We start from the raw sequence: 54721 nt of genomic DNA, 5'->3' as shown, positions 1-54721 counted from the left end.
GGATGTCGCCAAACTCTTAAGAAGCGACTGCCGGAATCCATCCAATCGGACGCATTCGGGAGGCTGTCCCATTTACCGGGGGTCCGTGTGCGCTGGCGCACAGCCCGATGGGCTTTGCCGCGCGCAAAACTGTCGCCACGGGCCGGATTCGGTCCCCCCGCATTCCGAAGTCCGTCATGCCCCAGATCACGATCAACGGCGTGCCGCATGCGGTCGACGCCGATCCGGACACGCCGCTCCTCTGGGTGCTGCGCGACCACCTCACCATGACCGGCACCAAGTACGGCTGCGGCATCGGCCAGTGCGGCGCCTGCACCGTGCATCTCGACGGGCAGCCTGTCCGCGCCTGCCAGACCCGCCTCGGCGATGTCGGCGCGGGGCAGCAGGTCGCTACGATCGAGGGCGTCTCGGGCCGCGTCGCGCAAGCCGTGCAGGCCGCGTGGCGCAAGCTCGACGTGGTCCAGTGCGGCTATTGTCAGTCCGGGCAGATCATGTCCGCCATCGGGCTGCTCTCGGGCAACGCCCGCCCGACCGATGCCGATATCGACGGCGCCATGGACGGCAACATCTGCCGCTGCGGCACCTACCAGCGCATCCGCGCGGCGATCCACGAGGCCGCGCGCTCCCTCGCCTGACCGCTCCGCCGCCCTGCGAAGCCGCCTCCCTTCACGGTCCTGACCGGAGCATCGCCGCCATGCTGAACGTCCGTCGGCCGACTCAGACTTTGCCCTCCCCCCGTCCGAGCCGGCGGGGCTTCCTCGCCGGGGCGGGGGCCATCGTCGTGGCCTTCCGCTTCGATGCCGGTCCGGCCCGCGCCGCCGGGCTCGACCCCGCCGGCATCAAGGCCGACCCGAACGCCTTCGTGCGCATCGGCGCCGACGACACCGTGACCGTGGTGATCAAGCACCTCGACATGGGCCAGGGGAACACGACCGGGCTCGCCACCATCCTGGCGGACGAGCTCGGCGCCGACTGGTCGCGGGTGCGCACCGAATTCGCCCCGGCCGACGCCTCCCGCTACGCCAACCTGCTGATGGGTCCGATCCAGGGCACCGGCGGCTCGACGGCGGTGGCCAATTCCTGGGTGCAATTGCGCAAGGCCGGCGCCGCCGCCCGCGAGATGCTGGTGGCGGCCGCCGCCTTCCAGTGGCGGGTGCCGGTGGCCGAGATCACCGTGGCGGACGGCATCGTGCGCCACGCCGCCTCGAACCGGCAGGCGCGGTTCGGCGAGCTGGCGGCCTCCGCCGCCACCCTCCCCGTCCCGGCCGAGCCCCGGCTCAAGGACCCGAGCGAGTGGACACTCATCGGGAAGCCGGTGTCGCGCCTCGATTCCACGGCCAAGACCGACGGCTCGGCCGTCTATGCCCTCGACATCCGCCGGCCGGGCCAGGTGACGGCGGTGATCGCCCGCGCGCCCTGCTTCGGCGGTACCGTGAAGGGCTTCGACGCTGCCGACGCCCGCAAGGTGCCGGGCGTGCTCGACGTGGTGCAGGTTCCCTCCGGCGTGGCGGTGATCGCGAAGGACACGTGGTCCGCCATGCAGGGCCGCAAGGCGCTGAAGGTGACGTGGGACGAGTCCGCCGCCGAGACCCGCTCCTCGGACGCGATTCTCGCCGAGTACCGGGAAAAGGCCGGCAAGCCCGGCCTCACCGCCTCGAAGCGCGGCGAGCCGGAGGCGGCGCTGAAGGGCGCGGCCAAGGTGATCGAGGCCGAGTTCACCTTCCCCTACCTCGCCCACGCGGCGATGGAGCCCCTGAACGCCACGATCGAGAAGGCGGGTGACGGCGGCTACGACGTCTATGCCGGCTTCCAGTTCCAGACCGTGGAACAGGCGACCATGGCCGCCATCCTCGGTGTGACGCCGGACAAGGTCCGCCTGCACACGACCTGGGCCGGCGGCTCGTTCGGGCGCCGGGCGACCCCCACGGCGGATTACGCCGCCGAGACCGCCGCCGTGTTCAAGGCGAGCGGCGAGGCGGCGCCGATCCACCTCGTCTGGACCCGCGAGGACGACATGACCGGCGGCTATTACCGCCCGAGCGTGTTCCACAAGGTCCGCGCCGGCATTGACGCCAAGGGCGCCATCGTCGGCTGGGACCATGTGATGGTCGGCAAGTCGATCATGATCGGCTCGCCCTTCGAGGCGATGATCGTCAAGGACGGCATCGACGCCACCACCGTCGAGGGCGCCTCGGACACGCCCTACGCGCTCGCCGCCTACCGCTTCGGCGTCCATAACGGCCGCGAGGGCGTGCCGGTCCTGTGGTGGCGCTCGGTCGGCCACAGCCACACCGCCCATGTCATGGAGGTGATGATCGACGACCTCGCCCATGCGGCGGGCGCCGATCCCGTCGCCTACCGGCTGGGGCTGCTCACGGGCGCGCCTCGCCTCGCAGGCGTCCTGCGGCTCGCCGCCGACAAGGCCGGCTGGGGCGCCGCGCAGCAGAAGGGCAGCGGGCTCGGCGTCGCGGTGCACGAATCCTTCGGCTCCTACGTCGCCATGGTGGCGCAGGTGAGCGCCGCCGAGGGCCACGTAAAGGTCGAGCGCATCGTCGCCGCCGTCGATGTCGGCGTCGCCGTCAACCCGGACGTGATCCGCGCGCAGGTCGAGGGCGCGGTGGGCTTCGCCCTGTCCTCGGTGCTGCGCAACCGCATCACCCTGAAGGACGGACAGGTGCAGGAGGCGAATTTCGACGCCTACGAGCCGACCCGGATCAGCGAGATGCCCAAGGTCGAGGTCCACATCGTGTCGAGCGCCGCCGCGCCGACCGGGATCGGCGAGCCCGGCGTGCCGGTCCTCGCGCCGGCCATCGCCAACGCCGTCTTCGCGGCGACGGGGCAGCGGCTGCGGTCCCTCCCCCTCGACCTGTCCGGCACGAAGGGCGCGTGACGAAACGCACAATGTTTCAGCGCGGGTGGGCGTAGACCGAAGAGGCCTTCCCCCAAGGCAAGAGACTCCACTCAAACGGCGCGGCGCGACCCGCGCCGTTTCTTTGTTTGCCCCCTCGTCATTGCGAGCGCAGCGAAGCAATCCAGGGCAGCGGAACGTTTCAGGACATCGCGACTATCTGGATTGCTTCGCTGCGCTCGCAATGACGGGGTGCCGTAGTTACCCGATGCCGCCCTTCGAAGACACCGCCACGCGGTTGCGCGCCTGCCGCCTCTGCCGGGATACGCCGCTCTATGGGCCGCCCCTGCCGCAGGAGCCCCGGCCGATCATCCAGGGCTCGACCGGCGCGCGCCTGTGCGTGGCGAGCCAGGCGCCGGGCACGCGGGCTCACCGCACCGGTATGCCGTTCATGGACCCGTCGGGCGTGCGGCTGCGCTCCTGGCTCGGCCTGGACGAGGCGCAGTTCTACAACCCAGAAAACATCGCCATCGTGCCGATGGGCTCGTGCTTTCCTGGCCTCGACGCCAAGGGCGGCGACAAGCCGCCCCGCCGGGAATGCGCCGAGCGCTGGCGGGAGGAGCTGTTCGCCGGCCTGCCGAACCTCGACCTGATCCTCGTGATCGGCTCCTACGCGCAGGCGTGGCATCTCGGGAAGCTGGAGGGCGGCCTCACCGGCACCGTCCGCCGCTGGCGCGCGATCCTCGATGCGCCGCGCCGCCCGCGCGTCCTGCCCCTGCCCCACCCATCCTGGCGCAACAACGGCTGGCTCAAGCGCGAGCCGTGGTTCGAGGCCGAGTTGCTGCCGGTCCTGCGGGACGAGGTCGCGCGGGTGCTGGCCGTGTGAGTTCGGCCTCCCCGTCATTGCGAGCGCAGCGAAGCAATCCAGGGACACGCCACGGTCGGAAACGTCCCGCTGCCCTGGATTGCTTCGCTCCCGCTCGCAAAGACGGGGCGGGTCTGGCAGCTTCGATGGATCGTTAGCAGGAGACGCCCATGCTGCTCTACGAGCACCCGCTCTCGTCCTATGCGCAGAAGGTCAAGATCGCGCTGCGCGAGAAGGGCGTGGCCTTCACCGCCGAACTGCCCGAGAGCTTCGGCACTGGCAGCCAGGACGGCCCCTTCGCCGCTGCCAACCCGCGCACCGAGGTGCCGGTGCTGATCGACGGCGACGTGACACTCTTCGAATCGACCGTGATCCTCGAATACATCGAGGAACGCTGGCCCGATCCGCCCCTTCTCCCCCGCGCGCCGGCCGGGCGCGCCTTCGCCCGGATCACCGAGGAGGTCTGCGACACGCAATACGAGGCCGTGAACTGGGGCTTCGGCGAGATCCTGTGGTTCCGCCGGGCGGACGGCGACCTCGCCGCGCATCTGCGTACCCAGGCCGCCGCGCAGACCGAAGTGCTGCAGGCGTGGCTGGCCGGGCGTCTCGGGACGGCGGAATGGTTCGGCGGACGGGACTTCGGCTGGGCGGATGCGGCGGTGGCGCCCATGGTCAACCGCTCGGTCCATTACGGCCTCGGCCCGGAGGCCGGCAGCCCGCTCGCCCTCTGGCACGCGCGGGTGCGCGAGCGCCCCTCGGTCGCGAAGACCTTCGCGGAGTTCGACGCGGCCGCCGCGAAGATGGCCGCCGCCTCCGACCTCTACACCACCGGCGGGCGCCGCCGGGAATACCGCGACCACCGCCTCGAATGGATGGTGAAGTCCGGCGGGGTCGAGGTGGTGCTGGCGGGGCTGCGGGATGGCAACATCCGTTTCCCCTGGCCCGGCGGCGCGCATTGACAGCCCGCCCGCCCCCGTGATCGGTGCCCGCATGACCGTGACCGACCCGCGAGACCGCCTCATCGTCGCCCTGGACGTACCGGGCGTGCCCGATGCCGAGGCGCTGATCGACCGCCTGGGCGACGCGGCGACCTTCTACAAGATCGGCTACCGGCTGGCCTATGCCGGCGGGCTGGCGCTGGCCGAGCGCCTCGTCGCGCGGGGCAATAAGGTCTTCCTCGATCTCAAGCTGCACGACATCGGCAACACCATCGAGGAGGGGGTGCGCGCGGTCTCCGGGATCGGCGCCACCTTCCTGACGGTCCACGCCTATCCGCAGACCATGCGGGCGGCGGTGAAGGGCCGGGGCGCGGGCCTGAAGATCCTCGCCGTCACGGTTCTCACCTCCTACGACGACGCGGACGCGGCGGAGGCGGGCTACGCCCTGCCCGTGGCGGAACTCGTCGCCCGGCGCGCCGCACAGGCCGCCGCAATCGGGATCGACGGGCTGGTCTGCTCGGCGGCGGAGGCGGCCGGCGTGCGCGCCATCGTCGGGCCGGACCGCCTGATCGTCACCCCCGGCATTCGCCCGGCGGGGGCCGAGGCGGGCGACCAGAAGCGGGTGATGACGCCGGGCGACGCGCGCCGGGCGGGAATCGACCATGTGGTCGTGGGGCGGCCGATCACCGGCGCCGCCGACCCCAGGGCGGTGGCCCAGGCCATCGTCGCCGAGATGGCATGAGAGGATCAGGGATGACCAAGGGCTATTGGATCGCGCGGGTCGATGTCCGCGATGCCGAGGCGTACAAGGAATACGTGGCGGCCAACGGCGCGGCCTTCGCCAAGTTCGGCGGGCGCTTCCTGATCCGGGGCGGTCGCTACGAGGCGGTGATGGGGCAGGCCCGCAGCCGCAACGTCGTCATCGAGTTCCCGACCTACGAGGACGCCCTCGCCTGCTGGAACTCTGACCTCTACCAGCAGGCCAAGGCCAAGCAGCGCGGCGGCGTCGAGGCCGAAATCCTCGTGATCGAGGGCTACGAGGGGCCGCAGCCCTCCGCCTCCGAGCCCGCCCCGCCCGCGACGCCCGCCTCGGAATAGGCGCGGGCCGGCGCCAGCCCCCGCAGGAGGAAGCCGATCATCGCGTCGAGGGGCGGCACCGGCGGCAGGATCGGCTGGCAGACGAGGAGCGGGTGGGTGTAGCGCGCGATGGCGACGTGGATGCACCCGGCCGCGATGGCGGGGTCGGGGGTCTCGAACTCCCCGGTGCGCACCCCTTCACGGATGATGCGCTCGATCACCGCAGTCACCCCCGCCAGATGATGGCGGCAGACATCCCAGCTCTCACCCATCGCCGCCTCCACCATCTCGTGGATGCGGGGATAGCGCTCGTAACGGTCCATGCTGTGGTGGTGCAGGGCCTCGATGGCCGCGACGAGCCGTTGCGTCGGCGTGAGGCCGGGCCGGTTCGCGATGCCGGCGAGGAGGGCCTCCACCTCGCCGATCAGGCGTTCCAGCACCGCCTCGTTGATCGCCTTCTTCGAGTCGAAGAAGCGGTAGATGTTCGCTGGGCTCATCTTCAGCGCCCGCGCGATGTCCGCGACGGTGGTCTTCTGATAGCCGATCTCGTGGAAGAACGTGTTCGCGGTCGCCATGATGCGGCAGCGCGTGCTCGGCGCGCTCTCTTCCGCCGCGATCTGCAGGGGTTCGTCGAATGGCATGACCCCTAGTAGGGCGGGCCGCAGGGGGCGTCAAAACCCCTGGGCCGCCCCTGGGCTCCGCTCAGGAGCCGAACTGCGAGCCAAGCCGCTCCAGATACTCGGCGAGGTCCACGCCGCCGATCCGCTTGCCGTAATCGAAGCGCATGCCCTGGCGGATGTCGACGCTGGCATTCGGCGTGGTGAGGGTGAACGGCCTCACGCATACCCAGGCGCCGTCGCGGCGGTGCTCGAAGAAACCCAGGATGTCGTGCTTGGCCATGATCCCCTCCCCTCGCCCCTCCAGCGCGCGCTCGCGGCGCGGTGAAGGGCGCGATCCGGTTGTTTCGTAAATACAACTGTCTCGCTTTTAATTGGTTCTCCACATGCGGCGGATTGTTACGGGCGCCTGATGTTAGGCGTCGGGGCGGGCGGCGTTCACCATGTCCGGGGGCTCGACCGCCGGCAGATCCGTCGCCTGCGCCGGATCGGGCCGGCGGCTGCGGGTCATCGGGGCGAGGCTCTGCGTCCGGCCCGTGGCCAGCGCCCGCTCGACGGCTTCGAGCACCCGCAGGTCGCACAGGCCCTCCTCGCCGTCCGGCTCGGGCGCCCGGTCGTTCAGGATGCACTCCGAGAAGGTGCGGGTCTGCCCGCCGAACTGGTCGACGCTCGGATAGGTCAGGCGTTCCGTCTCCCCGCCACGCGTGAGGGTGGCGGCGAGACCGGTGCCGAACAGGAAGCCCGGCTGCATGTGCAGGTCGCCCTTCGTGCCGGTGATCCGGTAGGCATCGACGCCCTCGGTCTCGTAGGAGACGGTGAACTGCGCGAGCCGCCCGCTCGGGAAGCGCAGGGTGACGGCGACGGTGCCGTCGAAGGGGAACGGGCTGTCCGGGCGGCGGCTGCCGAGGGCCGAGACCTCCACCGGCTCCTCGCCGAACAGGTTGCGCGCGGCGTTGATCGGGTAGGTGCCCATGTCGGGCACCGGCCCGGCCCAGTATCCCTGCTTCGCCCGATGATTGCCGGGGCTGACCGTCTGGCCGAAGGTCGCGGTGAACATGAACGGCTCGCCGATCTGCCCCGCCCGCACGCGGGCGATGGCATCGAGCGTCCCCGGCTCGAAATGCAGGCGGTAGGCGAGCATCAGCTTGGCGCCCGAGGCCTGCGCCGCCGCGTTGATCGCCTCGCATTCCGCGACGCTCACCGCCATCGGCTTTTCGAGGAGGACGTGGCACCCGGCTTCCAGCGCCGGCACGGCGTAGTCCCGGTGCATCCCGTTGGGCAGGGCGAGGTAGACCGCGTCGAACAGGTCGGCGGCCAGGGCCTCCTTGTACTGATCGTAGGTGAAGGCGGTGAGGCCGTAGGTCTTGGCCAGGGCGTCCGCCTTCTGCGGATCGCCCGTGACGATGGCCGTCATCTCGGAATTGCCGGTTTGCGCCACCCCCGGCATGAAGGCGGCTTGCGAGATCCAGCCGCCGCCCACCACCGCGTAGCGCACCTTGCGCCCGACCACCCGCTTCGCCCGCATACCCGTCTCCGCTGCACTGCGAAGGCGGAACGCGGGACGGGGGCGGTTGATCCTGAAAGTTCCGCCCTGCCACCGCCGCTTTCGGTCGCGTCCCCGACCGCAGCAGCGAGCCTATGTGTGCGGCGCAACGGACGATCCGTCCGACCGCCCCTCACCTGAAAGCACGTCATGGCCCTGTTTCACTGGATCGGTCGCGTCATCGCCGGCGCCTGGCGTCTCGCCATGGCGGCGTTCATCGGGGTCGTGACCCTGTTCGGAGCTACCCTCGACTTCGCCCTCGGCCTCGTCAGCCGCCTGTACGACAGGTTCGACGTGGGCTTCTCCGACCTCGCGGCGCAGTCGCGCCAGCGCAGGGCGGCCAAGGCCCAGGTGGCCGCCCCCGCCGAGTAAGCGGCGCGCTCAGCCGGACAGGCGGTCGAGATGCTCGTTGCAGAGGGTCTCGACCAACTGGTCGAGATGGGCGATTCGCTCCACGAGCCACACCAACTCGTCCGGGGTGATCTCATAACTTGGCGAGTATCGCGCCTTCACGTACGCATCGTGCAGCTGTGAGAAGGCCCGCCGGGCAAACCGGGTCTCACGTGGCCATGCCGCGATCATCCTTGCGTCCCTCCCTTCGGCGAGACTGCGCAATCGTTTTAGGTTGTGCAGCTTCGGGCTGTACAACGTCAGAACCAGAAGGAAGCAGTGGTAGAACCGTTCGGTCGCCTGATGCAGATCGAACGCAGCTTCGTTGGCGTATCCGCGAGTGACCGAACCCTGGCCGATCTCGAACCGGCGCTTCGCACTGGGCAGCCAATGCTCGGCATAGCGCCGAGCCTCCGCAAGGCGTTCCTCTGGCGAGAGGGGCCGGGGTGATGCCAAGGGGAAGCCGTCCACCTCGTGCAGCACGATCCCGTCGCGGGCGATATCCACGAAGAACGGCAGGCCGCGTGCGAGCCGGTCGTTAAGATCCCCATAGCTGTGAACGATCAGCCCGACCGGCGTCGTGGGGGTGCCGCCGAGGGCGGCTTCGCGATTGAAGCGATCCTGCGCCCAATCCCAGGCGTCGAAATCCTCCGCGAACGCGTCGGAATTGACCACGACGAGCAGATCGTAATCGGAGTGATAGCCGCTGGCGTAGTCGTCGATCCAGTCGCCGCGTGCATGCGATCCAAAGAGGATCACCTTCAAGATACGCCCGCCCCGGCGCTTTTCCGAGAGCTTGCCCGCCTGGGCCGTCTCGAATTCAGCGAACAGGATCTGCGCGATGCGCTGCAATTCGCGCTGTTTGCGCCCAGGCAGGTGGACGAGGCGATCGGGAAACAACATCGGGGGCGCTCTGAACGCCCCGAGCTTATACGCGGCAGGGCGGATGCCAAAGGGCGGGGCCGCCACTTGCAGGGCTCTGCCCTGCACCCGCGAAAGGTCCCGGACCTTTCGAATCCGGGACCTTCGGACGCGCTTACTTCAACGCCCCGATGTGCTCGTGGAAGTCCGGTCCGTTGGTCGTCTTCGCCACGTGGCCGGCGCGGATCAGGTAATCGCCGAAATGCTCCCCGGCCTGCTTGGCCGTGGCGAACTCGGCGAAGAGCGGATCCAGCGTCGAGACCACCTCGGACGGCGAGGCGTCCTCGCGGTAGAGCTTGCCCAGCCGCGAGCCGTCAAAGGCCGCGCCGAGATAGAGGTGGTAGCGCTCGGGGCCGCGACCCACGAGGCCGATCTCGGCGAGGAAGGGCCGGGCGCAGCCGTTGGGGCAGCCGGTCGAGCGGATGGTGATCTCCTCGTTCTGCAACCCATGCTTGGCGAGGCTCGCCTCAAGGTCATCCATCAGGCCCGGCAGGAAGCGCTCGCTCTCGGCCAACGCCAGCCCGCAGGTCGGCATGGCGACGCAGGCGATGGAGTTGCGCCGGAGCGCCCCCGCCCCCTTCGTCAACCCGTACTCGTCGACCAGCGCCTCGATGGCCGCGCGCTGGGCCTCCGGCACGTTGGCGATGATGACGTTCTGGTTGGCCGTCAGGCGGAAATCGCCCTTGTGCACCTCGGCGATCCGGCGCAGGCCCGAGAGGAATTGCGCCCCGTTCTCGATGTCCTTGATCCGGCCGGAGGGGACGTAGAGCGTCAGGTGGTGGCGCCCGTCGTCGCCCTCGGTCCAGCCGAAGCGGTCGCCGTTGCTGGTGAAGGTGAACGGCTTCGGCGCTTCGAGCTTCTTGCCCGCCCGCGCCTCGACCTCGGCCCGGAAGGCGTCGAGGCCGTAGCGCTCGATCGTGTACTTCAGTCGGGCGTTCTTGCGGTTCTTGCGGTTGCCCCAGTCCCGCTGGACGGTCATCACCGCCTCGGCATAGCGCAGGGCGTCCTCGGCCTTGCAGTAGCCCATCACGTCGGCGGTGCGGGGGAAGGTGTCCGGCTCGCCGTGGGTCATGCCCATGCCGCCACCGACGGTGATGTTCCAGCCGGTGACGGTGTTCTTCTTGTCGAGGATCGCGATGAACCCGAGATCGTGGGCGAAGACGTCGACCTCGTTGTTCGGCGGCACGGTGATCACGGTCTTGAACTTCCGCGGCAGGTAGGTCTTGCCGTATATCGGCTCGACCTCCTGCACCTCGTCCTCGCCGCCGATCACGCGCTCGCCATCGAGCCAGATCTCGCGCCAGGCGCGGGTCCGCGGCAGCAGCGAGTTCGAGATATCCTTGGCGAGCTGGTAGGCGGTGGCGTGCGCCTTGGCCTGGGCCGGGTTGGTCGAGGCCATGACGTTGCGGTTCACGTCGCCGCAGGCGGCGATGGTGTCGAGCAGGGCCGCGTCGATGGCGGCCATGGTCCGCTTCAGGTTCGACTTGATGATGCCGTGGAACTGGAAGGTCTGGCGCGTCGTCGCGCGCATCGCATCGCCGCCATAGGTGCGGGCGATGTCGTCGAGGATCAGCCATTGCTTGGGCGTGATCACGCCGCCCGCGATGCGCAGGCGGATCATGAAGCCGTAGGCCTTTTCGAGCTTCTTCTTGCTCCGCTCGGGGCGCAGGTCGCGATCGTCCTGCAGGTACATCCCGTGGAACTTCACGAGCTGCCCGTCATCCTCGGAGATGGCCCCCGTGGCATGGGCCAGGAGCCCGTCCGCGAGGGTGCCGCGCAGGTAGCCGCTGGCGATCTTGATGTGCTCGTTGGCCGCGAGCTTCTCCGCCCGCGCGGCTTCGGCGTCCGTGATCGGGCGCGAGGTCGGCGGGGTCTCGTAGACGCGCTTGGCGGGGGTGGGTGTGCCGTCGGTCATGGGTCTGGTCCGGTGCTGCTGCCGGTCGCTGCCTTCACCTCCCTCCCCCCTCTGCGGGGGAGGGTGCCCCGCGCGAGCGGGGCGGGAGAGGGGCAGCGCGCCGGTTCAGGATATGGCTCCCGCCGCGACCCGTCCGGATGCGGCGTTCCCCTCTCCCGACCCCTGCTGACGCAGGGGCCACCCTCCCCCGCAGAGGGGGGAGGGCTCGTGGCTGTCAGTAAACGTCCTGCTGGTACTTCCTGGCCCGCTCCAGCCCGGCGACATGCGCCTCGGCATCGGCGGTGGACAGGCCCTTCACGCTCTCGAAGGCCCGCACCACCGCGGCGCGGACGTCCTTGGCCATCTGCTTGGCATCGCCGCAGACGTAGAAATGGGCGCCCCCGTCCAGCCATTCCACCAATTCGGCGGCGTGCTGGTCGATCCTGTGCTGGACGTAGACCTTCTCCGGCTGGTCCCGCGAGAACGCCACGTCGATCTTGGTGAGCGACCTGTCCTCCAGCGCGTCCTGCCATTCGAGCTGGTACAGGAAGTCGTGGGTGAAGTGGCGATCCCCGAAGAACAGCCACGAGCGGCCGGGGGCCTCGGTGGCGCGACGCTCCTGCACGAAGGCGCGGAACGGGGCGACGCCGGTGCCGGGGCCGACCATGATGATGTCGGTGGCCGGATCCGCCGGCAGGCGGAAATGCTTGTTCGGCTTCAGCCGCACCCGCAGCTTGGCGCCGTTCTTGATCCGGTCCGCCACATGGACCGAGGCGACGCCGGCGCGCTTGCGGCCGAAGGTCTCGTAGCGCACCGCCACGATGGCGAGGTGGACCTCGTCGCCGACTTCCTTGCGCGACGACGCGATGGAATAGGCGCGGGGCGGCAGCGGCCGGGTGATGGTGCCGAGATGCTCGGCGGTGAGCTTGGCCGGGAAGCGCTCGATCAGGTCGATGAGGTTGCGGCCCTCGATCCAGGCGCGGACCTCGCCGCTCTCCACGAAGGCCTTGGCCTCCTCCGAACCCGTCGCCTTGGCGAAGCGCTCGATCGTCGCGGCGGACAGCGTGGTGATGTCGCGCTCGGCGAGCAGCGCCTTGCGCAGGGCCTCGTCACCCGAGAGGCCCGTGGCGGCCAGGATCTCGTCCACCAGCTGCGGGTCGTTCTCGGGGTAGATCTCCAGGGAATCGCCCGGCTCGTAGGCCGGCGCCCCGTCCTCGAAGGCGAGCGCGAGGTGGATCGTCTCCTTGTCGGAGCGCGAGGAATTGAGGTTCACGTGCTCGACCACCTCGACCACGACGGGATCGCGGCTCGGTTCGGAATCGTCGTCCCCACCGGCGCGTGCGAAATCCACCGCCACGACGTTGTCGGGGGCGGCGGCGGGCGCGAGCGCCTTGAGGGTGCCTTTGATCCACTCGGCGGCGGGCGTCTCGAAGTCGAGGTCGAGATCGGCCCGCTCGGCGGCGCGCTTGGCGCCCAGCGCTTCGAACCGCGCGTCGAGCGCCTTCCCGATGGCGCAGAACTCCGCGTAGGACGTGTCGCCCAGCGCCAGCACCGCGAACTCGACGCCCTCCAGGCGCGGGGCGCCCTCGCCCATCAGCTCGCCATAGGCCCGCACCGCGCGGGCCGGGGGCTCGCCCTCGCCCCAGGTGGCGGCGATGGCCACCAGCTTGCCGGCCTTCGGCAGGGTCGCGAGGTCGAGGTCGGCGAAGTCGACCACCTTCGGCTTGAAGCCCTGCTTCCGGGCGAGCTTGGCGACGTCGCCCGCGAGCTTTTCGGAATTGCCCGACTCGCTCGCGTAGATGACCGTCAGCGGCTCGCTGGCCTTGGGCGCCTGGGCGGGCGCCGCCTGGGCCTGACCCCCGGCGGCGTCGAGCCCGGCGAGAAAGCCTGCGAGCCATGCGCGTTGGACCGGGCTCGCGTTGACGAGAACGGCATCGAGGCTGGCGCGCTCGCCGTCCCCAAAGGGAGCGGTGCGCGGAAGAAGAGCGGAGCGAGACATCACCGGACCATGTCGTCGGGCGCGGGGCCCATGTCAACCAAGAACGTTCTTTTTGCAGAACGGCACGAAATGAGGAGATCGCCTTCGCCGCGTGCGGCGAAGGGAGAAGATCATTCTCCGACCGCGACGAGCGCCGGAGCCATTTCCGGCAGATGCCGCGTCGCCTTCGGCGGAGCCGGCAGCGGCAGGGCGGTGGTGGACTTCACCTTTTCCATGGCAAAGCGCGAGGTCACGTTCTTCAATGGAAGGACGGAGATGAGGCGCTTATAGAACGCATCGTAGGCCTGCATGTCTGCGACCACGACGCGCAGCATATAGTCGACATCGCCGGCCATCCGGTAGAATTCCAGCACTTCCGGCATGGCCGATACCGTGTCGGCGAAGCGCTGGAGCCAATCCTGCGAGTGGTCGGCGGTCTCGATCGAAACGAACACCGTCAGCCCCAGCCCGAGCTTCACGGGATCGAGCACCGCCACGCGCCGGTCGATCACCCCATCCGCCTCCAGGCGCTGGATGCGCTTCCAGCACGGCGTCTGCGACAGGCCGACCTTCTCGCCGATGGCGGCGATGGAGAGGGTGGCGTCCCGCTGCAGCAGGGCCAGGATCTTCAGGTCGATGGCGTCCAAAAGGAACCTCCGCCGTTTCGGCGCCCCTTTGAGGGAAGAAGGAACTTCCCGCTCTATAGGGGTTAGATGGCGTTTGTGAGAATAATTTTTTACAAACGAAGAGGCGTTGCCCTCGTTCCGTGTGCGTTGACGCACCCGCCGCAGGCATTTTCAGGGGTGCGAATCGGCCCCGTCGCCTTGACTTCGTTCGGTATAGCGAACATTTCGACCCCTCGACAACCGGCGCGGCCCACCACGTCCACAGGGCCGGCGCAGGAGCAGACCATCATGTCCCTCACGGATTCCGGGGCGGCCGAGGCGCGGGCCGGCGCACTCGCCACCCGCCTCGCCGCCCTCGATCTTCCCGCCCGCCTCGACCTCATCGCCCGCGAAGTGCCGGGGCGGCTGGTCTTCACCACGAGCCTCGGCATCGAGGATCAGGTGCTCACCCACGCCATCGCCATGGCGAAGCTCGCGGGCACGCGGATCGAGATCGCGACCCTCGACACCGGCCGGCTCTTTCCCGAGACCTACGAGACCTGGGTCGAGACCGAGGCCGCCTACGGCCTCCGCATCCTCGCCTACGTGCCCGAGCGCGCGGCCGAGGAAGCTTTCGTGCGCGAGGAGGGCATCAACGGCTTCCGCCGCTCGGTCGCCGCGCGGCAGGCCTGCTGCGGCTTCCGCAAGGTCGAGCCGCTGGGCCGGGCGCTCGACGGCGCCGCCGGCTGGCTGACCGGCCTGCGGGCCGGGCAATCGGCCAACCGCGCCGCGACGCCGCTCGCCGCCTGGGACGCCGAGCGCGGCCTCATGAAGCTGAACCCGCTGGCCGACTGGACGCGGGAGCGCATCGACCTGTTCGTGCGCGAGAACTTCGTTCCCTACAACACCCTGCACGACCGGGGCTTCCCCTCGATCGGATGCGCCCCCTGCACCCGCGCGGTGAAGGTCGGCGAGCCGGAGCGTGCCGGCCGCTGGTGGTGGGAACAGGAAGACAAGAAGGAATGCGGGCTGCATGTCGGCCGCCCCGGCGCCTCGGTGCAGCCGGGTCAGGAAGCCGCCGCATTCGAGCCCAACCCCGAAACCCGTGAGCCGGAGTTCGCCCGATGAGCGCCGCAACGGCCGCCCTGCGGCCCGACGTGACCCCCTCCCCCGCCCGCCTGAGCCACCTCAAGCGCCTGGAGGCCGAGGCCATCCACATCTTCCGGGAGACGGTCGCCGAGACCGAGAACCCGGTGATGCTCTATTCCATCGGCAAGGACTCGTCCGTCCTGCTGCATCTGGCGCTCAAGGCCTTCGCGCCGGGCAAGCTGCCCTTCCCCCTGCTCCATGTCGACACGACGTGGAAGTTCAAGGAGATGATCGCGTTTCGCGATTCCCGGGCGAAGGAGCTCGGCCTCGACCTCCTGGTCCACACCAACCAGGACGGGCTGGCGCGCGGCGTCGGGCCGGTGAGCCACGGCTCCGAGGTCCATACCGACGTGATGAAGACGCAGGCCCTGCGTCAGGCCCTCGACCTGCACAAGTTCGATGCGGCCTTCGGCGGCGCCCGCCGCGACGAGGAGGCGAGCCGCGCCAAGGAGCGCATCGTCTCCCTGCGCACGGCCCAGCACCGCTGGGACCCGAAGCGCCAGCGGGCCGAGCCCTGGCACCTGTACAATCTCAAGAAGAAGCGCGGCGAGTCGCTGCGGGTGTTCCCGCTGTCCAATTGGACCGAGCTCGATATCTGGCTCTACATCGAGCAGGAGAACATCCCGATCGTGCCGCTCTACTTCGCGGCGCCGCGCCCCGTCGTGGAGCGCGAAGGCCAGCTCATCATGGTCGATGACGAGCGCCTGCCCCTCAACCCCGGCGAGACCCCGCAGGAGCGGGTCGTCCGCTTCCGCACGCTCGGCTGCTACCCGCTGACCGGGGCCGTCGAGAGCGAGGCCGCGAGCCTGCCCGAGATCATCGCCGAGACGCTCGCCGCCCGCACCTCGGAGCGGCAGGGCCGGGTGATCGACAAGGACGGCGCCGGCGCCATGGAACGCAAGAAGCAGGAGGGCTACTTCTGATGACCATCCACCCGCCCAAGACTGCGTTCCAGGCGTCCTCGGTCGCGCAGGATTACGCCGCTTTCCTCGAGACGCACCGCGACAAGGAAGTGCTGCGCTTCATCGCCTGCGGCTCGGTGGACGACGGCAAGTCGACCCTGATCGGCCGCCTGCTGCACGACACCAAGCAGATCTTCGACGACCAGATCACCGCGCTTCGCCGGGATTCCCGCAAGCACGGCACGCAGGGCCAGGAGATGGACCTCGCGCTGCTGGTCGACGGCCTGCAGGCCGAGCGCGAGCAGGGCATCACCATCGACGTCGCCTACCGCTTCTTCTCCACGGACAAGCGCTCGTTCATCGTGGCCGACACCCCCGGCCACGAGCAGTACACCCGCAACATGGCCACCGGCGCCTCCACCGCCGACGTCGCCGTGCTCCTGGTCGATGCCCGCCAGGGCCTCACCCGCCAGACCCGCCGCCATGCGCTGCTGGTCTCGATGCTCGGCATCCGCCGCGTGGTGCTGGCCGTCAACAAGATGGACATGATCGGCTGGTCGCAGGACCGCTTCGCCGAGATCGTAAAGGGGTTTTCGGAGTTCGCGGCCGGGTTGCACTTCGCCGAGGTGCGGGCGATCCCGCTTTCGGCCAAGAACGGCGACAACGTCGTCGAGCCCGGCGTGAACACGCCCTGGCACACGGGCGGCACGCTGCTCTCGTTCCTCGAGACGGTGCCGGTGCGCGAGGAGGCCCTGAATGCCCCGTTCCGCATGGCCGTGCAGTGGGTCAACCGGCCCAACTCGGAGTTCCGTGGGTATAGCGGGCGCATCGCCAGCGGCACCGTGCGGCCGGGCGACCGGGTGAGCGTGCAGCCGGGCGGCCGCGCCGCCACGGTGGAGCGCATCTACACCGCCGACGGGGATCTGCCCGAGGCCGGCGCCGACCTCTCGGTGACGCTGGTGCTCGCCGAGCAGATCGACGCCTCGCGCGGTCAGGTGATCGCCACTGAGGGCGCGCCGCTCCTGGCCCTCGACACCCTCGATGCCCGCCTGTTCTGGGCCGCCGAGACCGACCTCGCGCCGGGGGCCAGCCTGTCCGCGAAGATCGGCACCGCCACGGTGACGGCGACGGTGCAGGCCATCGTCTCGCGCATCGATCCCGAGACCGGCAAGCCCGGCCCGGCCGAGCGCCTGTCCGCCAACGACATCGCCGACGTGCGCCTCACCCTCGACCGGCCGGTGGCGGTGGACGCCTATGCCGACAACCGCGAGACCGGCAGCTTCATCCTGATCGACCGCGAGACCACGGACACGGCCGCCCTCGGCCTCGTCCTGGCCCCGCGCCGGGAAGCCGCCGCCGCGCCGCAGCGGCAGGACGCTCAAGCCTCCTCCGGCGGGATCCTCGGCAGCCTGAAGCGCCTGTTCGGTCGCTGAAACGTTATCGTCGCCCTGCAACGGTTCGGCCGGCCCCGCGTTCTGCGGACCGGTCGAGCCGCCCGGCGATCCGGGTCGGCGCCGGATCGCAAGGAAACGACGATGACGAAGTCCCTCATCGGGCTCGCCGCCGCCCTGACCCTCGGGGGTCTCGGGGCGATCTCTACCGTGCAGGCCGCCCCGCTCGCGGCCGGCTCCGCGACGACGCTCGCCGGCGGCGCGCCGGTCGAGACCGTGGCCTTCGGCTGCGGGCCGGGCTGGACCCGTGGCCCCTACGGCCGCTGCCGCCCGATGTTCCGCCCGCGTCCCTTCTACGGTCGCCGCTGCTTCATCCGTCCGACCCCGTTCGGGCCCCGGCGCGTCTGCCGCTACTGAGCGGCGTCGGGGCTCTGCCCCGACACCCCGCCGAAGGGCGCCACGCCCTTCGGAATCCCCGGATCAGGCCGCCAGCAGGCGATACGAGTCGTGCCTCGCCGCCTGGTCGGGGATGGCCGTCACGATCATCAGCTCGTCGGCCTGGACCGATTCCGCCAGCGCCATGAGGTGCGGGCGCAGGGTGGCCGGCGCGCCGACATGAAGGCGGTCGCGGCCCCGCTCGATTCTCGCCTGCTCCGAGGGGGAGTAGGGATAGGCCAAGGCCTCGGCGAGGCTCGGCAGGGGCAGGTACTCGCCCCGCTCCCGCCGCAGGGTCGAGAGGCGGGCGCTCGACGCGAGGCGCTCGGCCTCCGCGTCCGTCTCCGCGCAGATCGCCGCCACCGCGAGGATCGCGTGCGGCTCCGAACCCAGGCGCGAGGGCCGGAACGCCTCCCGATAGGCCCGCATCGGCCCCTCGGCGGGAATACCGGCAAAATGCTGCGCGAAGGCGAAGCCGGCGCCGATCTGCGCGGCGAGCTGTGCGCTGTAATCGGACGAGCCAAGCAGGAAGAGCGGCGGCAGCGGCACGCCCGCCGGGCTCGCCTGGATCTGGTTGAACGGGTGTCCCTCCGGGAAGCCGCCGTCCCAGAACAGCAATTCCTGCAACCGGTCGAGGAAGTCGTCGCCGCCATTCCCCGAGGGCGCCTCCCGCCGCCGCAGGGCGCGGGCGGTGATGCCGTCGGTGCCCGGCGCCCGGCCGATCCCGAGGTCGATCCGGCCGGGGAACAGCGCCTCAAGCACCCGGAAGCGCTCGGCGACCATCAGCGGCGCGTGGTTCGGCAGCATGATCCCGCCCGATCCGACCCGGAGGGTCCGGGTCGCGGCTGCGATCTGGCCGATCATGATCTCCGGCGCGGGGCTCGCCACGTTCGGCAGGGCGTGGTGCTCGGCGAGCCAGTAGCGCCGGTAGCCGAGGGTATCGACATGCCGGGCCAGCGCCAGCGTGTCGTGCAGCGCCTGCGCCGGGGTCGCGTCGGACGATACGAAGGAGAGGTCGAGGACGGAGAGCGGGATCATGCCCATAGAGATGGGGGCGCGGGGGGCGGTGCGGGAGGGACCGGCTCTACGGCACCGACTCGCCGGTTTCTGCCACTGCGTCGTAAAAACCTGCGATGTCTCGTCCGCCGTAGAAGATGTTGTCGATCCGCACCCGGTCCTGGTCGATCGTGTAGGCGATCACTGCGGAACGCTCGAACGCGATGGTCCGCAGCCCCACCTCCAGATCGTCGCGGGGGCGACCGGCATAGGGTGCGTCCCCGATCCGCTCGCATCGATCCTTGATCCGCTGCGTAAATCTCCGGGCGGTGGCGACATCCTGGCTCCGATCAAGGACCATTTGAAAGATGGTTCTGAAATCGCTTCGCGCTTGGGGGCGGAACGTCACGCGCATCCTACGCACGGCGGAAGTCGCGCTCCGCTTCGGCGAACAGCCTGTCGAGGTCGTCCTGAACCTCCTCGCTGGTTAGATCCGGCCGAGGATCGTCCAGCGAGCGCCTGATCCGCGCGCGGATCGAGTCCAGGTGCTCGGCCTGCTCCCGGCGCTGCCGTTGGAGGGCGCGCACGGCATCGTCGAGCGCGGCATCGAGCGACGCGTATTCCCCCGCCGCGACGCGCTCGCGCACGGCCTGCAGGGTCTCCGGCGCCATGGTCACGCTGATCGTCTCGCCCCTGGGCATGTCCGTCTCCCGATCACCGGGCCATCTTATCAAGAATTCCGTGAGTCGCGCGATGCTTGCCGGCTCACGGCCGCGGGACTAGGGTCCGCGCCGTTTTCCACCGGAGCACGCAGCCCCATGGCCTTCCTCGCCGATGTCCTCTCGCGGGTGAAGCCCTCCGCGACCATCCTGATGACGCAGAAGGCGCGCGAGCTGAAGGCGTCCGGCGTGGACGTCATCTCCCTCTCGGTCGGCGAGCCGGATTTCGACACCCCCGCCCACATCAAGCAGGCCGGCATCGACGCGATCAACCGCAACGAGACCCGCTACCCGCCGGTCTCCGGCATCGTGCCCCTGCGCGAGGCCATCGCGAAGAAGTTCAAGCGCGAGAACGGGCTCGACTACAAGCCGTCGCAGACCATCGTCGCCACGGGCGGCAAGCACATCCTCTACAACGCGCTGCTCGCCACCCTGAACCCCGGCGACGAGGTGGTGATCCCCCGCCCCTACTGGGTCTCCTACCCGGAGATGGTCGGCCTGTGCGGCGGCACGGCGGTCTTCGCCGAAACGCGGATGGAGGACGGGTTCAAGCTCCAGGCGGCCGAGCTGGAGCGCGTGCTCACCCCCAAGACCAAGTGGATCATCCTCAACTCGCCCTCGAACCCCTCCGGCGCCGCCTATTCGCGCACCGAGATGAAGGCGCTCACCGACGTGCTGCTCCGCTATCCGGACGTGCACGTCCTGACCGACGACATCTACGAGCACCTGACTTACGGCGACTTCGAGTTCGTCACGCCGGCCCAGGTCGAGCCCGCCCTCTACGAGCGGACGCTGACCATGAACGGCGTCTCGAAGGGCTACGCCATGACCGGCTGGCGCATCGGCTACGCGGCAGGGCCGGAAAAGCTCATCAAGGCCATGGACTTCGTGCAGGGCCAGCAGACCTCCGGCGCCACCACCATCGCGCAATGGGCGGCGGTGGCCGCCCTCGAGGGGCCGCAGGACCACCTCGCCACCTTCCGGGCCGCCTTCCAGAAGCGCCGCGACCTCGTGGTCTCGATGCTGAACCAGACCAAGGGCCTGACCTGCCCGACGCCGGAGGGCGCCTTCTACGTCTACCCGTCCTGCGCGGAGACGATCGGCAAGCGCACCGAGAGCGGCAAGACCATCGAGACGGACGAGGATTTCGTCACCGAGTTGCTGATGGCCGAGGGCGTGGCGGCGGTGCACGGCTCGGCCTTCGGGCTGGGTCCGAACCTGCGCATCTCCTACGCCACCTCGGACGCGGTGCTGGAAGAGGCCTGCCGCCGCATCCAGCGCTTCTGCGGCTCGCTCCGCTGAGAGCGTCGCCCGGCGCCCCCCATGGCGCCCCCCTTGTGGCGCCCCAATGGGCGCCCCATGCGGCGCCGGGTCACCGCCTCGCTTCGGTTGCCGGCTCGCTTGCGACCCCTTACACGGGCCTTCCCCGCGGCCGATGCGCCTGACGGTTTCGCGAGCCCTCTCGGGCCTGCATGGTAGCGGGGTCGGCAGTGACGGGGCGGTCCGGACCAGTTCTCTGGGCCGCGCCTGTGAGGCTTAGTGGGCCGAGCGGCTGCAGGGGTGTCGGAGGCGCGGGGAACAGGAACCGCGGATCAGGCGCAAGGCCCACTCGATTTCCCTCCCGGAATGAGACGCCGCTGTCCCGAAGCGGGGCAAAAGGGTGCCATACGCTTTCCCGCTTTCTTCACCCTCCGGTGTGAAGGTGGCAACGGGCCGGGATCCGGTCCGTCGTGTGGGCGTTCACTCGGGTTTCGATCGCATGCGTTCCCTGCTCACAGGCGGGATCAAGGCCATCCTGGCCGTCGCCGCCCTCTCCACCGGAATTCACTGGGCCCTGCGCTTGCAGCGGGATTCGGATGGGCTGACCACCCCCGCCATCGCCAGTATCGCCGATCCCGAGACGACGGGCTCGATCGCGCCCCGCGCCAGCGCGCCGCCGCCGGCCGCCGAGATGGGGCAGGCCGTGGCGCCGGCCCCCGCCGCGCCGCGCCCGGCCGTGGCCCGCACACCGCTTCCGTCGGAGCTCGACCAGTCGCATCTGGCCGCCCTCATCGCGACCGCGACCATGAGCGCCCCCGCCCCGAAGAAGACCGCGAAGCGCTGACGCGCGAGAGCGTTAACGAACGGTGAGCGGCGCCCGCGCGTCCCGCGCCCTCGCCGCATGGTTCGGTTGCGCCGCCGCGCCTACCTGCGCCGTGCCGCGCATGGCACTTTGCCTTTAGCGTCGCGGTCCTCCGCGTCCCTCTCGATTCGCATCGATGGCCAGGCCCGCCCCCTTGTCCGCCTCGACCGTCCCGGCACCGGCCGGGATTTCCACCGCCAGCGACGCCGAGGCCGCACGGCGCCGTCGGATGGTGGGCATCGCGCTCATGTGCGGCGCGGTCGCCTTCTTCGCGAGCCTCGATGCCTGCGGCAAGACCCTGGCGCGGGCGGGGGTCGATCCCCTGGTCACGACCTTCATGCGCTACGCCGCCAGCGTCGCCATGATTTCAGTCTTCGTGAACCCGGTGCGCACGCCGAGCGTGGTGCGCAGCCGCCGGCTCGGCCTGCAGGTGCTGCGCTCGCTGCTGCTCTTCGCCTCCACGGCCCTCAACTTCATGGCCCTGCGCTACCTGCAGATGGCCGAGACGATCTCGATCCAGTTCGCCGCGCCGCTCACCGTCGCGCTGCTGGCCGGGCCGCTGCTCGGCGAATGGTCGTCCCGCGCCCGGCTCACCGCCATCGGCATCGGCTTCCTCGGCGTGCTGGTGATCGTGCGCCCCGGCGTCGGCACCATGCATCCGGCCGCCCTGCTCAGCGTGGCGAACGTGCTGGTCTACGCCCTCTACGCCATCGTGACGCGCAAGCTGGCCTCCTACGATTCCACCGCCACGACCATGTTCTACACCGGCCTCGCGGGCGTCGCCCTGATGGCGCCGCTGCTGCCGTGGATCTGGTCGAGCCCCACGCAATGGAGCCATTGGGCGCTGCTGCTGGCGGTGGCCCTGTTCGGCACGGTCGGCCACTGGCTCCTCGTGCTCGCCCATGCGCGGGCGCCGGCCAACGTCCTCGCGCCGTTCATCTACACGCAGCTGCTCTGGTCCGTGACCCTCGGCTTCCTGCTGTTCGGCGACCTGCCGGGGCGCTGGACCATCGCCGGCGCGATGATCGTCATCGGGTCGGGGCTGTATCTCCTCGCGCAGGACACCCTCCGCCGCGCGGTGTGAGGCGGGCGATCCCCAACGGCCTTGCGTCCGTAGCGGCGGGGCAGGACCCCAGCCGCCGGGCACCGCCCAGCACCCGCAAGGGGGCTTGTCCCTGACGATCCCAAACAATTCGGATCGGGCCGCACGATGTGCGTTTCTCCTTACAGGGATGGAGACATCCGCGCTGGAGTTGGCTACGGCAAGATCCAAGTCTCATCGAGACGGTGCTTGCGGCGGCGAGCTTTCAAAACATAAAGAATAAAGAGGGGTCTCCCATGTACATTTCGCCAAGCGATTTACTGTCGCGAATCCCCGAAGATGCGCGAGTGCTGGACTTGGGCGGCTGGGAGCGTGTGTTTTCAAGGGCTGATGTTGTTGCCGATCTATTGCCCTACGAAACACGCAAGAGGTCTAATCTGTACGGCGAGACTGAGAGATTTACAAAAGATACTTGGATCGTTGCCGATTTTTGTTCCCCCGCGTTTTGGAATAAGATTCCAGACAAGTCATTCGACTTCATTACGATCGCTCATACGCTGGAGGACATTCGTGATCCTCTCTACGTTTGCTCGCAAATGATTCGCTGTGGCAAAGCGGGGTATATCGAAGCGCCGAGCAAGCCACGGGAATGCGCCAAAGAGAGCGCGACCGCACAATTCTCTGGCTATGCGCACCATCGGTGGATCATCGAGCCGGAAAAGGATTTATCCGGACTCATCTTCAAAGCAAAATTGGCGTGGGCTCATTCCGAGGATTATCTCGGCGATGAAAAGCGTTCGCTGCTAAAAGATTACTTCTTTCAGTTCGATGGGTTCTTCTGGGAAGGCTCGTTCTCTTACGTCGAGCATTTCGCAAAGGGCATGGAGATCGAGACGGCTGATCTCAGATGGTACTACGACCACGTGGTCAGGTTGGGCGTGAAGCGAGAGAACCTGATCTCGCTCACGCCCCACTCTGTTTCCGAGAACAACGGAAAGTGTCTCTGGGTCAGCGAGTACGAGCTACCCTCTGAGTATGTGGCTCGGACGGGCAAGCCGCCGAGCCTTTATCCTCAGTATGCCTCCCAGGGCGCCGCTATTTAGCGGTGGTGACGGCGGTGATGGGCGCGGCGGTAATGCCGGCGCGAGCGCATGTCGGTGCGGTAGGCGCGCCGGCCCGGATCGATCCCGAGCGCGCCGTTGACGGTGCCGACCGCGCCGCCCACGGCGCCGCCGACCACACCGCCGATGGGGCCACCGACGCGATCACCCTCGGCCGCGCCGCGCTGCACGCCACCGACGAGGCCCTGGGCCTGCGCGGGCATCGCGGCGGTGAGGGAGCCGGCGGCGAGCATCGCCGCGACGAGGGCGGTTCCGAGGGTGAGTCTCATGGGCGTTCCTCCTGAAGCGTAGCCGGACATCGGCACACCCTCCGAACGACCGGGAGCGCGAATCGTTGCAGGGCCGGGCCGCCCTCGCGCTGGCATCCGCCGGGGCCGGCTGCTAGAGAGGCGGAATGGTCCCTCCCCGCGCATCGCGCCCCGCTCCCGGCGGACGGCGAATTACGAGCCCGGCCGCCGCCTGAGGGCCCGCGCGCGTGGTGCGGCAGGGCTTTCGCGGACGGCCGGGATCCGCCGCCTGTCCCCAGCGCCCCCTTTTGGCCGCCCGATCGGCCCGACCTTGCGAGACCCGATGACCACCCCCGACACGAACGCGCCCGCCGCGCCGGCCCGCGACTATTCCAAGACCCTGTTCCTGCCGAGCACCGAGTTCCCGATGCGCGCCGGGCTCCCGACCCGCGAGCCGCTGCTGCTGGAGCGCTGGGCGCGGATCGACCTCTACGAGAAGATCCGGCAGGCGGCGGCGGGGCGGCCGAAATTCGTGCTGCACGACGGCCCCCCCTATGCCAACGGCAACATCCACATCGGCACGGCGCTGAACAAGATCCTCAAGGATGTGATCGTCCGCAGCCAGGGGACGCTGGGCAAGGACGCCAATTACGTCCCCGGCTGGGACTGCCACGGCCTGCCGATCGAGTGGAAGATCGAGGAGCAGTACCGCGCCAAGGGTCGCAACAAGGACGACGTGCCGGTGATCGAGTTCCGGCAGGAATGCCGGACCTTCGCCGCCCATTGGCTCGACGTGCAGCGCGAGGAGTTCAAGCGGCTGGGCGTCACCGGCGATTGGGACCACCCCTACGCGACCATGGCCTTCCCGGCCGAGGCCGCCATCGCCGACGAGCTGATGAAGTTCGCCGTCACCGGCCAGCTCTATCGCGGCTCGAAGCCGGTGATGTGGTCGGTGGTGGAGAAGACCGCCCTCGCCGAGGCCGAGGTCGAGTACGAGGAGCACGTCTCCGACACGATCTTCGCGGCCTTTCCGATCACCCAGGGCGGCGAAGCCTTTCCCGAGGCGCGGGTCGTGATCTGGACGACCACCCCCTGGACGATGCCGGGCAACCGGGCCGTCGCCTATTCGAAGAAGATCGCCTACGGGCTCTACAAGGTCACGGCGGCGCCGGAGGACAACTGGGCCAAGCCCGGCGAGACCTACGTGCTCGCCGATACGCTCGCCCCGACGGTGTTCAAGGCCGCCCGCGTCGAGGCGTTCGAGCGGGTCTCGGACGTCCCTGCCGACGCGCTTGCGGGCCTCACCCTCGCCCATCCCCTGGCGGGCCTCGGCTACGGCTTCGACGTGCCGCTGCTCGACGGCGACCACGTCACCGACGAATCCGGCACGGGCTTCGTCCACACGGCGCCGAGCCATGGCCGCGAGGATTTCGAGCTCTGGATGGCCTCCGGGCGGCGCCTCGCCGAGCGGGGCATCGACACCACGATCCCCTACACGGTCGATGCCGACGGCACGCTCACCAAGGCGGCGCCGGGCTTCGAGGGCCGTCGCGTGTACACCGAGAAGGGCGAGAAGGGCGACGCCAACAAGGCGGTGATCGCCGCCCTCACCGAGGCCGGGGCGCTGGTCGCGCGCGGGGTGCTGCGCCACCAGTATCCGCATTCCTGGCGCTCGAAGAAGCCGGTGATCTTCCGCAACACGCCGCAATGGTTCATCGCCATGGACCGGCCGGTGGATGCCCTCGGCAACCGGACGCTGCGCGAGGTCGCCGTGCAGGCGATCAACGACACGCAATGGGTGCCGCCCCAAGGAAAAAACCGCATCGACGGCATGGTCGGCAACCGGCCGGATTGGGTGGTCTCGCGCCAGCGCGCCTGGGGCGTGCCGATCACCGTCTTCGTCCACAAGGAGAGCGGCGAGGTTCTGAAGGACGAGGCCGTCAACGCCCGCATCCACGCGGCCTTCGCTGCTGAGGGCGCCGACGCGTGGTTCGCCCCCGGCGCGGCATCCCGCTTCCTCGCCCCCGAGCACGATCCCGCCGCCTACGAGCAGGTGATGGACGTGCTCGACGTGTGGTTCGATTCCGGCTCGACCCACGCCTTCGTGCTCGATGACCCGGAGGCCTTCCCCGGCCTCTCGGGCGTGACGCGCGTCCGCGACGGCGGGCAGGACACGGTGATGTACCTCGAAGGGTCGGACCAGCATCGCGGCTGGTTCCAGTCCTCGCTGCTCGAATCCTCCGGCACGCGCGGCCGGGCGCCCTACGACGTGGTGCTGACCCACGGCTTCGTCCTCGACGGCAAGGGCCTGAAGATGTCGAAGTCGAAGGGCAACGTCGTCGCGCCGCAGAGCGTCATCAAGGATTCGGGCGCGGACATCCTGCGGCTGTGGGTGGCGGCCTCCGACTATACCGACGACCTGCGCATCGGCCCGGAGATCATCAAGACCTTCGCGGAAACCTACCGCAAGCTGCGCAATTCGCTCCGCTGGATGCTGGGCTCGCTGGCCCACCGCGTCGCCGGCGACGACGTTCCGTTCGAGCAAATGCCCGAATTGGAGCGGCTGATCCTGCACCGGCTCGCCGAACTCGATGGCGAGATCCGCGAGGCCTACGCCGCCTACGACACCAAGCGGGTCGTGGCCCTGCTCAACGGGTTCATGACCGGCGACCTGTCGTCCTTCTACTTCGATGTGCGCAAGGATGCGCTCTACTGCGATCCGATCTCCTCGGTGACGCGGCGGGCGGCGTTGCAGGTGATCGACGAGACCTTCAAGCGGGTCGTGGTGTGGCTCGCCCCCGTCCTGGCCTTCACGGCGGAGGAGGCGTGGCTCGACCGCACTCCGTCCGAGGACAGTTCGGTCCACCTGCAGACCCTGCCGGAGACGCCCGCCTCCTGGCGCGACGACGCGCTGGCGGCGAAGTGGCAGAAGATCCGCCGGGTCCGCCGGGTGGTGACGGGGGCGCTGGAGATCGAGCGCGCCGCCAAGCGCATCGGCGCCAGCCTGGAGGCGGCCCCGGTGGTCTTCATCGCCGATGCGGACCTGCGCGCGGCGGTGGATTCGCTGGGCCTGAACGCCTTCGCGGATACCTGCATCACCTCCGCCATCACGGTGGAGGCGGGCGAGGGGCCGGCCGAGGCCTTCCGCCTCGATGAGGTGAAGGGCGTGGCCGTGGTCCCGGCCCTGGCGCAGGGCCGCAAATGCGCCCGCTCCTGGCGTGTCAGCCCCGAGGTCGGCAGCGACGCCGAGTTTCCCGAGGTGACCCCGCGCGACGCGCAGGCCCTGCGGGAATGGGATGCGGCCCACCCGGAGGCCAGCGCGGCGTGAGGCTGGCCGGACGAGATCAGGCGGGTGTCCCCTCGCCCCGCTTGCGGGGAGAGGGCTTCGGCGACCTTGTCGTCGCCGGAGCGAGGCGGCAGCCGAGGGTGAGGGGGGCCGCCGGGCTGGCTCCTTCCGCGAGCCCCCTCACCATCGCCCTTTGGGCTCGCCTCGCCCCCGGCAAGGGGAGCTCGGCCCTCTCCCCGCAGGCGGGGAGAGGGGACGCGCGCCCATGACCCCTCCCCGCGCCGGCCTTCTCGCCCTCGCCCTCACGCTCCTCGTCGATCAGGCGACGAAGCTCGGGCTGTATTTCGGCACGGATCTCGTGCTCACCCAGCCCTGGCGCTACGGGCCCTACACGGACCTCGTGGTGGTGTGGAACAGGGGCGTCTCGTACGGGATGTTCCAGCAGGACGGGGCGTTCGGCCGCTGGCTGCTGGTGGCGCTCTCCCTCGCCGCCGCCCTGGCGCTCGGCTTCTGGATGATTCGCGCCGGCTCGCGCCTGCTCGCCGTGGCGCTCGGCCTCATCGTCGGCGGCGCCCTCGGCAATGCCGTCGACCGGGCGGTCTACGGGGCGGTGTTCGATTTCGTCCACCTCCACGTGGGGGGATGGTCGTGGTACGTGTTCAACGTCGCTGACGCCGCCATCGTGGCCGGCGTGATCGGGCTGATCCTCGACAGCCTGATTCCCGCCTCCGCCGCCGGACGCGCGCGCGACAAGGCCACGCCCCGGCCGTGATGCGCACAACACACAGGTCGATCCAGTACGCTTGGACTGGTAGAGCGTGGCCAAGGCGCCATACGATCGCCGGAAACCGGTTTCACCCCGGTCTCCGTCGGATCAGGCCGCGTGGCGGCCATCCCCGCGCCGAATCCTCGGCCGGCACCCGTGAGGTAGCATGAGCGCGCACCGCAAGCTTCGACTCCTCCTACCCGTGGCGGCCCTGTTCCCCCTCGTCGCGACCGGCGCGGCCCAGGCGCAGCAGAGCGGCGAGCTGATGCGCGACGCCCTCTCCGGGATCGGCCTCCTGGAAAAGCAGCAGGCTCCCATCGACTATCACGAGCGTCCGCCCCTGGTGATGCCGCCGAAGCTCGATGGCAATGCCCTGCCCGCGCCCCGCGCCCGCACCAAGAGCGCCGCGTGGCCGAAGGATCCCGAGATCGTCGCCCGCGAGCGCGAGGTGGAGGAGCGCCGGGTGCCCAAGGGCAACCAGGCGCTCGGCCGCTACAACGACAACAACGTGACGATGTCGGTCGATGAGATGCGTGCCGGCCGCCGCGCCGGGGCGAACCTCACCACCGAGCCCGAGGACAAGCCCGGCGACAACACCCGCCGCAGCACGTGGCTCGATCCGCTCGAGCTGTTCAAGGGCAAGAGCGAGGACAAGCAGGCCTCCGAGGTCGAGCCGACGCGCGAATCCCTCGTCGAGCCGCCGACCGGCTATCGTCAGGCGCCGAAGAAGCTCGTGCGGACCGAGGGCGAGCCCGTGAAGAACGCCAGCGCCGAGCGGGAGGAGTCCGATCCGGGCGCCTACCTCCGGTCGCAGCAGAGGCGCTGAGTCTCAGCGCCTCCGGCGGTCGACCGTGGCACAGTTGCGACACGGGCCGCCGACGGCAACATAAGGACTTTCCCGGTACGGCTCTTGCCGCCGGGAACTGGACAGGCTCCGCATTCCGGCCCGCCCGTCAGGGTGGGGTCGCCGAGGGTGAAGCCGGGTAAGGACAAGCTTGATGCACCTCTTCAGGACGGGCACGCCGACCCTTTTCCCCGCGAGGCGGGGCGCCCGCTTCGGGGCCACCGCCGGGCGGGGGGAGGCCGCGGCCTTCGGAGGCTCCGAGGCCGGTGGGCCGGAGGTCGCGTCCTTCACCCTCGACAACAACCTCGACGTGGTGGTGGTGCCCGACCACCGGGCGCCCGTGGCGACCCACATGATCTGGTACCGCAACGGGTCGGCGGACGATCCGCTCGGCCAGTCGGGCATCGCCCACTTCCTCGAACACCTGATGTTCAAGGGCACCGAGCTGCACCCCGTGGGCGCTTTCTCGAAGGCCGTCTCCGGCCTCGGCGGCCAGGAGAACGCCTTCACCAGCTACGATTACACCGCCTATTTCCAGCGCGTGGCGCGCGACCATCTCGGCACGATGATGGCCTTCGAGGCGGACCGGATGCACGGCCTCGTCCTCGATGACGCGGTGGTGGCGCCGGAGCGCGACGTGGTGCTGGAGGAGCGCCGGATGCGGGTCGAGACCGACCCCTCGGCCCAGCTCTCCGAGGCGATGGCGGCCTCGCTCTTCGTGCACCACCCCTACGGCATCCCGATCATCGGCTGGATGCACGAGATCGAGGGGCTGAACCGCGACCACGCCCTCGACTATTACAACCGCTTCTACACGCCCGAGAACGCGATCCTGATCGTGGCCGGCGACGTGACCCCGGATGAGGTGCGCCGTCTCGCCGACGACACCTACGGCCGCGTCACCCCGCGCGGCGCCCGGCCGGAGCGCCGCCGCCCCCGCGAGCCGGAGCCCCGCGCGCTTCGCCGGGTCTCGGTGGCCGACCCGAAGGTCGAGCAGCCGACGCTGCAGCGGCTCTACCTCGCCCCGTCCTGCATCACCGCCACCGATGGCGGCTGCCACGACCTCGAACTCCTGGCCGAGGTGCTGGGCGGCGGCTCGACCTCCTACCTCTACCGCAAGCTCGTGCTGGAACAGGGCCTCGCGGTGAATGCCGGCGCCTGGTACATGGGCTCGGCCATCGACGACACCCGCTTCTCCGTCTACGCCGTGCCCGCCGAGGGCGTGAGCCTGGAGCAGCTGGAAGCCGCCCTCGACCGGGTTCTGGCCCGCGCCCCCTCGGACGCGCTGGCCCCCGACGCCATCGAGCGGGCCAAGACCCGCCTCGTGGCCGAGACGGTCTATTCGTCGGACAGCCAGTCCTCCCTCGCCCGGATCTACGGCTCGGCCCTGGCCATCGGCGAATCCATCGAGGATGTCCGCCGCTGGCCGACGGATATCGAAGCGGTGTCGCGGGAGCGCCTGAAGGCGGCCTGTGAGCGCTGGCTGTCCCCCGCCCGTTCCGTGACCGGCTACCTGACCAAGGCCCGGGACCCCGACGCCCCGGTCGCGCTGGCCGCCGAGTAGGTTCGCCCGAACCTGCCTCCGCCCGCGACCGCAACGAGAACACACGAGGCTGCCATGAACCTGGCCGACACAGACACGCAGACCGCCACGAGCCCCACGACGGCCTTGCCCGTTGTGGCCGTCCCGGGCGTCGAGGCGTGGCACGTCGAGTCCAACGTCGTGCCGATGATCGCCCTGTCCTTCACCTTCGAGGGCGGTGCGGCCCAGGACCCCGAGGGCAAGGCCGGCTGCGCGCAGATGCTGGCCCGGCTCCTCGACGAGGGCGCGGGCGACCTGACCTCCGACGCCTTTCAGGAGCGGCTGGCCGCGCGGGCCATCGAGCTGTCCTTCCATGCCGGCCCCGACGCCCTGGGCGGCTCGCTGAAGATGCTGCTCAAGCACGCGGGCGAGGCCATCGACCTCCTCGCCCTGGCGCTGGCCAAGCCCCGCCTCGACCCCGACGCCATCGAGCGTGTGCGGGCGCAGGTGATGGCGGGCCTGCGCTACCAGCAGAACGATCCGGGGGTGATGGCCTCCCGCCGGTTCTTCAAGGAAGCCTTCGACGGGCACCCCTATGCCCGGCCCTCGTCGGGCACGATCGAGAGCGTCGCGGCGATCACCCGCGAGGACATCCTCGCCATGCATGCGCGCCTGATCGGGCGCGGGCGGATCAAGGTCGCGGCGGTGGGCGCCATCGGGGCCGAGGCCCTGGCGGAGGCCCTCACCCGCGCCTTCGGCGCCCTGCCCGAGGCCGGCGCCCTGACGGCCGTGCCGCGCACGCAGATCCAGGAGCTCGACCGCAGGATCGTGGTCGATCTCGACGTGCCGCAATCGGTCATCCGCTTCGGCATGGCCGGCATCCCGTGGCGCGACCCGGACTTCATCCCGGCCTACGTGCTGAACCACGTGCTCGGCGGCGGCGCCTTCACCTCGCGCCTGTTCCAGGAGGTGCGCGAGAAGCGCGGCCTCGCCTATTCGGTCGGGACGTCGCTGGTGAGCCACCGTTCGGCGGCGATGATCTGGGGCTACACCGCCACCAAGAACGAGCGCGTCGGCGAGGCCCTGTCGGTGATCGGCGACGAGATCGGCCGGCTCATCACGGAAGGTCCCTCCGACGATGAGTTGCAGAAGGCCAAGGACTATCTCACCGGGTCCTACGCGCTGGGCTTCGACACCTCGACCAAGATCGCGCACCAGCTGGTGCAGATCGCCTTCGAGGATCTCGGCATGGACTACATCGCCCGCCGCAACGCGATGGTGGAGGCCGTGACCCAGGCCGACATCCGCCGCGCCGCCGCCCGCACCTTCGCCGACGGCAAGATGCTCGTCGTCGCCGCCGGCCGGCCCGTGGGGCTTTAAGGGCGGGTCAGGCCAGCCTTCGCACCGCCGCCACCGCCTCGTCGTCGACCCGGTCGACGTCGGGGGCATCGATGTGGCGGTAGCGGGCCTGGATGAGGCCGAAGGCGCCGAAGGCCATATGGCCGGCGGCGACGAGCGCCAGGAGAACCGTGCCGTAGGGCTGGCGCCGCAGCAGCACGAAGGCGTCGCCGAGGCCCTTCGCCTCGGCCGAACTCTGGTACCACGCGGCGGCGGCGACGAAGCCGCCGATGATCAGGAACGCCACCCCCCGCGCCGCATAGCCGAACCGGCCGGTCGGCTCGGCCCAGCGCCGCCGCGCCTCTCCGTCGAGGGCGAGGCGGGCCGTCGTGTCGCCCTTCCAGGCGCGGGCGAGGTAGCCGATGGCCGTGCCCGCCACGGCGAGGCCGACGAGGGCGACCAGCCACCGCCCCATCGGCTTGGCCAGCAGCCACGCGGTGCCGTCGTGCACGCCGTTGCCGCCGCCGAAGCCGAGCCCGAGGCAGAGCGAGGCCGCCGTGCCGGCCAGGCCGAGATAGAGCAGCGCGCTCACGAGATGGGCGCCGCGCGTCACGAGGCCCTTCAGAGAAGTGCCGCGCCGGTCGGCGTCGGTCACCGCCTCCACCGCCCGCCACAGGGCGAAGGCGAAGAGGCCCAGCGCGATCAGCCCGACGAGGACGACGCCGAACGGCCCGACGAGAACCGTCCGCAGGGCGTCGTGGCTGTCCCCCGGCCGCCCGCCGCCGAAGGCCGCCAGCAGGGCGAGGCCGCCCACGAGGACGTAGACGGTGCCCCGCGCGCCGTAGCCGAAGCGGGCCAGGCGCTCCAGGGCGTTGCGCCCGCCGGGGATGGTCTTCGCAGACGGGACGCTGGGCATGGGACCGGGGCTGTGTGGACCCCGCTCAACGCGCGAGCGGGGCCATCCGTTCAGGCCCCGGCCTTCTCCGCCCGGCCGGTGAGGGCGACGTAGAAGCCGAGCCCGTCCTGGGCCGGCAGGGTCTGCAGGCGCTCCACGAGGCCCCGGCGCTTGGCGTCGAGGAGGAGGCGCCCGGCCGGCTGGAACAGGGTCTCGCCGCCGCCCTCCGGCGGCGGATCGAGCCGCACGGCGACGGTCTTGCCCTTCGCGAAGCGGCTGCGCTCGATCATCTCCTTCAGGGAGGCCTCGGCCGTCGCCTTGTTGGCCCCGCGCAGGTCGAGCACCGATTCGGCGTCCGTGACGCCCAGCGAGCCGCGCAGCTTGGCGGCGTAGAAGTCATCGAAATGGGGCAAGGGCACTGCGCTCGCGCGTTGGAGAATCCGCTATCCCGCCAGATGTCGCGCAAAGGCGTGCCGCCGTCGAGTTCTCCGTGACGGTCGGGGCGATCAGCCGCCGCTCAGCCGGAGGCCTTCGAGGGAGCGGCCGGCTTCCAGGAAACGCTGCGGGTCCACCGGCTCGCCGTCGATCCGGGTCTCGTAATGCAGGTGCGCGCCGGTAGAGCGGCCGGTGGAGCCGACATAGCCGATCACATCGCCGGCCGCGACGCGCTGGCCCGGCTGCACCGCGATGCGGGCGAGATGGCCGAAGCGGGTGGCGAGCCCGTGGCCATGGGCGAGCTCGACCATGTTGCCGTAGCCGCCGGCCCACTCGGCCTCGGTGACGACGCCCGGCGCCGTGGCCCGCGCCGGCTCGCCGTACTCGGCCTTGAAGTCGAGCCCGGTATGCAGGGCGAGGCCTCGCGTGAACGGATCGAGCCGGGGTCCGAACGGGCTCGACAGGCTGGGTTCGCCGGAGAGCGGCCGGCGCAGGGGCAATTCCCCCACGGCCTGCCGCAGGCGCTGCCCATGGTCGATCAGCCGGCCGACGAGGCTCACGCCGCCGTCGAAGCCCTGCCGCGCGACGGCATTGGCGTCCAGGGGCACCAGGGGGCCGCCGACCCGCTCGCCCGGCGCGGCCGGCAGCAGGCGCGACGGATCGAGCCCGACGTGGGCGACGACGGCGCGCAGGCGTGCGAGCCCGGTCTCGGCGCCGCGTGCGAGGCGGCCGAGCTGGGCGCCCTGCGCCTCCTCCACCCCGCCGAGGCGGGCTTCGAGGCGGATCAGCCCATCCTCCGCGTCGAGGGCGCTGCGGCGCTCGGGCGAGGGAAAGGGTGCGGGCGTGTCCTGCCGCAGCTCGAACCCGCTCAAAGGGGCGGCGTAGGCCCGCGCCGGGGCGGGCAGCGATCCTGTGGCGGCGGTGTCGATCAGGCCGGAGAGGGCGGCCTGCCGGCGCTCCAACTCCGCCTGCCGGTCGAGGGCGCCCTGCACGCGGGCGGCGAGGCTCGCACGGGCCTCCGCGCCCTCCTGCCATGCGCCGTCGGCGCGCTCCTGAAGCGTGGCGATCCGCGCCTCGTAGGCGTTGCGCATCGCCATCTGCCCGGCCACGATCCGTCCCAGCGCCTCATCCCGGAACAGGACGAGGTAGGTGGCCGTGCCCGACCAGAGGAGGCTCACCGCGAACCCTGCGCCGAGCCATGGCCTGAGGCGCCGGGGCGCCCCATCCTGTGTATGCGCAGAGATCGTGCGAATCATCGGGAGGCTCGAAGGCAGTCCCGGTATTCAGACCTCATCAGGGTTAAGGATCCGTGCGGACCCTATTCCTCACGGCAGCGCGCGCGCGGCCGCCAGCACCTCCTCGGCGTGGCCAGGCACCTTCACCTTCGGCCAGATCCGCGCGACTTGGCCCTCCCGGTCGATGAGGACCGTGGTCCGTTCCACGCCCATGTACTTGCGCCCGTACATGCTCTTCTCGACCCAGACGCCGTAGGCGCCGAGCACCGTCTTCTCCTCGTCCGAGGCGAGGGGGAAGGCGAGCCCGTACTTGCCGCAGAACTTGTCGTGGCTCTTTACCGGATCGGGCGACAGTCCGATGATTCGCGCGTCAGCGGCCTCGAAGTCCGAGAGAAGGGCGTTGAAACCCTGCGCTTCCAGAGTACAACCGCTCGTGTCGTCCTTAGGATAGAAGTACAACACAACTTTGTGTCCCTTCAACGCAGCCAGCGCAATGCGCCCTCCCCCGGAGGCGGGCAGGTCGAAATCCGGGGCGGCAGCCCCCTCGCTCAAGGCCATCGTGCCTTCCTTTCGGCCGATTGATGGTGTCGGTGAACGCCAGTTCCGGCGCCCCGCCCGGACAGCCAAGCCCGGCGCGCCGCCGCTGTAAAGGCCGCATGCGCACCGATTCACCGCAAGCGGGAATTCCATCCCGCCATGCGACCACAGAACGAGAATACCCGGACCAAGGGGCTCGATGGCGGATCTGAAGATCACGAGTCGCCCGACGAGGCAGGGACAGCGGCATTGGGGCTGGCGATGCCTTCTCGGCATGGTCGGCACCGTGACGCTGCTCGGCTTCGTGATCGGGGTCGCGGCGATCCGCCTGTCCAACGGCCCGATGCGGATCGACGGCCTGTCGGCCGCCGTGGCCAAGGCCGTGGCCGAGCGGATCGGCCCCGGCTGGTCGATCGCGTTGCGCGGCAGCAGCCTCGAACTCGACCGTGAGAACGCGCTGGCCCTGCGCTTCACCGGGCTCGACATCCGCAACCCGCAGGGGGCGCTCGTGGTGCGCGCGCCGCTGGCGCTGGTCAGCCTCGACCCGTGGGGCCTGCTGACGCTGAGCCTGAAGCCGCGCTCCATCGAGTTCCGCGACACCCAGACCACGGCCCTCGTCCACAAGGACGGCTCCATCGCCTTTGCCGCCTCCGAGGCGGCCCAGCCCGTCGATATCGAGCCGCACACGCCCCCGAGCGTCGACGCGGTGCGGGGCAACGTCTCGCCGCTCTCGGCGGCGCTCGCCTCGATCGTCGGCGTGGTCCTCGATCCCGGCGGCGTGGTCGGCGCCCTCGACCGGGCGCGGATCACCGACGCGCGGATGCGCCTCATCGACGACGACGGACGCGAGCGGGCGGTCTTCGCGCGGGTGAACGGCCTGTTCGGGCGCGATCCGGTGAACGGCACCCGCAGCTTCGAGCTTCGCCTCGACGGCCCGCACGGCGAGTGGCGCTTCGGCGGCAGCCTGCACGAGGATGGCGACGGCGCCCGCGCCGGCCGCATCACCCTGGACGACCTGCCCGTCACCGATCTCCTACTGCTCGCAGGCCAGTCCGGCCTGCCGCTCACCACGGACCTGAAGCTCTCGGCCCGCGCCGACGTCGCCCTGAAGAACGGCGCCATCACCGCGATGACCGCCAAGGTCCATACCGGCGAGGGCATGTTCCTCATCGAGGAGAAGGACTTCAACCCGGTCACGATCGACGACCTGAGCGCCACCCTCGACTGGAACGAGTCCGCCCGGACCATGGCGCTCACCGCCCTCGACTACGTGGGCGGCGGCAACAAGCTGCATCTGACCGGCAATTGGGCGCAGAGCCCGCCCGGCGCCGACACCGCCTGGACGGCCGCCCTCTCCGGCCGCGACGGCATCCTGCGCGGGGCGACGTCGAAGGACGTGCCGGTGCGGATCGACAGCCTCGACACCCACCTCACCGGCCGGAACGGTGGCATCGTCATCGACGATTTCGCCCTCTCCGGCCCCGGCGTGAAGGGGCACATCAGCGGTACGGTCGGCACCGAGGCCGACGACGGCGGCATCAACCTGCGCATCCTGGCGAGCGAAGGCGAGGTGCGGACCTTCCTGCGCCTCTGGCCGGAGCACATCGCCCCGGCCGTGCGCTACTACCTCGCCGACCAGCTCCGCGCCGGCCGTGTCGACACGGCCGACATGAAGGTGGTGATGAGCGGCACCGAGATCGCGGAGGCGACCAAGGGCGCGCCCCTGCCCGACAAGGGGCTGAACATCGCCTTCCGGGTCTCGGACGCGGCGATCGACGTCTCGTCGGATGCGCCGCCCATCGTGAAGGGCTCGGTCATCGGCCTGATCACCGGCCGCTCCACCACGATCCGCAACGTGACCGCCGAGGTGCGCGGCCCCGACGGACGCTCCGTCTCCCTCTCGGACGGCAGCTTCGTCATCGCGGACGCGAACCCCGACCATGTGGTGGCGCAGATCGGCCTGCGGCTCTCCGGCGGGGCGGACGGCTTGGCAAGCGTCCTCGAATCGAAGCTGTTCAAGAGCGTGCTCAGCGCCGAGGTCGATCCGGCGAGCGTGAAGGGCAATGTCGACCTGCGCGTCGACTTCCCCCTCGACCTCAAGCACATCCCCGACCTCGCGGACATGCCGATCACCCTGTCGGGCACGCTCGCCGACCTCTCGGTGGACAAGGTCGTCGGCAAGGACCGGCTGGAGGCGGGCCGTTTCGCCGTGAGCTACGACAAGGGCGCCGTCGCGGTGAAGGGCGACGGCCGGGTCGGCGGCGTGCCGATCACCGTCGAGATGCATCAGGCCAAGATCGGATCGCCCGGCGAGGCGGTGGTGAGCCTCGCCCTCGACGAGGCCCTGCGGGTGAAGAAGGGCCTGCCGGCTGCGCCGCAGCTCACCGGCACCGTGCCGGTGAAGGCGGTGATCGCCTTCGGCAAGCCGGGACCGGCGAAGACCCCCGTGCGGATCGAGGCCGACCTCACCAAGGCGGGGATCGACGGGCTGCTGCCGGGCCTCGTCAAGCCGTCGGGCCGGGCGGGCAAGCTCGGCCTGACCCTCACCGACCGCGAGGGCGGCTACGACCTGCGCGACATCGCCCTCGATGCCGGACAGGCCTCGCTGCGGGGCAGCGCGACCCTCTCCACCGAGGGCGGCCTGGAGCGGGCGGAACTCACCAACGTGAAGCTCTCGCCGGGGGACGATCTGCGGGTCGTCGTGGACCGCAACGGCAACGCCTACAAGGTGGTGGTGCGCGGCGCGGTGCTCGATGCGCGGCCGTTCCTGAAATCCCTCTCCGGCCCCGACGGCAAGGGCGGCAAGGAGGCGAGCCCGAAGGATGTCGAGGCCGACATCCAAGTGCCGATCGTCACCGGCTTCAACGACGAGGCGATCACCAACGCCAACTTCAAGCTCTCCCTGCGCGGCCACGACCTGCGTTCGGGCACGATCTCCGGCCGCTTCCGCTCGGCGCCGCTTGTGGCGAACGTGACGCGCGTCGAGCGCGGGTCGCCGACGCTCGCGGTGGAATCGGCCGATGCGGGGGCGACGCTGCGCTTCCTCGACATCTACAAGCGGATGTATGGCGGGCGCCTCGCCGCCGGGATCGGGCTGAACGACGGGCCGCAGGCGGGCGTGGTCCAGATCCGCGACTTCACCCTGCGCAACGAGCCGGCCCTGTCGAGCATCATGGCCCAGGGGCCGGACCCGGCCGAGGCCGATCCGCCGCCCGCGACGCGCGGACGCAAGGCGGCGTCGGCCCCCGCTCAGGCCACCGGCTCCGTGACCTTCGACCGGATGCGGGCGAACTTCGTGCGCACGGGCACGCGAGTGGATTTCACCGACGCGGCGATCTCGAACGCGGCGCTCGGCTTCACCCTGTCGGGCTGGCTCGATACGGGCCGGGAGCGCACGGACATCAACGGCACCTTCGTGCCGCTCTACGGGCTGAACAACGTCGCCGCGCAACTGCCGATCGTCGGCCCGCTCCTCGGGGGCGGCAACAACGAGGGCTTGTTCGCGGTGAACTTCCGCGTCTCGGGCCGGCTATCGAGCCCCGACGTGACGGTGAACCCGCTCTCGGCCATCGCGCCGGGCTTCCTGCGCAAGCTGTTCAGCGCAGGCGGCGGCCCCTTCGCCGAGGGCATGCCGGGCGCGCCGGCGGGGGACCGATAGGGATCCCAAAGGACGAGTCCTTTGGTGGGGTCCAGGGGCAAGGCCCCTGGGTCCTGTCGCAGGGCGCCGCCCTGCACCCGCCAGAGGGCTTCGCCCTCTGGACACCCCCTACTTCTCGACGAAGGCCTTCTCGATCACGAAGTGACCGGCCTCGCCGTGGTTGCCTTCCTCGTAGCCACCATCGGCGAGCAGCTGGCGGGTGTCGCGGATCATGTCCGGCGAGCCGCAGAGCATGAACCGGTCGGCGTCGATGGACATCCGCGGCAGGCCGATATCCTCGAACAGCTTGCCCGACACCATCAGGTCCGTGATCCGGCCCCGGTTGCGGAACGGCTCGCGGGTCACGGTGGGGTAGTAGATCAGCTGTTGCGCGATCATCTCGCCCAGGAACTCGTGCTGCGGCAGGTCCTGCGTGATGGTCTCGCCATAGGCGAGTTCCTGCACCTGACGGCAGCCATGGACCAGCACGACCTTCTCGAAGCGGTCGTAGGTCTCCGGGTCCTTGATGATCGACAGGAACGGCGCGAGCCCCGTGCCGGTGCCGAGCAGGTAGAGGTGCCGGCCGGGCATCAGGTTGTCGAGCACCAGGGTGCCGGTCGGCTTCTTGCCGACGATGATCGGATCGCCGACCTTGAGGTGCTGCAGCTTCGAGGTGAGCGGGCCGTTCGGCACCTTGATGGAGAAGAACTCCAGCTCGTCCTCGTAATTGGCCGAGACCACCGAGTAGGCGCGCAGCAGCGGCCGACCCTCGACCTCCAGGCCGATCATCGTGAACTCGCCGTTGCGGAAACGGAAGGCGGGATCCCGCGTGGTGCGGAACGAGAACAGGGTGTCGGTCCAATGGTGCACCGACAGCACCCGCTCTTCGTAATACTTGCTCATCGCGGCATCAGTCCCCACAGGCTGGCTTGGTCTGGCGATTTCGGATGTGGGGTGGCTTTTCTCGCGCTGCGTCATGCGCGTCAAGGCACGCGACGCCACAGCCGGCGCAGAACTGAACCCCCTGGAATCGTTCGAATTTCTTAACGACGCAGCGGCTTCAGCCCCGCCTCGATCTCGGCCCGGCGCGGTTCGAGGAACGGCGGCAGGGCCAAGCGCTCGCCGAGCGTCGCCAACGGTTCGTCGGCGGCGAAGCCCGGCCCATCGGTCGCGATCTCGAACAGGATGCCGTTCGGCTCGCGAAAATACAGGCTGCGAAAGTAGTAACGGTCGACCGGCCCGCTCGACGGGACGCGGTTCGCGCGCAGCCGATCCGCCCAGGATTCGTAATCCGCATCGGGGATGCGGAAGGCGACGTGGTGGACACCGCCCGCCCCGGCCCGCGCCGGCGCCGACCTGTCGTGGAGAAGCTGGATCTCGGCCGCCGGGCCGCCGGGACCCATGGCATAGACCTCGACCTGCCCCTCCGGCGCATCGAAGCTCCGCTCCCGGCGCATGCCGAGAACCTCGGTCAGCACGGCGCCCGTGCGCTCCGGCTGGGCCACCGCGAGGCGGATCGGCCCGAGGCCGCGAATCTGCTCCGGCGCCGGGACCGGCGAGCGCTCCCAGGGATGGGCCTCACCCGCGCCGCCATCATCGACAAGGGCGAGGCGCTGGCCCTCCGGGTCCTCGAAGTCGAGGGTGAGGCGCCCGTCGCGGGTCTCGGGCGCGCGGCGCGTCACGCCGGCCCGGTCGAGGCGCTCGCACCAGCCGTCGAGGCCGCCGGCCACCCGCAGATGCGTGCGCGTGATGCTGTTCGTGCCCCGGTGCTCGGGCGGTGCCGGCCAGTCGAAGAAGGTGATGTCGCTGCCGGGGCTGGCGAGCCCGTCCGCGTAGAACAGGTGGTAGGCCGAGACGTCGTCCTGGTTCACCGTCTTCTTCACGAGCCGCAGGCCGAGCACCTCCGTGTAGAAGGCGAGGTTGTCCGCCGCGCGGGCGGTGACGGCCGTCAGGTGGTGGATGCCGGTGAGGTTCATGGTCTCTCGGGGTCGCCTCGTTGTGGCGATTCACATGGCGCGCCGCCGCCATCATTGCGAGCGACAGCCAAGCAATCCAGGAATGCGCCACGTTCGGAGACGTCCCGCCGCCCGGGACGGCGCCACGACAGTCGCGCAGACGGGGGAGAATCCGCCCTACAGATCCCCGAAGGCGAGCTGGCCCTGATTGCGGCGCGGCTGCGGGGCCGCCTTCTCCCTGGCCTTGGCCGGCGCCTTGGTCGAGGCGGGCTTGCGCGGCTTCGGATCGCCGCGCAGGCGGGCGACAGCCCTGTCGCGGGCCACCGCCTCGGGGGCGTGCGGATCGTCGGTGAGCCACTTGCCGCGCTTGATGACCTCGTTCACCCGGCCCTGGTTCACGCCGACCTTGAAGGCGATCTCCTGCTGGGTCATGCCCGTGCTGGCATGAAGCTCCAGGATCGAGCGGGCGAGTTCCGGGGTCATCTTCTGCCCCGTGAGGCGGCGGGCGGGCTTCACCGTGCGGGTCGCGCGGTCGCGCTCCCGCAGGCGCTCCAGCAGCGCCAGCGCCATGTTCATGCCGTGCTCGCGCAGGGCTTCCTCGAATTCCTTGAGCGTCGCCATGGGCGCCGTCCTCCGTCGGCCCAGCCTCGTCTCAGCAAGAGAACGTGCCGGGAACGGCGAAGTTGCGCAAGCGCGGGCATCGCTCATCCACCGGAAACGGCCCTGGCCCGGCGGCGCCGGGCGGGCTACAGCCCCGCGACAGCATGACCTTCGCCTGGATTCCCCTCATCGCCGCGCCGCTGGCCGCCGCCCTCTCGGCGGGGCTGATCCTGCGGCTGATGCCGCTGCTGCGCCGCTACGCCCTGGCCCGGCCGAACGCCCGGTCGAGCCATACCGAGCCGACGCCGCAGGGCGGGGGCATCGCGGTGGTGACGGCCCTCATCACCGTTTCGGGGCTCCTGGCCGGGGCGCCGGAGGTCGGCCCGCGCGAGGCCTGGACCTGGCTCGCGGGCTGCACGCTGGCGCTCGCCGTGCTCGGCGCGGTGGACGATCTGCGCCCGCTCCCCGCCCTGCCCCGGCTCGCGGTGCAGATCCTCGTCGTCGGGCTGCTGGTCGCCCATCTCGACGGGCGGCTCGTGCCGGAGATCCCCCTGTGGCTGGAACGCGCCCTCGCGACGCTCGCCGGCCTGTGGTTCGTGAACCTCACGAACTTCATGGACGGGCTCGACTGGATGACGGTGGCCGAGATCGTCCCCGTCGCGGCGGCCCTCGTCCTGTTCGGCCTCGCCGGAACCCTGCCCCTGCTGCCGACCCTGATGGCGGCTTCCCTGCTCGGGGCGATGCTCGGCTTCGCGCCGTTCAACCGGCCGGTGGCGGGCCTCTTCCTCGGGGATGTCGGCTCCCTGCCCATCGGCCTCGTGACGGCGTGGCTGCTCTGGCACCTCGCGGTGACCGGCGGCCTCGCGGCGGCGCTCCTGCTGCCCCTCGTCTACCTCGCGGATGCGAGCCTCACCCTCGTCGCCCGCGCCAGGCGGCGGGAGCGCGTCTGGGAGGCGCATCGCTCCCATTTCTACCAGCGGGCGACGGTGAACGGCCTCACCGTCCGGGGGGTGGTGGGGCGGGTGTTCCTGGCGAATGTCGCGCTGGCGGGTCTCGCGGCCGCGAGCGTGGTATGGCCGTCCTGGCCGGTCGCGCTCGCCGCCCTCGCGGCGGGGTGCGGGATCGTCGCCATCCTGCTGCGCCGCTTCGCGAGGGTTCGCTCATGACCGGTCTCGTGGCGCTCACCGGGGCGACGGGCTTCATCGGCCGCCATCTCCTCGCGGCGCTGACGGCGCGGGGCTACCGGGTGCGGGTGCTCCTGCGCCGGCCGGTCGAGGTGCCGCCGGGGGCGGCGAGCGCGGTGGTGGGCGATCTCACCCGGCCGATCAACATGGCCGCCGCCCTGTCGGACGTGGACGCGGTGGTCCATTCCGCCGGCCTCGCCCACGCCATGTCAGGCGCGCCGGAGGACGATTACCGCACCCTCAACACCGAGGCGACGGCCCGCCTCGCGCAGGCCGCCGAGCGGGCGAAGGTGCGCCGCTTCGTGTTCCTCTCCTCGATCCGCGCCCAGACGGGGGCGACCGCCGCCGGCATCGTCACGGAGGCGGACGAGCCCCGCCCCACCGACCCCTATGGCCGCTCGAAGCGCGAGGCCGAAAAGGCGCTCGCCGCCACCGGGCTCGACTGGGCGGCGTTGCGGCCGGTCCTCGTCTACGGCCCCGGCGCGAAGGGCAATCTGGAGGCGCTGCTGCGGCTCGCCGGCTCGCCCTATCCCCTGCCGCTGGGAGGCTTGGGAGCCAAGCGCTCGCTGATCTCGGTGGAGAGCCTTGCGGCGGCGGTGGATACGCTGCTGCGGACGCCGGAGCCCCTGCGGGCGCCGTTCATCGCCGCCGACCCGGACCCGCTGACCCTGCCGGAGATGATCGCCGCCCTGCGCGACGGGCTCGGCCGGCGGCCGGGGCTGCTGCCGCTGCCGGAGCCGCTGATCGGCCTCGCCTGCCGCCTCACCGGGCGCGGCGAGCTGTTCGAGCGGGTGGCGGGGGGCCTCGTCGCCCGCAGCGACGGCCTCGCGCGCCTCGGCTGGCAGCCGGCCATGCCGACGCGGGAGGGGTTGGCGCGGCTGGCGCGGGGGTGATGCAACGGCTGTTCCCGCATCTCGGAGCTTGGCCGCAAAGGTCACATCCCCCTCCGTCATTGCGAGGAACGAAGCAATCCAGGGACGCGCCACGTTCGCAAGGCGGACCTCCGCCCCTGGATTGCTTCGCTGCGCTCGCAATGACGGTGAGCAGGATCAGCCCAGCGCCACGGGCTCGGCGGCGGCGGGGATCATCGGTGAGCCGGGCAGCGCGGCGGCCTCCGCCTTCGCCGCCCCGCGCTCGCGGAAATGCGGCACCGCCTCCTCGAACACCGCATCCGCCGCCGCCCGGTCGCCGCTCTCCACGGCGGCGCGCAGGCGGGCGATCCAGGCGTCGAGGCGCGGCCGGTCCGCGAAGATCGGCTGGGCCGCCATCACGCCCTCGATGCCGGGCAGGCCGATGCGCGGCTCCTCGCGGGCGAACAGGATCTCGTTCAGCCGCTCGCCGGGCCGGGCGCCGGTATAGGCGATCTCGATCTCGGTGCCGGGCTCGAAGCCCGCGAGCCGGATCATCCGCTCGGCGAGTTCGGCAATCCGCACCGGCTGGCCCATCTTCAGCACGTAGACGGCGGCCTGCTCGCCCCCGTCCGCCCGCGCCTCGCCGTCGGCATGGGAGGCGGCGGTGAGCACGAGGTCGCAGGCCTCGCGCACGGTCATGAAGTAGCGGACCATGTCCGGGTGGGTCACGGTCAATGGGCCGCCCCGGGCGATCTGCGCCTTGAACACCGGGACCACCGAGCCCGCCGAGCCGAGCACGTTGCCGAAGCGCACGGCGATCAGCCGGGTCGGGTGGCCGGGCAGGCGGGCCTGCGCCGCGTCGAGGGACTGGGCGATCATCTCCGCGAAGCGCTTGGTGACGCCGAGTTGCGAGACCGGCTCGATGGCCTTGTCGGTGGAGATCATCACCAGGGCGCGGGCGCGGGCGGCCACGGCGGCCTCGGCCACGTTGAGGGAGCCGAAGACGTTGGTCTTGATGCCCTCCTGCCAGTCCCGTTCGAGGAACGGCACCTGTTTCAGGGCGGCGGCGTGCATCACGTAATCCGGCCGGAAGGCCGCGATCACCGCGAAGGTCCGCTCCCGATCGCGGATGTCGGCGATGACGCCCGTCACCTCGGCCTGCGCGTCGAGGATCGCCGGGTGGCTGAGGATGCCGTGTAGCGCCGGCTCGGAGGATTCGAGCACCAGCACGGCGGCGGCGCCGAACGCCACCGCCCGCAGGCAGATCTCCGAGCCGATGGAGCCGCCGCCCCCCGTCACCACCACCCGGCGGCCGGTGAGGAAGCCCTCCAGCCGGGGCCGGTCGATGGCCACGGTCGGGCGAAGTAGCAGGTCCTCGATCTCCAGCGGCGCCAGTTCCGGCCCCTGCGCGCCCTCCCCCAGCCCGACCACGCGGGCGAGGGGCAGGCCGAGGCGCCGCGCGCGGGCGATGAGGTCGTCGGGGGCGGATTCGGGGGCGAGCGCGCTCGGCGCCGCCACCAGCCGGCGGATCGGCTCGCCCCGCGCGCCGCAATCCATCACCACCCGCTCCAATTCGGTGAAATCGCCGAGCACCGGCACGCCGCGCATGTACTGCCCGGCCTCGTCCCGGCGGGGGGACAGGATGCCCTTCGGCGCGAGCTTCTTCACCGCGCCGGTCTCGATGGCCCGCAGCAGCACGTCGATGTCCGAGCCGCGCCCGAGGAGCAGGGTCGGCACCGTGGCGGCCCTGGCGTTCGATTGCCGCGAGCGCGTGTATTTCAGGTAGCGGAACGCCGCCCGCGCCCCGCCCAGCAGGAAGATCTGCAACACCCAGTAGAGGGGAATGGCGATCTTGCCGAAGAAGTAGAAGCCGTAGAGGTCGGCCGAGACCAGCACCCAATCGACGACGAGGAGCACCAGGGCGAGCACGCTCGCCGCGCGGACGATTCCCGCGAGGTCCGGCAGGGAGGCGAAGCGCCACTTGGTCCGGTAGAGCCGGAACCGGGCGTAGACGATTCCCGCGACCACGAGGAAAGGCGGCAGCAGCAGCGGCAGGGCGTGCAGCCGCTCGGCGAGCATCGCCCCCTGGAAGCGGAACAGGAAGGTGAGGACCACGGCCGCGGCGGTCGCCGCGAGATCGTGGGCCACCATCACCGCGGTCTTGGCGAGGCGCTGCTGCATCGGATCGGCCGGGGGTATCCGCCTCAGGGCCGGGCCTGTCAACGGAGGCGCCGTCACGCCCTCGAACCCGCGCCGTCATTGCGAGGCCTGTCCCCCTCTCGCCCTCATCCTGAGGTGCCCGCCTCGGCGGGCCTCGAAGGAGGGCTCCAGACAGCATTGCGAGTTCTGGAGCCCTCCTTCGAGGCCGCTTCGCGGCACCTCAGGATGAGGATGTGGACGGGAAGGGCTCCCGTTAAGCCGGCGCGAAATGCCCCCTGTAGCGGGCGCCGATGCGCTCCACCGGCAGCGCCACGAACACGTCGGTGGTGCCGAACTGGCGGTCCACCACGGCGCCGTCGCCGAAGGTGGCGCCGAGCCGCAGGTAGCCCTTGATCAGCGGCGGCAGGGCCTGCAGCGCGGCCTTCGGGTCCACCGCCTCCTTCGAGAGCCGGTCCATGCGCACCGCCCGCTCCGGCAGGGCGCAGGCGCGCCACGCCTCGGGGGCGCGGGCATGGTGGTGCAGGAAGGAGAGCGGCAGGGCGAGCCGGTCCGGGTCCGTCCCCTCCAGGGAGGCGCAGCCGATCAGCGCGTCGATCCGGTGGTGCAGCACGTAGGCGTAGATGCCCTGCCACAGCAGTTCGACGGTGCGCTTGCCCCGGTAGGGCTTCAGCACGCAGGAGCGTCCGAGTTCGAGGAGGCGGCGCCCGCCCTGCGCGGCCAGCACGGGCGAAAGGTCGTACTCGCCCTCGGAGTAGAACCCGTGATGGCGCTCGGCCACCTCGCCGCGCAGCAGCCGGTAGGTGCCCACCACCTTGGGCTTCGGCGCGCGGAACGGCGTCTTGGCCGGCTTCAGCACATCGTGGTCGAGCACCAGAAGGTGATCGCACAGGGAATCGTAGGCGTCCGCATCCCGGCGGGACAGGTGGGCGAGGCCGGTCGGCACCGCCGACATCTCCTCGTAGAACACCTTGTAGCGCAGGCGCTGCGCCCGGCGGATCTCCGACCGGCGCGTCGCGAGGCGGACCTCGAGGTTGCCGATCCGCCCGAGGCTGCGGCCCTTCAGGCCATCGGCGCCGGGTTCCGGCAGGCGGATCGCATCCGCCTCGGCCAGGACATCGGCGATCTCGGCGGGGGTCGGCCGGCGCTTCAGCTTGGCGAGCGGCGCGGTGACGCCCCATTGCACGCCCCGGTGCAGCCCGGCACCCAGCGCGGCAACCGCCTCGCGGTGGAACAGATTCGCGGCCATCGCCCCCTCGCCTCGCGCGCCCATCCGGGTGCTGCGAGATTCGACATCACCATGAGGTGAGCACGGCATTATGACAGTCGGCCGCCCATGAAAACGCCCCGGCCGAACGGCCGGGGCGCTCCCTCACGCTGAGGTTGCAGGCGGCTTACGCAGCCTGACGGTCACCCTCGGAGACCTGGCCCTCGATCACCGGCGCGTTGGGGCGACGGCCCGAGGCGATCTCGATGCGGCGGGGCTTCTTGGCCTCCGGCACCTCACGGACGAGGTCGACGTGGAGCAGGCCGTTCTCCAGAACGGCGCCCGTCACCTGCACGTGGTCCGCGAGCTGGAAGCGGCGCTCGAACGCACGGGCGGCGATGCCCTGGTGCAGGAACTCTGCGCGCTTCTCGGCCTCGGCCTTGCGCTCGCCGCGCAGGGTCAGGGCGTTCTCCCGAACCTCGATGGAGAGGTCCTCATCGGTGAAGCCGGCCACCGCGACGGTGATGCGGTAGGCGTTCTCGCCCGTGCGCTCGATATTGTACGGCGGATAGCTCGGAGCGGTCTCGGTGCTCGCGAACTGATCGAGGGCGGAGAACAGGCGGTCGAAACCGACGGTGGAGCGGTACAGGGGAGTAAGATCGAACTGACGCATGACATATCCTCTTGAAGAGCAACATGTTCGGTGGTCCGCCCAATGGGCCGGACCGGTCTCTCGTGCCGCCTAATGGCCGGCACGAATTGAATATCGGGGTGGCGGAACGGGGTCGCAAGACCCTCCCGCACACCGGGAAAACGGATTTTTTGGGAGGCGCGGCCGATGCTGCGCCGGGGACAGTGGCGGGGAGTCGGCACGGGTGACACGGTTCGACGGAACGGGCGGGTTCAAGCCCGCGATGCTCACGCTGCGCGACACGCCGAACAATCCCGTGCCGCCGGGCGGGACCATCGTGGCCGTTGGCACGGGCGACGATTGCACCCTGCGCGCGGCAACGTGGCGGCCGACCACGCGCAGTTGCCGGGGCACGGTCACGCTGCTCCAGGGGCGGGCCGAGTTCATCGAGAAGTATTACGAGACGATCCGCGACCTGCGCGGGCGCGGCTTCGCGGTGGTGGCCTTCGACTGGCGCGGCCAGGGCGAGTCCGACCGGCGGGTGGACGATCCGCACAAGGGCCATGTCGACCGCTTCGACGATTACCGCCTCGATATCCTGGCCGTCGCGGACTCGGTGCTGGCGGGGATGCCCGCGCCGCATCTCTGCCTCGCCCATTCCATGGGCGGCTGCATCGCCCTGACCGGCGCCCTTGACGGCTGGCTCCCGTTCAAGCGCCTCGTCACCGTGGCGCCGATGCTCTCGATCCGCATGGTCCGCGCGCCGCTCGCGGCCTCGCTGCTGGCGCGGGGGCTGCACCGCCTCGGCTTCGGCCGCCGCTACATCCCGTTCGGCAAGCCGGTCTCGATCGCCACCAAGCCCTTCGCCGGCAACCGCCTCTGCCGCGATCCCGAGCGCTACGCGCGCAACGCCGAGGCCGCGCGGCAGGTGGGCGCCGGGGCGGTGGGCGATCCGACCATCGCGTGGCTCGCCGGGGCGTTCCGGGCCATGGCCCGCCTGCGCGACCCCCGCGCGGCGCCGCGCATCACCCTGCCGACGCTGATCGTCGCGGCGGGCGCCGATCCGGTCTGCGGCACGGCGGTGACGGAGCGCTTCGCGGCGCGGCTGAAGGCGGGGCACATCCTCGTGCTGCCCGATGCCCGCCACGAGATCCTGAGCGAGCGCGAGGCGATCCGGCAGGATTTCTGGGCGGCCTTCGACGCCTTCATGCCCGGCACCGACCTCCCCACACACGCGGAGGTCGAGCAGCACACGGCGCCCGTGCCGGTCTAGCCCGCGAGGGCGGGGTCGATGTCGCGGGGGCGGACGAAATGCTCCAGCCGGCCCCGTCCCGACCCGATTCCGGCCCAGGTCTCGGCCTCGAAGTCGATCACCGCGAAGGCGGCGGTGGGGAACTCGCTCGCCAGCAGGGCGCGCAGGCCCCGGGCCCCCTGTCCCGCCAGCATCACCGCGAGATCGCCGAGGCCGGGATTGTGGCCGACGACGATGACGGTCTCCGCCTCGTTCGGCGCGCGGCGGATCGCGGCGAGGATGTCCTCGGCCTCGGCCTCGTAGATCTCCGGCACGGTTTCCTCGCGCGGGTCGCCCAGGGCGCCCTTCACGGCGGCCCAGGTCTCGCGCGTGCGCTGTGACGGCGAGACGAGGGCGAGGTCCGGGTGCAGGCCCTCCGCCGCGATCCGCTCGCCGACGACGGGCGCCGCCCGCTTGCCGCGCTTGTTCAGGGGCCGTTCGAGGTCCCGCACGCCCGCCGGCCGGTCGGACTTGGCATGGCGCAGGAGGATGAGGCGGCGCATGGCGATGGGATCCGTCATCCCTTCCGTCCCTCGCGCCGGGTCATGAAGGCGAGCTTCTCGAACAGGCTCACGTCCTGCTCGTTCTTCAGCAGCGCCCCGTGCAGCGGCGGGATGAGCTTGCGACCGTCCTGCTCGCGCAGGGTCTCGGGGGAGATGTCCTCGGAGACGAGGAGCTTCAGCCAGTCGAGCAGTTCGGAGGTCGAGGGCTTCTTCTTGAGGCCCGGCACCTCGCGGGTCTCCAGGAACACCCGCAGCGCCTCCTCCACGAGGCGGTGCTTGATGCCCGGGTAATGCACCTCGACGATGGCCCGCAGCGTGTCCGCGTCGGGGAAGCGGATGTAGTGGAAGAAGCAGCGGCGCAGGAACGCGTCCGGCAGCTCCTTCTCGTTGTTCGAGGTGATGATCACCACCGGCCGGCGGACGGCCTTCACCGTCTCACCGGTCTCGTAGACGTGGAACTCCATCCGGTCGAGTTCGGTGAGGAGGTCGTTCGGGAATTCGATGTCGGCCTTGTCGACCTCATCGATCAGCAGGACAGGCCGCTCGGGGGCGGTGAAGGCCTCCCACAGCTTGCCCCGGCGGATGTAGTTGCCGATGTCCGACACCTTCGGGTCGCCGAGCTGCGAGTCGCGCAGGCGCGAGACCGCGTCGTACTCGTACAGACCCTGCTGCGCCTTGGTCGTGGACTTCACGTTCCACACGATGAGCGGCGCGTTCAGCCCCTTCGCGATCTCCTCGGCGAGGACGGTCTTGCCGGTGCCGGGCTCACCCTTCACGAGGAGCGGGCGTTCCAGGGTGACGGCCGCGTTCACCGCCGCCGTCAGGTCGGGGGTGGCGACGTAGGTGTCGGTGCCGGAAAAGCGCATCGCGGTCTCGGGGCTGGCCTGGACGCCTGTTTGAGCGAGAACCGGGCGCGGATGCAAATCGAAAGGGTGGGCACTGCCATATCCGGCCGAGTCGGCGGCTCTGGGTTCCGGGCTCCGCTGCGCGGCCCCGGAATGACGAAGGCCCTCACCGTCATTCCGGGGCTTGCCGACGGCAAGAGCCCGGAACCCAGAGCCGCCGACCTCTCCGAAGTGCTCGACCCGCCTTCACAACGCCCCCAAAGGTGCCCCTCACCCCTTCTCGTGCCACACGCAGTTGCGCGACAGGATCTCGAGATTCACATCGGACTTCTGCGGCTGCGGCAGGGTCTTGCCGTCCATGGCGAGGTCGATCTTCAGCTCGACCTGTCCCTTGCTCTCGTTGGAGCGGCGGGAGAAGTAGCAATATTGCTGGTAGGGCTGCTCGGCGCCGTCCTTGAAGTTCCAGCCGGTGACGATCTGCCCGTCGAGGTAGGGCACCTGCTTGAACACCGTGAAGGTGGTGTTCACCGGCGCCTTCGAGACCGGGCTCGCCTGCTCGCCGAGCTGCGCCTTGGTCGGCGTCGGCGCGCCGCCGGTGAGCTTGGGCAGGCCCTCCAGCTTCAGGGTGTTGTCGGTGAGCGTCACCTCGCCCTTGGTCTTGAGGGTCACGTCGGCAAGCGCGGCCTGCATCGCCCCGGCGATCTTCTCGGCGGCGGTGTCGAACTGGTTCATCGTCGCCCAGCCATAGGCCGCCGCGCCGATGCCCGCGCCCGTCAGGCACAGGAAGGCCCCGAGGCCGAGTGCCCGGAACAGGAAGGCGCGGGCGGCGACGTAGCTCGCATCCGCGCGCAGCCGGGTGTTCACCTGCTGCGCGAGGGCGACGTTCTCGGGGGTCCCGGACGAGACGTAGTTCATGCGCCGGCTCCAGCGGCAGGGAGGGTCGGGCCGGGCAGGCCTTGGTTCGCCGCGCCCTGGCCGGGAAGAGGCTGGCTCGGCAGCGACTGCGCCGCCGGGCGGTTCATCGGGATGACCGAGGCCTGGGGCGCGGGCGCGGCCCGCACCACGGAGGGGTTGGAGCGCAGGGCGTCGGCGATGGCGTCGAGCATGTACGGCGCCGCCTCCGGGTTCACCGCCGCGCCGAGATCGTCCTCATCCATGAAGGTCCGGCGGGTCGAGACCGCGCACAGCGCCAGGATGGTCGAGGCGAAGGCGGCGCACAGGGCCGGCAGGAACACGAAGATGCGCAGGAAGGCGTGCACCTGCTGCTCGGTCACGTCGATGGGGTCGACGCCGTAGACCATGGCCGTGAAGGAATGCAGCTGCGAGCGGTTCACCGCGTTCCGGTAGGCCTGTTCGGCATCGGCCACCTTGCGGTCGGCGGCGCCCCGGTCGAGGGCGGCGCGGTCCTTGCGGGCCACCTCCAGGTCTTTCACCAGCGCGGTGCGGTCGGCGCTGGCCTTCGTCACGCCCGCCGAGAGAGCGGCGACGCGCGGATCGGTCACGCATTTCAGGTTCTGGTAGCGCTTGCCCTTCGAGTTGGTGCCGAACACCCGCTCGCAGCGCTGGGCCGGCAGGCCCGCGAGCTGCTGCGCGTTGTCGCCGGCGCGCTTCTCGATCTGGTCGAGTTCGGCGGTGTACGAGGCCACGCGGTCGTCGGCCGCCTTGATGCGGTCCTCGATGGTGGCGCGGTCGGCCTGGGCGTCCTTGAGGGCGGTCTTGGTGCGGGCCGCCTCCATCAAGCGGGGGTGGAACATCATCTCGCCGAGCTGCGAGACCGACTTCGTCGTGACGCCCGCCGCGAAGATGATACCGAGGATCGCGAGCGCCCGGGCGAAGTACGAGCGCTGGGTGCGCGCCAGGATGCCCAGCGGCACCCGGCACAGCTCCACCGCCGCGTAGACCAGCGGCGCCAGCAGCATGAAGTAGAAGGCGTGCCAGTCCCCGTCGCTGTAGACCCCCGCGAAGAGCCACGCGCCGGCCAGCGAGGCGCCGATCACCATGAACTCGACGAGGTAGGCGATCGCGACGTAGCCCCACTTGATGCGGTAGCCCTTCTCGACGTGCCGCTGGTGCTTCCACCGGTCGGATTCGAGCCGCCATTCCCGGCGCTCGCGGGCGACCTCGCGGCTCGGCGGACCGTTCGGGGACCGCCCCGCCCGCGAGAAGATCGACTTCAGCGAATTCATCGGCCTCGTCACTATCAGGGCTCGGTCCGGGTAGAGCGTAAGGCTCTCTTAAATGTTTCCGTATGCGAGCATTGTGCCCATTTTACGCCGTTGTCCGTCTCTCCACTGGAACTGCGGCCGAGGCGGCGCAAATGTCTCAGGCCGCGGCGGATCGGTCCCCGGCCGGGGGACGATTCAACCGGTAGGACGGTTGCCGGATCGCGCCCTTGCCCTCATGATCGGGCCACACCCGATCGTGAGATAGCGCGAGGCTAGAGCCGCCGCCGATGCCAGATGTCCATGCCGGCTCCTACAAGGAAGCGATCCTGTTCCTCGTGACGGCGGGGATCGTGGTCCCGCTCTTCCACCGGCTGCGAATCTCCCCGGTGCTCGGCTTCATCGGGGCGGGGGCCCTGCTCGGCCCGTTCGGCCTCGGCCGCCTGGCTCCCCAATGGCCCACGTTCCATCTCTTCACCATCGGCAACCGGACCGAGATCGCGCACCTCGCCGAGTTCGGCGTGATCTTCCTGATGTTCATGATCGGCATCGAGTTGTCGTGGGAGCGGCTGCGGACCCTGCGCCGTCTCGTCTTCGGCCTCGGCTCCCTTCAGGTCGGCTGCTCGACGCTCATTCTCGGCGCCATCCTCTACGGGCTCGACGTGCCGCTGACCGGCGCGGTGATCGTCGGCATCGGCCTCGCCCTCTCCTCCACGGCGGTGGTGCTGCCGGTGCTGGCCGAACAGCGGCGGCTCAACACGCCGACCGGCCGGGCGAGCTTCGCCGCGCTGCTGTTCCAGGACCTCGCGGTGGCCCCGGTCCTGTTCGCCATCGCCGTGCTCGGCCAGGATACGGGGGCCGACAAGGGCCTCGCCCTGGCGCTCGCCCTCGGGCAGGCGGCGGTGGCGCTGGTGCTGATCGTGGTGGCCGGGCGCCTCGCCCTGCGCCCGCTGTTCCAGCTGGTGGCGCGTACCCGCTCCACCGAGCTGTTCATGGCGGCCTGCCTCCTCGTCATCGTCGGGACGGCGCTGACGGCGGCGGCGAGCGGCCTCTCGATGACGCTCGGCGCCTTCGTCGCTGGGCTGCTGCTGGCCGAAACCGAATACCGCCGGGCGATCGAGGCGACCATCGATCCGTTCAAGGGCCTCCTGCTCGGGGTGTTCTTCGTCTCGGTGGGGATGAACCTCGATCCGGCCCAGCTCATGGCCTCGCCCGGAGCGATCCTCGGCCTGTCGCTGGCCCTCGTGCTGATCAAGGCCGGCGTCGTGGTGATGGCCGGGCCGGTGCTCGGCCTGTCGCGGGCCGTGTCGCTGGAAGCCGCCCTCCTCCTCGGGCCGGGGGGCGAGTTCGCCTTCGTGCTGATCGGCGGCGCCATGGCGACCGGCCTCGTGCCGGAGGAGGTCGGGGCGGCGGCGCTGATCGTCACCACGGTGACGATGATCCTCATCCCGGCCTTGGCCAGTCTCGGCCGCCGGATCGGCCGGCACGCGGCCACCACCACGCGGGGGCAGATCGAGGCCGAGCCCCTGCCCGAGAAGATCGAGAACCGCGTCATCATCGCGGGCTACGGCCGCGTCGGGCGGCAGGTCGGCGAGATGCTGGCCCGCCACCGCATCCCGTATCTCGCCCTCGATTCCGACGCGGCCCGCGTCGCCGAGCAGCGGCGGAGCGGGGCGCCGGTGTATTTCGGCGATTCCGGCAACGTCGAGATCCTGCGCCGCAGCGGCATCGACACCGCCCGCGCCCTGGTCGTGACCCTCGATACGCCCCGCTCGGTCGAGGAGGCGGTGATGGCGGCGCGCGGCGAGCGGCCGGACCTGACCATCGTCGCCCGTGCCCGCGACGCGCGGCACGCGAGCGCGCTCTACGAACTCGGCGTAGACGACGCCGTGCCCGAGACGATCGAGGCCTCGCTGCAATTGTCGGAAGCCGTGCTGGTGGATGTCGGGGTGCCGATGGGCCTCGTGATCGCCTCGATCCACGAGCGGCGGGACGAGTACCGGACGTTGCTCAAGAAGCGTGAGAACGAGGCGAAGCCGATCTTCCGCGCGCGGCGGACGGTGGGGAAGGCCCTGCGCACCGAGCCGGACAAGGCGCCCGCGCCCCGTGTGGAGAAAGCGGCGGGCCAATCGGCCTAGAGTCGCACTCGAACGAGTCGGTTCAGCCAGCCTTTTCCAGATCTTCCCCTCATCCTGAGGTGCCGTCGCGAAGCGGCGGCCTCGAAGGAGGGCTCCAGGGATCGCGCGGCAGGCTGGAGCCCTCCTTCGAGGCCCGCTGACGCGGGCACCTCAGGATGAGGTGAGTGTGTGGGGCCGCCTCACCATGATCGGTCGCTGCTCCAGTGCATCGATCCAGGCGAAGGCCTCAGCCGTGTCTGGAAAATTTCCGCCTCTCCCTCGTCGCTTCGCGGTGCTCGCAAAGACGGCGATCCAACAATGGCAGCCCCCGCTCAGGCCGGGGGCGGGGCCGCCTCCTCCCGCGCGGCGCTCCGGCGCGGGGCGCGGGCCCGGGCGACCGGCTCGTAGCCTTCCGCGAAGCTGCACCGGTAGGTGATCTCGTCCGGCGCGCCGAGCCCCGTCACCAGGGGCACGGTGACGGTGTCCCCCTGGAAGCGCCAGCCGCGCGCGCCCTTGTCCCAGTAGAGCCAGACGGTGCCCGGATAGCCGCGCAGGCTGAACACCGCCGCCTTCTTCGACAGCGCCTGCACCGCCCGCGGCGCATACATGCCCCGGTCCCGGTAAGCCGCCCGCGTCGCTTCGGGCTGCCGGTCCATAAAGGTGTTGCGCACCACTTGAATCGTTGCGCCCGGCTTCGCTAGAAACCGCTTGAACTCAGGTAAACTACGCAGGATGACCGCCACGGCAGGTCTCCTCGACACCGGCTCCCGCCCGCAGGATCGCGGACGCACCACCGTTCGGGATGAGTTGGGGTGATTCCCGTGACGGTTTAAGTGACTACGCGAGTCTCGCTCGGCAGGATATCAACAGGAATCGGGACTTATACCCAGATTCAGGCCTTAGATGCCGAGTCCTGGCCCCCGAACCCCCTCCGAAAGTCTTC

Annotated in this window: 51 protein-coding genes; 25 read left to right on the top strand and 26 right to left on the bottom strand. The window is 70.4% G+C overall.

The features are described 5' to 3' along the window. Positions 1–176: 176 nt before the first annotated feature. From ACS5Q7_RS02650 to ACS5Q7_RS02625, 6 genes are all read left to right on the top strand, one after another. A complete protein-coding gene (locus ACS5Q7_RS02650) occupies positions 177–635 on the top strand; it encodes a (2Fe-2S)-binding protein (protein ID WP_478337859.1) in 459 nt (152 codons plus the stop codon). A 59-nt stretch (positions 636–694) separates the two neighbouring features. Beyond that, a complete protein-coding gene (locus ACS5Q7_RS02645) occupies positions 695–2890 on the top strand; it encodes a xanthine dehydrogenase family protein molybdopterin-binding subunit (RefSeq protein WP_478337858.1) in 2196 nt (731 codons plus the stop codon). Positions 2891–3116: 226 nt separating this feature from the next. Beyond that, the gene (locus ACS5Q7_RS02640; RefSeq protein ID WP_478337857.1) at positions 3117–3734 is read left to right on the top strand and encodes a uracil-DNA glycosylase family protein; all 618 of its coding nucleotides are present in this window, start codon (positions 3117–3119) and stop codon (positions 3732–3734) included. 149 nt (positions 3735–3883) lie between these two features. Next, positions 3884–4672 carry a glutathione S-transferase family protein gene (locus tag ACS5Q7_RS02635; protein WP_478337856.1) on the top strand — a complete coding sequence of 263 codons (789 nt, stop codon included), beginning with the start codon at positions 3884–3886 and terminating at the stop codon, positions 4670–4672. A gap of 31 nt (positions 4673–4703) precedes the next feature. After that, entirely contained in the window at positions 4704–5393 is a 690-nt protein-coding gene (gene pyrF, locus ACS5Q7_RS02630; RefSeq protein ID WP_478337855.1) for an orotidine-5'-phosphate decarboxylase, read from the top strand. Between the two features lie 11 nt (positions 5394–5404). After that, on the top strand, positions 5405–5749 hold the full coding sequence (locus ACS5Q7_RS02625; protein WP_478337854.1) for a DUF1330 domain-containing protein: 345 nt from the start codon (positions 5405–5407) through the stop codon (positions 5747–5749). Here ACS5Q7_RS02625 and ACS5Q7_RS02620 read toward each other — a convergent pair. The 3 genes from ACS5Q7_RS02620 to ACS5Q7_RS02610 form a co-directional block, all read right to left on the bottom strand. After that, positions 5686–6369 (bottom strand): TetR/AcrR family transcriptional regulator, encoded by a 684-nt coding sequence (locus ACS5Q7_RS02620; protein WP_478337853.1) that lies wholly within the window; start codon positions 6367–6369, stop codon positions 5686–5688. The two genes, ACS5Q7_RS02625 and ACS5Q7_RS02620, sit on opposite strands and share 64 nt — an antisense overlap. Before the next feature lie 61 nt (positions 6370–6430). Next, the gene (locus ACS5Q7_RS02615) at positions 6431–6628 is read right to left on the bottom strand and encodes a hypothetical protein (RefSeq protein WP_243952929.1); all 198 of its coding nucleotides are present in this window, start codon (positions 6626–6628) and stop codon (positions 6431–6433) included. 132 nt (positions 6629–6760) lie between these two features. Beyond that, positions 6761–7870: a Gfo/Idh/MocA family protein gene (locus tag ACS5Q7_RS02610; RefSeq protein ID WP_478337852.1), complete on the bottom strand. Its 1110-nt coding sequence runs from the start codon at positions 7868–7870 to the stop codon at positions 6761–6763. A 168-nt stretch (positions 7871–8038) separates the two neighbouring features. On the opposite strand from ACS5Q7_RS02610, the gene ACS5Q7_RS02605 reads away from it, so the two are divergent. After that, on the top strand, positions 8039–8260 hold the full coding sequence (locus ACS5Q7_RS02605) for a hypothetical protein (protein ID WP_478337851.1): 222 nt from the start codon (positions 8039–8041) through the stop codon (positions 8258–8260). Between the two features lie 9 nt (positions 8261–8269). Here ACS5Q7_RS02605 and ACS5Q7_RS02600 read toward each other — a convergent pair whose 3' ends face one another. The 4 genes from ACS5Q7_RS02600 to ACS5Q7_RS02585 form a co-directional block, all read right to left on the bottom strand. Next, a complete protein-coding gene (locus ACS5Q7_RS02600) occupies positions 8270–9181 on the bottom strand; it encodes a HEPN domain-containing protein (RefSeq protein ID WP_478337850.1) in 912 nt (303 codons plus the stop codon). Between the two features lie 133 nt (positions 9182–9314). Further along, a complete protein-coding gene (locus ACS5Q7_RS02595) occupies positions 9315–11114 on the bottom strand; it encodes an NADPH-dependent assimilatory sulfite reductase hemoprotein subunit (protein WP_478337849.1) in 1800 nt (599 codons plus the stop codon). 214 nt (positions 11115–11328) lie between these two features. Then, positions 11329–13092 (bottom strand): diflavin oxidoreductase, encoded by a 1764-nt coding sequence (locus ACS5Q7_RS02590; RefSeq protein ID WP_478337848.1) that lies wholly within the window; start codon positions 13090–13092, stop codon positions 11329–11331. A 110-nt stretch (positions 13093–13202) separates the two neighbouring features. Continuing rightward, positions 13203–13718 carry an Lrp/AsnC family transcriptional regulator gene (locus tag ACS5Q7_RS02585; RefSeq protein WP_342164539.1) on the bottom strand — a complete coding sequence of 172 codons (516 nt, stop codon included), beginning with the start codon at positions 13716–13718 and terminating at the stop codon, positions 13203–13205. A 267-nt stretch (positions 13719–13985) separates the two neighbouring features. On the opposite strand from ACS5Q7_RS02585, the gene ACS5Q7_RS02580 reads away from it, so the two are divergent. The 4 genes from ACS5Q7_RS02580 to ACS5Q7_RS02565 all read left to right on the top strand — a co-directional run bounded on the left by ACS5Q7_RS02580 (position 13986) and on the right by ACS5Q7_RS02565 (position 17535). Continuing rightward, a complete protein-coding gene (locus ACS5Q7_RS02580) occupies positions 13986–14804 on the top strand; it encodes a phosphoadenylyl-sulfate reductase (protein WP_478337847.1) in 819 nt (272 codons plus the stop codon). After that, positions 14801–15748: a sulfate adenylyltransferase subunit CysD gene (cysD, locus tag ACS5Q7_RS02575; RefSeq protein WP_478337846.1), complete on the top strand. Its 948-nt coding sequence runs from the start codon at positions 14801–14803 to the stop codon at positions 15746–15748. Before ACS5Q7_RS02580 ends, cysD begins: the two co-directional genes overlap by 4 nt. Further along, complete coding sequence (gene cysN / locus ACS5Q7_RS02570) at positions 15748–17160, top strand: sulfate adenylyltransferase subunit CysN (RefSeq protein WP_478337845.1); 1413 nt, start codon at positions 15748–15750, stop codon at positions 17158–17160. The genes cysD and cysN overlap by 1 nt, the downstream gene beginning before the upstream one ends. Positions 17161–17262: 102 nt before the next feature. Further along, entirely contained in the window at positions 17263–17535 is a 273-nt protein-coding gene (locus ACS5Q7_RS02565; RefSeq protein ID WP_478337844.1) for a GCG_CRPN prefix-to-repeats domain-containing protein, read from the top strand. A gap of 63 nt (positions 17536–17598) precedes the next feature. Here the strand turns inward: ACS5Q7_RS02565 and ACS5Q7_RS02560 are convergent, their stop codons facing one another. The 3 genes from ACS5Q7_RS02560 to ACS5Q7_RS02550 are packed head-to-tail and all read right to left on the bottom strand — an operon-like array spanning position 17599 to position 19250. Further along, positions 17599–18591, bottom strand: coding sequence for an LLM class flavin-dependent oxidoreductase (locus ACS5Q7_RS02560; RefSeq protein WP_478337843.1), 993 nt, complete (start codon positions 18589–18591; stop codon positions 17599–17601). A gap of 46 nt (positions 18592–18637) precedes the next feature. After that, on the bottom strand, positions 18638–18964 hold the full coding sequence (locus ACS5Q7_RS02555; protein WP_478337842.1) for a type II toxin-antitoxin system RelE/ParE family toxin: 327 nt from the start codon (positions 18962–18964) through the stop codon (positions 18638–18640). 1 nt (position 18965) lies between these two features. Further along, positions 18966–19250: a ribbon-helix-helix domain-containing protein gene (locus ACS5Q7_RS02550; RefSeq protein WP_463848984.1), complete on the bottom strand. Its 285-nt coding sequence runs from the start codon at positions 19248–19250 to the stop codon at positions 18966–18968. Positions 19251–19367: 117 nt separating this feature from the next. On the opposite strand from ACS5Q7_RS02550, the gene ACS5Q7_RS02545 reads away from it, so the two are divergent. From ACS5Q7_RS02545 to ACS5Q7_RS02530, 4 genes are all read left to right on the top strand, one after another. Continuing rightward, positions 19368–20570: a pyridoxal phosphate-dependent aminotransferase gene (locus tag ACS5Q7_RS02545; protein ID WP_478337841.1), complete on the top strand. Its 1203-nt coding sequence runs from the start codon at positions 19368–19370 to the stop codon at positions 20568–20570. A 457-nt stretch (positions 20571–21027) separates the two neighbouring features. Further along, a complete protein-coding gene (locus ACS5Q7_RS02540; protein ID WP_478337840.1) occupies positions 21028–21372 on the top strand; it encodes a hypothetical protein in 345 nt (114 codons plus the stop codon). A 247-nt stretch (positions 21373–21619) separates the two neighbouring features. Then, the gene (locus ACS5Q7_RS02535) at positions 21620–22474 is read left to right on the top strand and encodes a DMT family transporter (protein ID WP_478338019.1); all 855 of its coding nucleotides are present in this window, start codon (positions 21620–21622) and stop codon (positions 22472–22474) included. A 254-nt stretch (positions 22475–22728) separates the two neighbouring features. After that, positions 22729–23535 carry a class I SAM-dependent methyltransferase gene (locus tag ACS5Q7_RS02530; RefSeq protein WP_478337839.1) on the top strand — a complete coding sequence of 269 codons (807 nt, stop codon included), beginning with the start codon at positions 22729–22731 and terminating at the stop codon, positions 23533–23535. Here the strand turns inward: ACS5Q7_RS02530 and ACS5Q7_RS02525 are convergent. Then, a complete protein-coding gene (locus ACS5Q7_RS02525; RefSeq protein WP_478337838.1) occupies positions 23532–23822 on the bottom strand; it encodes a hypothetical protein in 291 nt (96 codons plus the stop codon). The two genes, ACS5Q7_RS02530 and ACS5Q7_RS02525, sit on opposite strands and share 4 nt — an antisense overlap. A 301-nt stretch (positions 23823–24123) precedes the next feature. Here ACS5Q7_RS02525 and ileS point away from each other — a divergent pair, with 301 nt between their 5' ends. The 5 genes from ileS (at position 24124) to ACS5Q7_RS02500 (ending at position 31578) form a co-directional block, all read left to right on the top strand. Continuing rightward, the gene (ileS, locus tag ACS5Q7_RS02520) at positions 24124–27108 is read left to right on the top strand and encodes an isoleucine--tRNA ligase (protein WP_478337837.1); all 2985 of its coding nucleotides are present in this window, start codon (positions 24124–24126) and stop codon (positions 27106–27108) included. A gap of 223 nt (positions 27109–27331) precedes the next feature. After that, entirely contained in the window at positions 27332–27838 is a 507-nt protein-coding gene (gene lspA, locus ACS5Q7_RS02515; RefSeq protein WP_478337836.1) for a signal peptidase II, read from the top strand. Between the two features lie 160 nt (positions 27839–27998). Then, positions 27999–28658 (top strand): hypothetical protein, encoded by a 660-nt coding sequence (locus ACS5Q7_RS02510; RefSeq protein ID WP_478337835.1) that lies wholly within the window; start codon positions 27999–28001, stop codon positions 28656–28658. 172 nt (positions 28659–28830) lie between these two features. Beyond that, on the top strand, positions 28831–30240 hold the full coding sequence (locus ACS5Q7_RS02505; RefSeq protein WP_478337834.1) for a M16 family metallopeptidase: 1410 nt from the start codon (positions 28831–28833) through the stop codon (positions 30238–30240). Between the two features lie 54 nt (positions 30241–30294). Beyond that, on the top strand, positions 30295–31578 hold the full coding sequence (locus ACS5Q7_RS02500) for a M16 family metallopeptidase (RefSeq protein ID WP_478337833.1): 1284 nt from the start codon (positions 30295–30297) through the stop codon (positions 31576–31578). Positions 31579–31585: 7 nt separating this feature from the next. On the opposite strand, the gene ACS5Q7_RS02495 is transcribed toward ACS5Q7_RS02500, so the two are convergent. The 4 genes from ACS5Q7_RS02495 to ACS5Q7_RS02480 form a co-directional block, all read right to left on the bottom strand. Beyond that, positions 31586–32452, bottom strand: a complete 867-nt coding sequence (locus ACS5Q7_RS02495) for a DUF1206 domain-containing protein (protein WP_478337832.1) — start codon at positions 32450–32452, stop codon at positions 31586–31588. Between the two features lie 50 nt (positions 32453–32502). Further along, positions 32503–32844, bottom strand: coding sequence for a hypothetical protein (locus ACS5Q7_RS02490; RefSeq protein WP_478337831.1), 342 nt, complete (start codon positions 32842–32844; stop codon positions 32503–32505). A gap of 93 nt (positions 32845–32937) precedes the next feature. Continuing rightward, a complete protein-coding gene (locus tag ACS5Q7_RS02485; RefSeq protein WP_478337830.1) occupies positions 32938–34044 on the bottom strand; it encodes a M23 family metallopeptidase in 1107 nt (368 codons plus the stop codon). A gap of 147 nt (positions 34045–34191) precedes the next feature. Then, on the bottom strand, positions 34192–34659 hold the full coding sequence (locus ACS5Q7_RS02480) for a peroxiredoxin (protein WP_478337829.1): 468 nt from the start codon (positions 34657–34659) through the stop codon (positions 34192–34194). Between the two features lie 178 nt (positions 34660–34837). Here ACS5Q7_RS02480 and ACS5Q7_RS02475 point away from each other — a divergent pair, with 178 nt between their 5' ends. Continuing rightward, positions 34838–38296 (top strand): hypothetical protein, encoded by a 3459-nt coding sequence (locus tag ACS5Q7_RS02475; RefSeq protein ID WP_478337828.1) that lies wholly within the window; start codon positions 34838–34840, stop codon positions 38294–38296. 108 nt (positions 38297–38404) lie between these two features. Here ACS5Q7_RS02475 and ACS5Q7_RS02470 read toward each other — a convergent pair whose 3' ends face one another. The 3 genes from ACS5Q7_RS02470 to ACS5Q7_RS02460 form a co-directional block, all read right to left on the bottom strand. Continuing rightward, the gene (locus ACS5Q7_RS02470) at positions 38405–39178 is read right to left on the bottom strand and encodes a ferredoxin--NADP reductase (RefSeq protein ID WP_478337827.1); all 774 of its coding nucleotides are present in this window, start codon (positions 39176–39178) and stop codon (positions 38405–38407) included. A 140-nt stretch (positions 39179–39318) separates the two neighbouring features. Continuing rightward, positions 39319–40251 carry a ring-cleaving dioxygenase gene (locus ACS5Q7_RS02465; RefSeq protein ID WP_478337826.1) on the bottom strand — a complete coding sequence of 311 codons (933 nt, stop codon included), beginning with the start codon at positions 40249–40251 and terminating at the stop codon, positions 39319–39321. A gap of 156 nt (positions 40252–40407) precedes the next feature. Further along, a complete protein-coding gene (locus tag ACS5Q7_RS02460) occupies positions 40408–40851 on the bottom strand; it encodes an RNA polymerase subunit sigma-70 (RefSeq protein WP_478337825.1) in 444 nt (147 codons plus the stop codon). Between the two features lie 143 nt (positions 40852–40994). Between ACS5Q7_RS02460 and ACS5Q7_RS02455 the strand changes: the two genes are divergently transcribed. Next, positions 40995–41996 carry an MraY family glycosyltransferase gene (locus ACS5Q7_RS02455; RefSeq protein ID WP_478337824.1) on the top strand — a complete coding sequence of 334 codons (1002 nt, stop codon included), beginning with the start codon at positions 40995–40997 and terminating at the stop codon, positions 41994–41996. Next, on the top strand, positions 41993–42907 hold the full coding sequence (locus ACS5Q7_RS02450; RefSeq protein WP_478337823.1) for an NAD-dependent epimerase/dehydratase family protein: 915 nt from the start codon (positions 41993–41995) through the stop codon (positions 42905–42907). Before ACS5Q7_RS02455 ends, ACS5Q7_RS02450 begins: the two co-directional genes overlap by 4 nt. A 156-nt stretch (positions 42908–43063) precedes the next feature. Here ACS5Q7_RS02450 and ACS5Q7_RS02445 read toward each other — a convergent pair whose 3' ends face one another. From ACS5Q7_RS02445 to ACS5Q7_RS02435, 3 genes are all read right to left on the bottom strand, one after another. Next, positions 43064–45046, bottom strand: coding sequence for an SDR family NAD(P)-dependent oxidoreductase (locus ACS5Q7_RS02445; RefSeq protein ID WP_478337822.1), 1983 nt, complete (start codon positions 45044–45046; stop codon positions 43064–43066). Positions 45047–45278: 232 nt separating this feature from the next. After that, positions 45279–46271 (bottom strand): l-ornithine N(alpha)-acyltransferase, encoded by a 993-nt coding sequence (olsB, locus tag ACS5Q7_RS02440; protein ID WP_478337821.1) that lies wholly within the window; start codon positions 46269–46271, stop codon positions 45279–45281. 145 nt (positions 46272–46416) lie between these two features. Then, positions 46417–46902, bottom strand: coding sequence for an Hsp20 family protein (locus ACS5Q7_RS02435; RefSeq protein WP_478337820.1), 486 nt, complete (start codon positions 46900–46902; stop codon positions 46417–46419). 241 nt (positions 46903–47143) lie between these two features. Between ACS5Q7_RS02435 and ACS5Q7_RS02430 the strand changes: the two genes are divergently transcribed. Next, positions 47144–48133 (top strand): alpha/beta fold hydrolase, encoded by a 990-nt coding sequence (locus ACS5Q7_RS02430; RefSeq protein WP_478338018.1) that lies wholly within the window; start codon positions 47144–47146, stop codon positions 48131–48133. On the opposite strand, the gene ACS5Q7_RS02425 is transcribed toward ACS5Q7_RS02430, so the two are convergent. From ACS5Q7_RS02425 to ACS5Q7_RS02410, 4 genes are all read right to left on the bottom strand, one after another. Next, positions 48130–48654, bottom strand: coding sequence for a SixA phosphatase family protein (locus ACS5Q7_RS02425; protein ID WP_478338017.1), 525 nt, complete (start codon positions 48652–48654; stop codon positions 48130–48132). The genes ACS5Q7_RS02430 and ACS5Q7_RS02425 overlap by 4 nt on opposite strands. A 14-nt stretch (positions 48655–48668) precedes the next feature. Continuing rightward, positions 48669–49520, bottom strand: a complete 852-nt coding sequence (locus ACS5Q7_RS02420; protein ID WP_478337819.1) for an AAA family ATPase — start codon at positions 49518–49520, stop codon at positions 48669–48671. A gap of 249 nt (positions 49521–49769) precedes the next feature. Next, a complete protein-coding gene (locus tag ACS5Q7_RS02415) occupies positions 49770–50414 on the bottom strand; it encodes a hypothetical protein (protein WP_478337818.1) in 645 nt (214 codons plus the stop codon). Continuing rightward, positions 50411–51685, bottom strand: coding sequence for an ATPase (locus ACS5Q7_RS02410; protein WP_478337817.1), 1275 nt, complete (start codon positions 51683–51685; stop codon positions 50411–50413). The genes ACS5Q7_RS02415 and ACS5Q7_RS02410 overlap by 4 nt, the downstream gene beginning before the upstream one ends. Positions 51686–51951: 266 nt before the next feature. On the opposite strand from ACS5Q7_RS02410, the gene ACS5Q7_RS02405 reads away from it, so the two are divergent. After that, positions 51952–53799 (top strand): cation:proton antiporter domain-containing protein, encoded by a 1848-nt coding sequence (locus ACS5Q7_RS02405; RefSeq protein ID WP_478337816.1) that lies wholly within the window; start codon positions 51952–51954, stop codon positions 53797–53799. 311 nt (positions 53800–54110) lie between these two features. Here ACS5Q7_RS02405 and ACS5Q7_RS02400 read toward each other — a convergent pair whose 3' ends face one another. Then, positions 54111–54521 (bottom strand): hypothetical protein, encoded by a 411-nt coding sequence (locus ACS5Q7_RS02400; RefSeq protein ID WP_478337815.1) that lies wholly within the window; start codon positions 54519–54521, stop codon positions 54111–54113. Positions 54522–54721 lie beyond the last annotated feature (200 nt).

This window comes from Methylobacterium sp. Gmos3 (genome assembly GCF_056430985.1).
This window is presented reverse-complemented; position numbering and strand designations above follow the sequence as displayed.

What these genes read in the sequence shown, in the direction of transcription:
- ACS5Q7_RS02650 (WP_478337859.1), top strand. Translation starts at nt 177, where the DNA reads ATGCCCCAGATCACGATCAACGGCGTGCCGCATGCGGTCGACGCCGAT.
- ACS5Q7_RS02645 (WP_478337858.1), top strand. Translation starts at nt 695, where the DNA reads ATGCTGAACGTCCGTCGGCCGACTCAGACTTTGCCCTCCCCCCGTCCG.
- ACS5Q7_RS02640 (WP_478337857.1), top strand. Translation starts at nt 3,117, where the DNA reads ATGCCGCCCTTCGAAGACACCGCCACGCGGTTGCGCGCCTGCCGCCTC.
- ACS5Q7_RS02635 (WP_478337856.1), top strand. Translation starts at nt 3,884, where the DNA reads ATGCTGCTCTACGAGCACCCGCTCTCGTCCTATGCGCAGAAGGTCAAG.
- pyrF (WP_478337855.1), top strand. Translation starts at nt 4,704, where the DNA reads ATGACCGTGACCGACCCGCGAGACCGCCTCATCGTCGCCCTGGACGTA.
- ACS5Q7_RS02625 (WP_478337854.1), top strand. Translation starts at nt 5,405, where the DNA reads ATGACCAAGGGCTATTGGATCGCGCGGGTCGATGTCCGCGATGCCGAG.
- ACS5Q7_RS02620 (WP_478337853.1), bottom strand. Translation starts at nt 6,369, where the DNA reads ATGCCATTCGACGAACCCCTGCAGATCGCGGCGGAAGAGAGCGCGCCG.
- ACS5Q7_RS02615 (WP_243952929.1), bottom strand. Translation starts at nt 6,628, where the DNA reads ATGGCCAAGCACGACATCCTGGGTTTCTTCGAGCACCGCCGCGACGGC.
- ACS5Q7_RS02610 (WP_478337852.1), bottom strand. Translation starts at nt 7,870, where the DNA reads ATGCGGGCGAAGCGGGTGGTCGGGCGCAAGGTGCGCTACGCGGTGGTG.
- ACS5Q7_RS02605 (WP_478337851.1), top strand. Translation starts at nt 8,039, where the DNA reads ATGGCCCTGTTTCACTGGATCGGTCGCGTCATCGCCGGCGCCTGGCGT.
- ACS5Q7_RS02600 (WP_478337850.1), bottom strand. Translation starts at nt 9,181, where the DNA reads ATGTTGTTTCCCGATCGCCTCGTCCACCTGCCTGGGCGCAAACAGCGC.
- ACS5Q7_RS02595 (WP_478337849.1), bottom strand. Translation starts at nt 11,114, where the DNA reads ATGACCGACGGCACACCCACCCCCGCCAAGCGCGTCTACGAGACCCCG.
- ACS5Q7_RS02590 (WP_478337848.1), bottom strand. Translation starts at nt 13,092, where the DNA reads ATGTCTCGCTCCGCTCTTCTTCCGCGCACCGCTCCCTTTGGGGACGGC.
- ACS5Q7_RS02580 (WP_478337847.1), top strand. Translation starts at nt 13,986, where the DNA reads ATGTCCCTCACGGATTCCGGGGCGGCCGAGGCGCGGGCCGGCGCACTC.
- cysD (WP_478337846.1), top strand. Translation starts at nt 14,801, where the DNA reads ATGAGCGCCGCAACGGCCGCCCTGCGGCCCGACGTGACCCCCTCCCCC.
- cysN (WP_478337845.1), top strand. Translation starts at nt 15,748, where the DNA reads ATGACCATCCACCCGCCCAAGACTGCGTTCCAGGCGTCCTCGGTCGCG.
- ACS5Q7_RS02565 (WP_478337844.1), top strand. Translation starts at nt 17,263, where the DNA reads ATGACGAAGTCCCTCATCGGGCTCGCCGCCGCCCTGACCCTCGGGGGT.
- ACS5Q7_RS02560 (WP_478337843.1), bottom strand. Translation starts at nt 18,591, where the DNA reads ATGATCCCGCTCTCCGTCCTCGACCTCTCCTTCGTATCGTCCGACGCG.
- ACS5Q7_RS02555 (WP_478337842.1), bottom strand. Translation starts at nt 18,964, where the DNA reads ATGCGCGTGACGTTCCGCCCCCAAGCGCGAAGCGATTTCAGAACCATC.
- ACS5Q7_RS02550 (WP_463848984.1), bottom strand. Translation starts at nt 19,250, where the DNA reads ATGCCCAGGGGCGAGACGATCAGCGTGACCATGGCGCCGGAGACCCTG.
- ACS5Q7_RS02545 (WP_478337841.1), top strand. Translation starts at nt 19,368, where the DNA reads ATGGCCTTCCTCGCCGATGTCCTCTCGCGGGTGAAGCCCTCCGCGACC.
- ACS5Q7_RS02540 (WP_478337840.1), top strand. Translation starts at nt 21,028, where the DNA reads ATGCGTTCCCTGCTCACAGGCGGGATCAAGGCCATCCTGGCCGTCGCC.
- ACS5Q7_RS02535 (WP_478338019.1), top strand. Translation starts at nt 21,620, where the DNA reads ATGGTGGGCATCGCGCTCATGTGCGGCGCGGTCGCCTTCTTCGCGAGC.
- ACS5Q7_RS02530 (WP_478337839.1), top strand. Translation starts at nt 22,729, where the DNA reads ATGTACATTTCGCCAAGCGATTTACTGTCGCGAATCCCCGAAGATGCG.
- ACS5Q7_RS02525 (WP_478337838.1), bottom strand. Translation starts at nt 23,822, where the DNA reads ATGAGACTCACCCTCGGAACCGCCCTCGTCGCGGCGATGCTCGCCGCC.
- ileS (WP_478337837.1), top strand. Translation starts at nt 24,124, where the DNA reads ATGACCACCCCCGACACGAACGCGCCCGCCGCGCCGGCCCGCGACTAT.
- lspA (WP_478337836.1), top strand. Translation starts at nt 27,332, where the DNA reads ATGACCCCTCCCCGCGCCGGCCTTCTCGCCCTCGCCCTCACGCTCCTC.
- ACS5Q7_RS02510 (WP_478337835.1), top strand. Translation starts at nt 27,999, where the DNA reads ATGAGCGCGCACCGCAAGCTTCGACTCCTCCTACCCGTGGCGGCCCTG.
- ACS5Q7_RS02505 (WP_478337834.1), top strand. Translation starts at nt 28,831, where the DNA reads ATGCACCTCTTCAGGACGGGCACGCCGACCCTTTTCCCCGCGAGGCGG.
- ACS5Q7_RS02500 (WP_478337833.1), top strand. Translation starts at nt 30,295, where the DNA reads ATGAACCTGGCCGACACAGACACGCAGACCGCCACGAGCCCCACGACG.
- ACS5Q7_RS02495 (WP_478337832.1), bottom strand. Translation starts at nt 32,452, where the DNA reads ATGCCCAGCGTCCCGTCTGCGAAGACCATCCCCGGCGGGCGCAACGCC.
- ACS5Q7_RS02480 (WP_478337829.1), bottom strand. Translation starts at nt 34,659, where the DNA reads ATGGCCTTGAGCGAGGGGGCTGCCGCCCCGGATTTCGACCTGCCCGCC.
- ACS5Q7_RS02475 (WP_478337828.1), top strand. Translation starts at nt 34,838, where the DNA reads ATGGCGGATCTGAAGATCACGAGTCGCCCGACGAGGCAGGGACAGCGG.
- ACS5Q7_RS02470 (WP_478337827.1), bottom strand. Translation starts at nt 39,178, where the DNA reads ATGAGCAAGTATTACGAAGAGCGGGTGCTGTCGGTGCACCATTGGACC.
- ACS5Q7_RS02465 (WP_478337826.1), bottom strand. Translation starts at nt 40,251, where the DNA reads ATGAACCTCACCGGCATCCACCACCTGACGGCCGTCACCGCCCGCGCG.
- ACS5Q7_RS02460 (WP_478337825.1), bottom strand. Translation starts at nt 40,851, where the DNA reads ATGGCGACGCTCAAGGAATTCGAGGAAGCCCTGCGCGAGCACGGCATG.
- ACS5Q7_RS02455 (WP_478337824.1), top strand. Translation starts at nt 40,995, where the DNA reads ATGACCTTCGCCTGGATTCCCCTCATCGCCGCGCCGCTGGCCGCCGCC.
- ACS5Q7_RS02450 (WP_478337823.1), top strand. Translation starts at nt 41,993, where the DNA reads ATGACCGGTCTCGTGGCGCTCACCGGGGCGACGGGCTTCATCGGCCGC.
- ACS5Q7_RS02445 (WP_478337822.1), bottom strand. Translation starts at nt 45,046, where the DNA reads ATGCAGCAGCGCCTCGCCAAGACCGCGGTGATGGTGGCCCACGATCTC.
- olsB (WP_478337821.1), bottom strand. Translation starts at nt 46,271, where the DNA reads ATGGCCGCGAATCTGTTCCACCGCGAGGCGGTTGCCGCGCTGGGTGCC.
- ACS5Q7_RS02435 (WP_478337820.1), bottom strand. Translation starts at nt 46,902, where the DNA reads ATGCGTCAGTTCGATCTTACTCCCCTGTACCGCTCCACCGTCGGTTTC.
- ACS5Q7_RS02430 (WP_478338018.1), top strand. Translation starts at nt 47,144, where the DNA reads ATGCTCACGCTGCGCGACACGCCGAACAATCCCGTGCCGCCGGGCGGG.
- ACS5Q7_RS02425 (WP_478338017.1), bottom strand. Translation starts at nt 48,654, where the DNA reads ATGCGCCGCCTCATCCTCCTGCGCCATGCCAAGTCCGACCGGCCGGCG.
- ACS5Q7_RS02420 (WP_478337819.1), bottom strand. Translation starts at nt 49,520, where the DNA reads ATGCGCTTTTCCGGCACCGACACCTACGTCGCCACCCCCGACCTGACG.
- ACS5Q7_RS02415 (WP_478337818.1), bottom strand. Translation starts at nt 50,414, where the DNA reads ATGAACTACGTCTCGTCCGGGACCCCCGAGAACGTCGCCCTCGCGCAG.
- ACS5Q7_RS02410 (WP_478337817.1), bottom strand. Translation starts at nt 51,685, where the DNA reads ATGAATTCGCTGAAGTCGATCTTCTCGCGGGCGGGGCGGTCCCCGAAC.
- ACS5Q7_RS02405 (WP_478337816.1), top strand. Translation starts at nt 51,952, where the DNA reads ATGCCAGATGTCCATGCCGGCTCCTACAAGGAAGCGATCCTGTTCCTC.